Here is a 57,344-nt window from a genome sequence, read left to right on the forward strand (position 1 = left end):
GGCGGCAATGTGCGAGGGCGGAATGATCTCCGACGTCATCGCCGCGGTCGCCAGTATCGACCCGGTGATGGGTGGGGTGGATCGATGACCGCGCAGCCCCAGTCGGAACCGGTTCTGATCCAACTCGGAGCCCGGCCGGACGAACCGGTGCAACTGGCCACGCCGGGTGCACGAACGTCGTATCCCGCCGAGGTGCTCGCCCGGCTGCACGCCGACGCCGATATCGTCGTCGCGCGCTATCCGCAGGCCAGATCGGCCCTGCTGCCGCTGCTCCATCTCGTGCAAGCCGAGGACGGCTGCCTCACGCCCGCTGGAATCGAATTCTGCTCGGAGGTACTCGAACTCACCGGGGCGGAGGTGACTGCAGTCGCGACCTTCTACTCGATGTATCGACGCGAACCCACCGGGACGTACCGCGTCGGCGTGTGCACCAACACGCTGTGTGCTGTCATGGGCGGCGACGCCATCATGGACGCGCTGCGTGATCACCTGGATGTCGAGCACGGAGGTACCACCGCCGACGGCACGATCACCCTCGAACACATCGAGTGCAATGCCGCATGCGATTACGCCCCGGTGATGATGGTCAATTGGGAGTTCTTCGACAACAGCACCCCGTCGTCTGCGCGGGATCTGGTCGATGCACTTCGATCCGGCACCCAGGTCACACCGACGCGTGGAGCACCGCTGTGCACGTTCCGCGAGACCGAGCGGATTCTCGCCGGATTTTCCGACGATCGGCCCGAGGCACTCGAAGCGACCGGTAGTGCAGGCGATGCCACCCTGGCCGGACTGCGATACGCGCGCGAACACGCGATGTCGGCACCCGAGGCCGGGGCACGACCGAACGACGATCACCCGGACGTCGGAGCCGCGGCCGCACCGGAGACGGTGCGAGACAAGCCCGCACCGGCACCCTCGGCGACCGTGCCACCACAACCGAACACCACCGAGACCGATCCACCGACGAAGGGAGCGTGACATGGCCCTGACGCCGGTGTTGAGCGAGTTCTGGGACGAGAAGGATTCCTGGACGTTCGACGTCTACCGCAGCCACGACGGATACCGCGGGCTCGAGAAGGCCCTCGCGATGGACCCCGACGACCTCATCGCCTTCGTCAAGGAATCCGGATTACGCGGTCGCGGCGGCGCAGGATTTCCGACCGGAACGAAGTGGAGCTTCATCCCGCAGAACGACGGTAAAGAGCATTATCTGGTGGTCAATGCCGACGAGTCCGAGCCGGGTACCTGCAAGGACATGCCACTGCTGATGGCGAGCCCGCACACGCTGGTCGAAGGAATAGTGATCGCCGCGTACGCAATTCGCGCATCCCATGCATTCGTGTACGTCCGCGGCGAGGTAGTGCCGGTGCTACGCAGGCTGCAGGCTGCGGTCGCCGAGTCCTACGCGGCGGGCTATCTGGGAAAGGGTGTTCTCGGAACAAGTTTCGACTTGGAGTTGGTGATCCACGCCGGAGCCGGCGCCTACATCTGCGGTGAGGAGACAGCCCTCCTCGACTCGTTGGAAGGTCGGCGCGGACAACCTCGGCTGCGGCCACCGTTCCCCGCAGTGGCGGGCCTCTACGCGCGCCCGACGGTGGTGAACAACGTCGAATCGATTGCCAGTGTTCCAGTGATCCTGCGCAAAGGAATCGAGTGGTTCCGATCGATGGGTACCGAGAAGTCGCCCGGCTTCACGCTGTACTCCATCTCGGGCCACGTCTGCCGTCCAGGCCAGTATGAGGCACCGTTGGGGATCACGCTGCGGGAGTTGCTCGGCTACGCGGGCGGGATCAGACCGGGACACGAACTGAAGTTCTGGACGCCGGGAGGATCCTCGACGCCGATGTTCACCGGCGAGCATCTCGATGTCCCACTCGACTACGAGGGCGTCGGTGCCGCCGGATCGATGCTGGGCACCAAGGCCCTGCAAATATTCGACGAGACGACCTGCGTGGTGCGAGCGGTGCTGCGCTGGACCGAGTTCTACGCACACGAATCCTGCGGCAAATGCACACCGTGCCGGGAGGGCACGTACTGGCTGGTGCAAATCCTGCGCCGCCTCGACGGTGGAACCGGCACCGAGGCCGACCTGACGACCCTGCTCGACATCGCCGACGGCATCGCCGGAAAGTCCTTCTGCGCGTTGGGAGACGGTGCTGCCAGCCCGATCGTGTCTTCGCTGAAGTACTTCCGTGACGAATACATCCGTCACGTCACCGAGCAGGGATGCCCATTCGATCCACACCGATCGACCCTGATGGCAGAGGAGCTGACGTCATGACTGCAGCAGCACATGGTCGTTCCGCAGGCTCCACTCCTGCATCTTCGGGTCGTTCCGCAGGCTCCACTCCTGCCAATCCCGATCAGTCGGTCACCCGAGTAGAGATGGTGACACTGACCATCGACGACCACGAGATCAGTGTTCCCAAGGGCACGTTGGTGATTCGCGCGGCGGAGTTGATGGGCGTACAGATTCCGCGATTCTGCGATCATCCGCTGCTCGATCCGGTGGGCGCCTGCCGCCAATGTCTGGTCGATGTCGAGGGGCAACGCAAGCCGTTGGCGTCCTGTACGACGACCGTGGCCGAGGGCATGGTGGTGCGCACTCAGGTGACGTCGGAGGTCGCGGGCAAAGCGCAACGTGGCGTCATGGAATTGCTGCTGATCAATCATCCTCTCGATTGCCCGGTGTGCGACAAGGGCGGTGAGTGTCCACTGCAGAATCAGGCGATGGCCGCGGGTCGCACCGAGTCCAGGTTCACCGAGACCAAACGTACGTATCCCAAACCGATTCCGTTGTCGGCCGAGGTTCTGCTCGATCGCGAACGCTGTGTCCTGTGCGCTCGATGTACTCGCTTCGCGGCGCAGGTTGCCGGTGATCCGTCTATCGAGCTGCTCGAACGCGGTGCCGTGCAACAGGTCGGCATCTTCGGCACCGAGCCGTTCGACTCCTACTTCTCGGGAAACACCGTCCAGATCTGCCCCGTGGGTGCACTGACGAACACCGAGTATCGGTTCCGAGCGCGCCCGTACGATCTGACGTCCTCGCCGAGCGTGTGCGAACACTGCGCAGGAGGCTGTGCGCAACGCACGGATCATCGTCGTGGCAAGGTCCTCCGCCGCTTGGCTGGTGACGATCCCCAGGTCAACGAAGAGTGGAACTGCGACAAGGGCCGGTGGGCATTCAAGTACGCCAGCGAGCCGGACCGCATCGGCGCACCGATGGTCAGAGACGAATCGGGGGCTCTGGTCGAGACGTCCTGGTCGGCCGCATTGGCGGCGGCGGCAACGGGACTGGCTGCGTCGATCGGGAACGCTGCGGTACTCGTGGGCGGAAGATCGACTGTCGAAGACTCCTACGCATACGCCAAGTTCGCGCGAACACTGCTGCACACCAATGACATCGACTTCCGCAACCGTGCTCACAGCGCCGAGGAAGCGGAGTTCCTGGCCGGTCGTATCGCGGCGACGGGGCTGGGCGTGACCTACTCGGATCTCGAAAACGCTCCTGTGGTGTTGATGGTGGGGTTCGAGCCGGAAGAAGAGTCACCGCTGGTCTTCCTCAGGTTACGCAAGGCGCGCCGGACGCGCGGCGTGGTCGTGGCGTCGATCGCACCCTGGGCCAGCCGCGGTCTGCGCAAGCTCGACGGGGTGCTACTGCAGTCGATTCCCGGCGAGGAACCACAGTGGCTCGACGCACTGCACGTCGGTGACCGCGGTACCGAATCGATCGCCCAGCTCCTCCGGAGCCCGGGAGCGATCGTGCTCGTGGGCGAGCGGCTCGGTTCCGTTCCCGGTGCATTGTCCGCAGCGTCGAAGTTGGCCGACGACACCGGAGCGAACCTGGCATGGATTCCGCGACGGGCAGGAGAGCGCGGTGCCCTCGACGCAGGCACGTTGCCGAACCTGCTGCCGGGCGGGCGGCCCGTCGCCGACGCCGCCGCCCGCGCCGAGGTGGCAGCCGTGTGGGGAGTGACAGAACTGCCTACAGGTGCGGGCCGAGATACCGCGGCGATACTGGCGGATGCCGGGCCTGACCGCGCCCTGATCACCGCAGGGATCGACCCGGACGATCTGCCCGATCCGCAGGGTGCGCTCGACGCGGTGGACCGATCGGCCTTCGTGGTCAGCCTGGAACTACGCCACAGCGCCGTCACCGAGCGGGCCGACGTGGTGTTTCCGGTGGCACCGGTGGTCGACAAGCCCGGAACCTTCGTCGACTGGGAGGGCAGGCCTCGCACGTTCGACACCGCACTTGGTGCCGGCGCAGTATTACCCGACCAACGCGTTCTCGACGCCATTGCCGCGCAGATGGGAGTCGAACTGTCGCTACCCGACGCGGCGGCGGCGCGCGGCGAGTTGGCACGGCTGGGAGCCTGGAGCGGATCACGGATTCCTGTGGCCCGAGTGGCACCACGGCGAGATATGCCGACGCTCTCCATCGGCCAGGCAATTCTGGCCACCTGGCGAATGCTCATCGATTCGGGACGGATGCAGGACGGCGAGGACAATCTCGCGCAGACCGGCCGGGCACCCGTGATCAGACTGTCCGAGACGACGGCGTCGAGCATCGAAGCGTCGCCCGGCGACCTGGTCAGGGTCGAGACGGGCCGGGGCTCGATCACGTTGCCACTGAAGATCACCGATCTACCCGACAACGTGGTGTGGGTACCGATGAACTCGCCCGGTTCTTCGGTGTACGGCACACTCGGCGCAGAGTCGGGTGCGGTGGTGAGGATTTGCAGGGATCAGCCTGCGGAACGACCCGGGGGTGCAGGAGTGGAGCCTGCGGAACGACCCGGGGGTGCGGGAGTGGAGCCTGCGGAACGACCCGTGGGTGCAGGAGTGGAGCCTGCGGAACGACCCGAGGGTGGTGCGTCGTGATTGTCGCAGCGCCGACCGATCTGTCGATGTTCGGCACCGACCCGTGGTGGCTGGTGGTCGGCAAGGCCCTGGCGGTCTTCGTTTTTCTGGTGCTCACACCGCTCGTGGCCATCTACGCCGAGCGCAAGATCATGGCGTGGATGCAGATGCGCGTCGGGCCCAATCGGGTGGGTCCGTGGGGACTGTTGCAGTCTCTGATGGACGGGATCAAGCTCGCTCTGAAAGAGGGCATCACTCCGACCGGCGTCGACAAGCCGATTTACATTCTGGCTCCGATCATTTCGGTGGTCCCTGCCTTCATGGCCTTCGCGGTGATTCCGTTCGGTCCCGAGGTGTCGGTGTTCGGCTCTACGACTCCGCTTCAGATGACCGACCTGCCGGTGGGGGTTCTGTACATCCTCGCGGTCACCTCGGTGGGTGTGTACGGGATCGTCCTGGCCGGTTGGGCGTCGAGTTCGACGTATCCGTTGCTGGGCGCACTGCGTTCGACGGCTCAGGTCATTTCCTACGAGGTTGCGATGGGGCTTTCGTTCGCTGCGGTGTTCCTGTACGCGGGCACCATGTCGACGTCCGGAATCGTTGGTGCGCAACAGAACACCTGGTACGTGTTCCTGTTGTTGCCGTCGTTCCTGGTGTACGTGACGGCGATGGTGGGTGAAACCAACCGCGCGCCGTTCGACTTGCCCGAGGCCGAGGGGGAGTTGGTGGGCGGGTTCCACACCGAATATTCCTCCTTGCGTTTCGCGATGTTCATGCTTGCCGAGTACATCAACATGGTCACGGTGTCGGCGCTCGCGACCACGTTGTTCCTGGGTGGCTGGCGGGCTCCGGTTCCGTTGAGTCTGTGGAGCGGTGCCAATTCCGGGTGGTGGCCGGTGCTGTGGTTCGTCGCCAAGGTGTGGGTGTTCCTGTTCGTCTTCATCTGGTTGCGGTCGACGTTGCCGCGGTTGCGTTATGACCAGTTCATGAACTTCGGCTGGAAGATCCTCATTCCCGTCGCTCTGATCTGGGTGATGGTGATCGCGACGGTGCGGGTACTGGGGGCCGGGCGATACGACGTACCTCTGGTCACGTTCGTGGTGTCGACGATCTTTGCAGTCGCCGTCCTGGGTTCGCTGCTGCTCTTACTGCGCCGCCGCGCGCGCACACGAAACCTGCCGCCTGCTGCACCCGTCGCACCGTTCGACGCTGCGGCGGGCGGGTTTCCCGTACCTCCCATTCCGAAGCAGGGCACGAACATCGCGAGCCGGCACGCCGGCGCACGGTCCACCGTGGCCGCGTCCCAGAAGGAGAACGCCGATGCCTGAATTCCTCGGTCCCATAGCAGGTTTCGGTGTCACCTTCGCCACCATGTTCAAAAAGCCCGAAACCGAGCTGTATCCGGAGGAGAAGAAGCCGACCGAGATGCGCTATCACGGCCGCCATCAGCTCAACAGGTACGCCGACGGGCTCGAGAAGTGCATTGGTTGCGAACTCTGTGCGTGGGCCTGCCCGGCCGACGCGATCTATGTCGAAGGTGCCGACAATACCGAGACCGAACGGTTTTCGCCGGGCGAGCGATACGGCGGGGTCTACCAGATCAACTATCTCCGGTGCATCGGCTGCGGACTGTGTGTGGAGGCCTGTCCCACACGGGCTCTGACGATGACCAACGAATACGAACTGGCCGGTGACAACAGAGCCGACCTGATCTACGAGAAGGATTCGCTGCTGGCACCGCTGGAGCCGGACATGGTGCCGCCGCCGCACGCGATGGCACCGGGGTGTTCGGCAGAGGACTACTACCGCGGTGCCGTCACCGGTGCCGAGAGCGAGGCCGATACGGATCGAGGGCCGGTTCGATGACTGCCACCGTTCAGCTCGCGCTCGAGGCAACCTCCACCGGCGAGGCCGTGCAGTTCTGGACCCTCGGTGTCGTTGCGGTCATCGGTGCACTGGGTGTGGTGATGAGCACGAAGGCCGTCTACTCGGCACTGTTCCTCGCGGCCACCATGGTCGTTCTCGCTACCTTCTACATGGCCCAAGGGGCCCTGTTTCTCGGTGTCGTGCAGATCGTCGTCTACACCGGCGCGGTCATGATGCTGTTTCTGTTCGTCCTGATGCTCGTCGGGGTCGACACCTCGGAGTCGTTGACCGAGACACTGCGCGGGCACCGTATCGCGGCCGTTGTCATCGGAATCGGCTTCGGGCTGTTGATCTTCGGGGTGCTGCTGCGCGACTCGGCCCGCGCCGGGCGACTCGATTTCGCCGGACTCGACGCGGCCAACTCCACCGGGAACGTAGAAGGCCTGGCCGAGCTGATCTTCGTCGAGTACGTCTGGGCGTTCGAGCTGACCGGCGCGCTGTTGATCACGGCCACCATCGGGGCGATGATTCTGGCGCACCGGGAGGCTCTGGGACCGGTGAAGGGTCAGCGGGAGATGTCGCAGGACCGGTTCCGTGACGGCTCCAGGGTGACGCCGCTGCCGAGCCCCGGTGTGTTCGCTCGTCACAACGGCGTCGATCGACGGGCTCTGCTCCCGGACGGAAGCGAGTCGGACTCGTCCGTCAACGCACTGTTCGCCGATCGAGGCATCGAGTACAAGGTGGACGGGGGTGACGTGCGATGAATCCAGAGAACTACCTCTACCTGTCGGTTCTGCTGTTCACGATCGGCGCGGCGGGAGTCATCGTCAGGCGCAACGCCATCATCGTGTTCATGTGCATCGAATTGATGCTCAACGCAGTCAATCTCGCGTTCGTCACGTTCTCTCGCATGCACGGCAATCTCGACGGCCAGTTGTTCGCGTTCTTCACCATGGTGGTCGCTGCAGCCGAGGTGGTGGTGGGCCTGGCGATCATCATGGCCATCTTCCGTTCTCGTCGCTCGATCTCGATGGACGAGAACAATCTGATGAAGAACTGACGGGGGAGCAGAAACGATGTCGATCCTGTGGCTTCTCCCGGCTCTGCCGGCGTTCGGTGCGGCCGTCCTTCTGCTCGGTGGCCGGCGCTGCAACTCGTGGGGCCACCTTCTCGCGACGGCCGCCGCGGTGTCGTCGTTCGTCGTTGCGGCGCTGGTGTTCTCGTCGATGCTCGGACGGGACGAGTCGGACAGAACATTCACTCACACGCTGTTCCGCTGGGTGCCCGTCGACGAATTGCAGGTCGATTTCGGCATGCGTGCCGATCAACTCTCGATCTGTTTCGTCCTGTTGATCACCGGGGTCGGATCACTCATTCACGTGTACTCGATCGGGTACATGAGCCATGACCCGGAGCGGCGACGCTTCTTCGCGTACCTCAATCTGTTTCTCGCAGCCATGCTGCTGCTGGTGCTGGCAGACAATTTCCTCGGCCTCTATCTGGGGTGGGAGGGTGTCGGTCTGGCGTCGTACTTGCTCATCGGATTCTGGCAACACAAGCCATCGGCAGCGACGGCTGCTCGAAAAGCGTTCGTGGTCAACCGCGTCGGCGATATCGGCTTGGCCATCGCCCTGATGATCATGTTCGTGAACTTCGGGTCTGTGCAGTACGACGTGGTGTTCGCGGGAATCGGGAACGCGGGTGAATCGGTGGCGACCGCCATGGCACTGATGTTGCTGCTGGCGGCCTGCGGAAAGTCGGCCCAGGTGCCGCTGCAGTCGTGGCTCGGCGACGCGATGGAGGGCCCGACGCCGGTCTCCGCACTCATCCACGCGGCGACGATGGTCACCGCCGGGGTGTATCTCGTCGTCCGATCCGGACCGGTGTTCGAGGCCTCGCCGGTGGCGCGGGCGGCGACCGTCACGGTCGGCGCGGTGACGTTGCTGTTCGGTGCCGTCATCGGTTGTGCGAAAGACGACATCAAGAAGGCGCTCGCCGCCTCGACGATGAGTCAGATCGGGTACATGGTGCTCGCGGCCGGACTCGGCCCGTCCGGCTATGCCTTCGCCATCGTGCTGCTGCTGTCGCACGGATTCTTCAAGGCAGGCCTGTTCCTGGGGGCCGGCTCGGTGATGCACGCGATGAACGACGAGACCGACATGCGACGGTTCGGCGGGCTCCGTGCCGCGATGCCGATCACGTTCGTCACGTTCGGTCTCGGCTACCTCGCCATCATCGGAGTTCCGCCGTTCTCCGGTTTCTTCGCCAAGGATCCGATCATCGAGATTGCGTTCGCGGCCGGGGGAGCGGCAGGTGTGGTGCTGGGCTGCGTCACGTTGCTCGGTGCGGGCTTGACGGCCTTCTACATGACTCGGGTGATGCTGATGACGTTCTTCGGCCCGAAACGCTGGGCGGCGCACGCACATCCGCACGAAGCGTCGGCGACGATGACGGCTCCGATGATTCTGTTGGCCGTCGGCTCGGTGGCATCGGGTGCCTTCCTTGCGGTGGGTGGACGCCTCGAGACGTGGCTGGAACCGGTGGTGGGATCGGCGCACGAAGAACACGCGATACCTGCCTGGGTCGTGACGGTCGCAGTTCTGGCGGTGGTACTCGTGGGTGCAGGCGTCGCGTACCGGAAGTACATCGCTCGTGACGTTCCCCCGACTCCACCCGAGGACGTATCGGTGCTGACCAGAGCCGCACGCGCTGACCTGTACGGCGACGCCTTCAACGAGGCAGCATTCATGCGGCCCGGTCAAAAGCTCACGAACACAATGGTATTCGCCGACAAGGCGGGTATCGACGCGGTCGTGGACGGGGTGGGGAGATCGATCGGCGGAGTATCCACTCGATCGAGGCGGCTGCAGACCGGATTCGTACGGTCCTATGCGTTGGCGATGTTCGCGGGGGCAGTTCTCGTCGTGCTGATGGTGGTGGTCCTGTGACGTTCCCCTGGCTGACCGTCCTGTGGGTTCTGCCGATTCTCGGCGCGATTGTCGTCGCCCTGGTCCCGGCCGATCGACCGACGATCGCACGCAGCGTCGCCGTGGGCTTCGCCGCCGGCACACTCGCGGTGTCGGTGGTACTCGCCGTGGCATTCGACTCCGGTGGCGATCGCTACCAGTTCCTCGAAGACCATTCGTGGATAGCGGCATTCGGTGCGCGCTACACGCTCGGCCTCGACGGAATAGGCCTCGTGCTGGTGTTGCTCACCACCGTTCTGACCCCATTGCTCCTCGTCGCGGGCTGGCACGACGGCAGCCGTGTGGCGAACTACGGATCGCGCCGGGTCTCGCACACCTACATGGCGTTGATCCTGGTGGTCGAGTCCATGGTGATCGTCTCGTTCCTCGCGTTGGACGTATTGCTGTTCTACATCTTCTTCGAGGCGATGTTGATTCCCATGTACTTCCTCATCGGTGGTTTCGGTGGTTCCGAAAGAACCCGCGCCGCGGTGAAGTTCCTGCTCTACAACCTGTTCGGTGGACTGGTGATGCTGGCTGCCGTCATCGGGTTGTACGTCGCCACGGCCAGGCCCGACGGCCCGTTCGACGGCGGGACGTTCGATCTACGCGCGATCGCGGATGCGGCGTCATCGGGGGGACTCGGTGTGGATCCGATGGTTCTGAACGCGCTGTTCCTCGGCTTCATGTTCGCGTTCGCGATCAAGGCACCGCTGTGGCCGTTCCACACGTGGCTACCCGACGCTGCAGTGCAGTCCACCCCGGCGACTGCTGTGCTGATGATGTCGGTGGTGGACAAGGTCGGCACCTTCGCCATGCTGCGCTTCTGCCTCGAGCTCTTTCCCGGTTCGTCGCAGACGTTCGCCCCGTGGATCATCACGCTCGCAGTGATCGGAATCGTGTACGGCGCGATACTGGCGATCGGTCAGACCGACATGATGAGACTCATTGCCTACACCTCGATTTCGCACTTCGGGTTCATCATCCTCGGCATCTTCGCGATGACCGGTCAGAGTCAGGCCGGTGCGACGCTCTACATGGTCAACCATGGAATCTCCACCGCCGCATTGTTCTTGATCGCCGGCTTTCTCGTGTCCCGTCGTGGCTCACGGGCGATCGCCGACTACGGCGGCGTCCAGAAGGTCGCGCCGGTGCTCGCCGGAACGTTTCTGATCTCTGGTCTGGCCACGCTCTCGCTACCCGGTCTTGCCCCGTTCATCAGCGAATTCTTGGTGCTGATCGGCACATTCGGTCGCTACGGCGTCGCCGCGATCGTGGCCACCGGTGCGCTCGTGCTGTCGGCGATCTACATTCTCTGGCTCTACCAACGGGTGATGACGGGGCCCGTCCGAGAGGGCAGCGAGAAGATCTCCGATCTCGTTCCCCGTGAGGCGTTGGTGGTGGTCCCGTTGCTCGCGTTGCTGATCGTGTTCGGGGTGTACCCGAAACCGGCACTCGATATCATCACTCCGGCAGTGCAATCCACGATCGTCGACAGTGCAGGAGGTCAACGATGACCACTCCCGAAGTGCAGTACGGTCTGCTGTCGCCCATGTTGATCGTCTTCGGTGTCGCGGTTCTCGGGGTTCTCGTCGAGGCGTTCGTACCGCTACGTGCTCGTCGCGCAACCCACGTGGGTCTCGCTCTGGCAGGGCTGGTCGGCGCCCTCGCGGCAGTGCTCGGCCTGGCCGGCACCGAGGCAGCCGCGATGAACGGGGCCGTCGCGATCGACGGACCGACTCTGTTCCTGCAGGGAACCATTGTGCTCGTGGCAATTCCGGCAATCGCACTGTTGGCGGAGCGCACCGTCGCCGTCACCGGGGCCGGGGCCGAGCGCCGCATCGACTCGTTCACTCCGCAGGCCTCGACCACGCCGGGCAGCGTGGCAGAGAAGCAGGCCATCGATGCAGGCGTCGCCCAGACCGAGGTCTTTCCACTGGCGATGTTCGCGATCGGCGGCATGCTGCTCTTTCCGGCGTCCACGGATCTGCTGACGATGTTCGTGGCGCTGGAGGTGCTGTCGTTGCCGCTGTATCTGCTGTGCGGTCTGGCGAGACGACGACGACTGCTCTCTCAGGAAGCAGCCCTCAAATACTTTCTGCTGGGCGCGTTCTCGTCTGCGTTCTTCCTGTTCGGAGTCGCGTTCCTCTACGGCTACGCCGGGACGGTCCGATTGGACGGCATCGCCGACGCCATCACGGCAAACGGCCAGGGCAGATCGCTCGCGCTGATCGGAACCGCCTTGCTTGCGGTGGGTCTGCTGTTCAAAGTCGGTGCCGTGCCTTTCCATTCGTGGATTCCCGACGTCTACCAGGGTGCCCCTACTCCGGTGACGGCGCTGATGGCCACCGTGACCAAGGTGGCGGCCTTCGGTGCGATTCTGCGAATCTTCGGAATGGCGCTGCCCGGTCTCGAGTCGAGTTGGCGTCCGATGTTGTGGGTGATCGCCATCGCGACGATGGTGCTCGGTTCGGTTGTCGCGGTGACGCAGACCGACGTCAAACGGATGCTGGCCTACTCGTCCGTGGCGCACACCGGGTTCATCCTCACCGGAGTGACTGCGCTGGGTAGTTCGGGTGATGTACGTGATTCGGGGGTGTCGGCCACGATGTTCTACCTGCTTGCCTATGCCTTCAGCACGCTGGGTGGATTCGCGGTCATCGGTCTGGCCCGAGACGAACGCGGTGAGGTGAGCGACCTGGAGCGATGGGCGGGTATCGGTCGCCGCTCGCCGCTCGTCGCCGCTGTGTTCGGATTGTTCCTGCTCTCGTTCGCCGGGATCCCGCTCACCAGTGGGTTCATCGGTAAGTTCGCGGTGTTCAGCGCAGCCTCGGGTGCGGGGGGAGCCGCACTGGTCGTGGTCGGAGTGGTGTGCAGTGCGATTGCAGCGTTCTTCTACGTGCGCGTGATCGTGCTGATGTTCTTCACCGAATCCAGCGAACGGACCGCCACGGTGGTGCGTCCTACCGCGCCGGTGGCCTGTGCGATCGGGGTGTCGGTGGTCGTCACCGTGGCACTGGGAGTCTTTCCTCAGCCCGTTCTCGATATCGCCGCGCGGGCCGGGAACTTCCTCTAGCTCGTACAGGCCTACTTAGCGGACTTCATTCGCTGCTTCCACGTGTGCGAGCCGGTGCCCACGGGGATTCCACCGATGGCTCCCGCGAGGCCGAATGTCGGCATGTTGACGTAGATCGCTTCACTGTCCTGGGCTGTCGCGGTATAGGTTTCGTGCCATACGCCGACATGGCCGGTCGCAGCGACCGATCGGTTGAAGGCACGCCAGGCGGGGGCATGTGGTGCGTCGGGATCGGAGGCGAATCGCGTCAGGTCTTCCGCGTTGCGCCAGTAACTGACGAGCATGGTGGTGCGGCCCAACCACGAGTGGTAGCCGAGCAGTCCGGAGGTGGGATCCTGCTCGAGGTGGCTGAGCATCCGCGGCATCGCGCGCGCGGCGGGAAGCCAGGAGCGAACGGCAAGGGGATTGTTGATGCGCATTCCGATGAGGAAGACCGTGACGGTGTCGCGGTCGGATTCGACCGTGGTGCGGCCGTCGATGATGGATTGCATGTCGTGTTCCCGTCTGTTCGTTTCGGGGCCGAGCACATGGCGTGACACTGTTATAAAACACTGTTGTGATAGATTTCGCAAGTGGCGAGACCCAGAATTCACGATGCCGAACTGCGCACCCGGCTACTCGAAGCCGCAGCGGAAACCGTTGCGCGCCATGGCGTCGACTCGTTGTCGTTGCGTAAACTCGCGGCCGCGCAGGGCACCTCGACCACGGCCATCTACTCGCTGTTCGGCGGTCGAGCGGAGCTGCTGGTGGCTCTGTTCGGCGCGTCGTTCTCGAGTTTCGGTGACGCGCAACGCAGCGTTCCTGTCACCGGGGAATCCGAGGTCGACCTGCGCGAACTGGCATTTGCGTACCGCCGCTGGGCCATGGCCAACCCACACCTCTACGCAGTGATGTTCGGCGGAGTGCTCGGTTCGGTCGACGTATCCGATCAGGCACACCCCGCGGCCGCCGCGATGGATCCGCTTCGGGCGGCGGTGGCGAGCGCCGTCGAGGCAGGCACGATGAGCGGCGCGTCGGTGGACGTGATCAGCCACTCGTTCTGGGCGATCGTGCACGGTCTGGTGTCGCTCGAGTTGTCGATACCCGGGATGGCCGACGACGAGGATCGTCGGGTGATGTTCGACGCCGGGGCGGCGTCGGTGCTGCGCGGATGGATGCGTCAGTAGGTGCGCGGTATCCCGATGATCTTGGTGGCGTCGACGGTCATGCCCAACCGTGCTGTCGGTGCGAGCGCGGGCAGGGCCGGAAGATCGTCGGGGGTGGATGTGGCGGCACCGATCACGTCGGCACCAGCGATCTCGAAGTCGGAGATCGCTCGCCGAAGATGGCTGGGAGTTGTTGCGAGCACCAGATTCACAGCACCGATCTCAGCGGCCAGTGAGGTGGCGCGCTGCGCATTCTGCACCGTCGAATTCGCAGTGGACTCGGCGTGAATGCGGTCGGCCACAATCTCGTTGTCGATCAGCCACTTCTTCATCGCTTCGGCTTCGGTGACGCCGCCCTGCGGATTTCCACCGGTGACGATGATGGGTGATTCGGGGGAACGCTCGGCGACCGCGGCAGCGGATTTCAGTCGCTGCACCAATTCCGGTGCCATACTGCCGTCGTCGTTCAGGCCCAGGCCGAGCACCACGATTGCCGTCCTCACGCCATCGGTCGCAGGCGCGAAGTCGATCGTCTCCGTCGCCGCCTCGTCGATGACTTCGATAGCCCGATCCACCGCATCGGCAAGCGGGGGAGACAGGGCGTGCAGGCGGGCCGAGTGCTGCGCTCGCGCGTCGGCATCATCGGTTGCGTTGGCGTAGAACGTCTGCAGTGCTGCGACATTGGCATCGTTCGGTGCGGCGGTGGCAACCGCGTCCAGTGCGGCGAAACCGGTCTCGTAGCGACCCTTGACCAGAGCATTCTGCGCATCGTTGTACTGCTGCGCGTCGGCCGAACGTACTGCGTCGGCAATCGTTGGGGTCGAGATCGGCGCAGCGGGCTCGGCCGTCGCCGAACTGGATCCCATGGCGAGTCCGAACACGGCGATACAAGAGACCACGGCAACGCGAATCGACGGTTGTTGTCGGCCGGATCGCATTGTCGGCTGCCCTCCTGAACGATGACGGGTTTTCGTCACCCTAGCTCAGTTCGGTGCCAGTGTGGCTGGTGTTGTTCGAGTTGCTCGAGTTACAGGAATGTACTTCGGTGTCGGCTGAACTCGATCGTCACATCGTGACCGGAGCGCGTCCGCGGTCGGCTGGTTCGATGGTCACCTCGGCGTCGGGAAGGAAAACTCGCTCGGTCGTGGTGGTTCCGTCGACGCCATCGGTGACCGTCACCGCCACGTTCTCGGCAACCTGTCCAGCGCTTTCGATGAACCCGGTCGCGACACCCTCTTCGATGAGGAGATGATCACCCACCAACAGAAGAAGCTCATCCGCCGTCACCGTTCGCCTGCCGCCCACATCTTCGATTGTCATGAATGCCACCGTAGTGTGAATTGTCCGAATGGGTTGTTGCTCGGTCCCCGATCCCGGATTCGCACTGGTCGTCGCGCAGGCTCCACTCGAGCACCTGCGAGTTGCCGACGTATGTTCGACAATCATTGTTCTAGAACAGACCGATGGAGTCACCGGCCGCTGAGGCATACCGTAGACACACCAACAGGCCCCCACACGGAAGAAGGTGTCGAGTGACCGACTCCGATGCAGGATTCGACCCGAGCTCACTGCGGCCGTCGTTGTTCATCGACGGGCAATGGCAGGGAGCCGGTGACGGCGGGACCCGCGACATCGTCGATCCGTCCAACGGCAGCGTGGTGGCCGTCGTCGACGAGGCGACACCCGACGATGCCCTGGCTGCTGTTGCCGCGGCTCGGGCTGCGTTCGACGACGGCCCGTGGCGCTCGGTGACGGTGGGTGAGCGCAGTGATCTGCTCAATCGCATCGCAGATTTGCTCCAACGAGACAAGGTGAAGTTGGCGCATATCGAGACCCTCGATACCGGAAAGACGTTCGGCGAGAGTGAGATCGATATCGACGACGTCACCTCGGTGTTCCGCTTCTACGCCGATCTCGCTGTGGTGCAGGCAGATCGACTGATCGACGTCGACCGTCCGGAAATTCTGAGCCGAGTGGTGCACGAGCCCATCGGTGTCTGCGTGATGATCGCGCCTTGGAACTACCCGCTGTTGCAGATCTCGTGGAAAATCGCCCCCGCCTTGGCTGCCGGGTGCACCATGGTGCTCAAACCCAGCGAGGTGACGCCACTGAGCACCATCGCGTTCACCAAGCTCGTGGAAGAAGCGGGAGTGCCTGCCGGTGTGGTCAACCTGTTGCAGGGCAGCGGCGCGACGCTCGGAGATGCGCTCACCAGGAACCGCGACGTCGACTTCATCTCCTTCACCGGCGGACTCGCCACTGGCAGGCACATTCTTGCCGCGGCCGCGGAGAACGTCACGAAGGTGGCGGTGGAACTCGGGGGCAAGAATCCACACATCGTCTTCGCCGACGCGGTGGCCGACGAGCAGTCGTTCGCCGATTCGGTCGACAACGTACTGACCGGAGTGTTTCTGCATTCCGGTCAGGTGTGTTCGGCCGGTACCCGACTGATCATCGAGGAATCAGTGGCCGACCGGTTCGTGGCCGCCGTGGCAGAGCGTGCGAAGACCATCGTGATGGGGCCGGGTATGGACCCGGCCAGCGAGACCGGACCTCTGGTGTCGCAGGCGCAGCGCGAGAAGATCGAAGGCTTCGTGGCGACGGGTATCGAGGAGGGGGCCACCTTGGTCATAGGAGGTACCAAGCCGGACGATCCGTCCTTGAGCAAAGGTAGCTATTTCCTGCCCACCATCTTCGATCACTGCGATCGGTCGATGAATATCGTGCAAGACGAGACGTTCGGGCCCATACTCACTGTGGAGCGATTCGACACCGAGGCCGAGGCGCTTCTACTGGGTAACGATACGAATTACGGTCTCGCCGCGGGTGTTCGGACGTCCGACGCCGCGCGAGGCGAAAGAATGGTGCGTGGGCTGCGTCATGGCACGGTGTGGCTCAACGATTTCGGCGTCTACACCGCGGCCGCGGAATGGGGCGGCTTCAAGCAGTCCGGAAACGGCCGCGAACTCGGACCGTCCGGTATGTCCGAATACCAAGAAGCGAAACACATTTGGCACAACACCTCTCCTACCGCGGCGGGGTGGTTCGGTACCCGATAGAGCACGATGGGAAAGGCCACAGGCATGGCAATACTGAACGACAATTCGAGCGGAATGGACGATTTCGGTTACAAGGAATCGCTCGATCGAAGTCTCGGCAAATTCGCCAGCTTCGCCGCAGGCGTCAGCTACATCTCGATTCTCACCGGTACCTTTCAGCTGTTCTACTTCGGCTTCGGCACCGCCGGACCGGCATACCTGTGGTCGTGGCCTGCGGTCTTCGTCGGTCAGCTCTGCGTGGCACTGTGCTTCATGGAGTTGGCCGCGAAGTATCCGGTGGCGGGATCGGTGTACAACTGGGCGAAGCTGTTGGGCCGCAGGATCGTCGGTTGGTCGGCGGGCTGGTTGATGCTCACGGCATCGATCGTGACACTGGCCGCCGTTGCCCTCGCTCTGCAGCTGAATCTGCCACGCATCTGGAGCGGATTTCAGATCATCGGTGACGGCTCGGGAGCCACCGACTTCGCGGCCAATGCAGTGCTGCTCGGTGCGATTCTGATCGCCATCACCACCACGATCAACGCGCTGGGCGTTCGACTGATGGCGATGATCAACAGTGCGGGTGTGTTCATCGAACTCATCGCGGCCGTGCTCATCGCGATCTTGCTCGCGGCCAACATCACTCGAGGACCCGAGGTGTTCTTCTCCACCAACGGCTACGGTGCCGGTGAGAGCGGCGGCTACCTCGGTGCTTTCCTGGTGGCGTCGCTGGCGTCGGGATACGTCATGTACGGATTCGACACCGCGAGCTCGCTCGGGGAGGAAACCGTCGAACCTCGGCGCACCGCCCCCAAAGCGATCTTTCGCGCCATCCTCGCGTCGTTCGTCATCGGTGGAGCCATCCTGGTGTTCGCCGTCATGGCCGCGCCGGACCTGAACGATCCTTCCCTCGGCAGCCCCGACGGCAGCCTGCAATCCATCGTCGAATCGGTGATGTGGGGCCCGCTCGGCACCGTCTTCCTCATCTGCATCGTCATTGCGGTCTTCGTCTGCTCACTGGCAGTACACACCGCGGCGATCCGGCTCACGTTCGCCATGGCGCGAGACAACGCGTTGCCCTTCGGTGAGAGTCTGGCCAAGGTGAATCCGAAGACCCAGACCCCGGTGGTGCCCGCGGTGACCATCGGAGTGCTGGCCATCGTGATCCTCGTCGTCAACATCGGTCAGCCGCAGATCTTCACGGTCCTCACCTCGATCGCGATCATCATGATCTATCTCGCGTATCTGATGGTCACCGGACCACTGTTGGTCAAGCGCATCAAAGGCGAGTGGCCGCCGGAGGATCTCAAACCCGGCGGATACTTCACGATGGGTAAGTTCGGCCTGCCGGTCAACATTGCGGCGGTGGTGTGGGGTGCCGGGATGGCGCTCAACCTCGCCTGGCCGCGCGAGGCCGTGTACGGAACCCCCTGGTACAACACGTTCGGTGCGTTCGTCTACATCGGCGGCATCCTGGGCGTAGGCCTGCTGTGGTACGCACTCAAGGGGCGCAAGCACATCGGCACTCTGAAATCACATGCCTCCACAGGCAATTAGAAGGAGCGTGCAGTGACAGACACCCAGTTCGATTACGTCGTCGCAGGAGGTGGCACGGCGGGATGTGTGCTCGCCGCGCGACTGAGCGAGGATCCCTCCGTCAGCGTCTGCCTTGTCGAAGCAGGGCCGACCGATGTCGGTGACAAGGCAATTCTCGAACTCGTCGAGTGGATGCATCTGCTCGACTCCGGCTACGACTGGGACTACCCCGTCGAACCGCAGGAGCGCGGCAACAGCTTCATGCGACACGCACGGGCGAAAGTGCTCGGCGGCTGTTCGTCGCACAACTCCTGCATCGCATTTCACCCACCGGCCGAAACCCTCGACGACTGGGCCGCGGCCGGTGCGACGGGCTGGGGCGCGTCGGACATCCTGCCGTTCGTTGCGCGCGTGGAGAACAACGACACCGGCCGTGGACATGACGGCCCCGTTCGAATCCGCGACGTGCCGCCGAACGATCCATGCGGTGCAGCAGTGCTCGAATCGGCAGCCGGAGTCGGGCTTCCCACCGTTGCATTCAACCGCGGGACGCCGGTACTCAACGGTGCGGGCTGGTTTCAGATCAACGCGGGAGAAGACGGCTCGCGGATGTCGACCTCACATGCGTACCTGCATCCGATCATCGGCTCGCGGCCGAACCTGGAGGTGCGCACCGACTGCTGGATCAGCGAGATTCTGATCGACGAGTCGCTGACCGCGACGGGTGTGCGGTACCAACGCCCCGACCTGACCGGTTACGACACCGTGTCCGCGCGACGCGAAGTGATCGTCACCGCCGGTGCCATCGACACTCCGAAGTTGTTGATGCTCTCCGGAATCGGACCGGCGGCACAGCTGCAGGAGATGGGAATCACCGTTCGGGTCGATTCACCGGGAGTGGGAGAGAACCTCGACGACCACGTCGAGGGGCTGGTGTTCTGGGAGGCGAGCAAGCCCATGGTCACCACGTCCTCGCAGTGGTGGGAGATCGGCGTGTTCGCGCAGACCGACTCGTCGCTGAACTACCCGGACATCATGATGCACTACGGCAGCGTGCCGTTCGACATGAACACTCTCCGATGGGGTTATCCGACCACCGACAACGGGTTCTGTTTGACGCCCAACGTCACCCAGGGTCGTTCTAGGGGAACTGTTCGGTTGCGCAGCAGGGACTTTCGCGATCGCGCAAAGGTGGATCCGCGCTATTTCACCGACCCCGACGGCCACGACGACGCGGTGATGCTCGCCGGTCTGAAGCTGGCGCGCGCTATCGCCGCAGACGGTCCACTCGCGGGTTGGATCGAACGCGAACTCGCACCCGGGCCCGATGCCGTCACCGACGATGATCTGCTCGACTACGTGCACAAGACCCACAACACGGTCTATCACCCGGCAGGTACGGCGCGGATGGGATCGGTGGACGACACCATGGCCGTGCTCGATCCCGAGTTGCGCGTCAAGGGCATCTCGAACCTGCGCGTGGTCGACGCGTCGGCGATGCCGAAGCTGCCGTATGTCAATCCCAACATCACGGTCATGACCATGGCGGAAAAGTGCGCCGACCTGATCCGTGGCGGATAGATCGGAGCTTGCCGACTTCCTCGGCGCGCACCCACCGTTCCAAGGCGCGTCACCTGCGGTACTGACCGACATCGCCGGAGCAGCCGTCGAACTCGACTATGCCAGTGGCGCATGGGTTGTGGGCCCGACATCGAAGCTCGATGTGGCCGACACCGTGTGGGTGGTGCGTACCGGTCGAGTGGTGATCGTGCACTCCGACGACACCTCGCCCGCCGCCCTACCGATCGACACCATCGGTCCGGGCGGGGTCTTCGGTTTCTCGGCGTTGCTTGTCGGCGGGACGGTCGAATTCTGTGCGCGCGCAACCGAGCCGAGTACCGTTCTTCGGTTGCCCGGAGAGCTGATTCGACCGCTGTTCGCAACGCCGACCGGGCTGGCGTTTCTGGCCGACGCCGTCACCTCGGCCAGCACGCATCGAGGTGGGGCGGCCGAGGGTAGTGCCGGCCGCGCTGTCGGCGAACTGCTCTCGGCCCCACCGGTGTTCGTCTCCGTCGGCACCTCCGTCCGAAACGCAGTTCGGCACATGACCGAACAGGGCAGCTCGTACGTCCTGGTTCCGCTGCGAGGTTCGCGCTACGGAATATTCACCGACCGTGACCTCAGGGTGCGGGTGGTCGCCGCGGGAATCGGCGTCGACACCCCGGTCGAGCACGTCATGACGTCGCCCACAGAGACGGTCACCGCGGACCGGTTGGCCGGCACCGTCCTGATGGACATGCTCGAGCTGGGACTGCGGCACATGCCCGTCGTGTCCAGCCGAGGCGAGGTTCTCGGCGTCGTCGAGGACTCCGATCTGCATGCCGCGTCCACGCGTCGCAGCTTCGTGGTTCGTCGCGCGGTGACCTCGGCAACGACATCGGCCGAACTCGCCGACGCAGGAAGGCTCGTTCCGGGATTGGTGGCGGACCTGTTCCGGGGTGGGACCGACGCCCTGGCCGTCAGCGCGATTCTGTCCGTCGTGGTCGACAGCCTCGTTCGCCGAGCCGTGGAGATCGAATGGGCGGCGCGGCCCGAAGTACCGCGACACAATTTCGCCTGGATCACCCTGGGCAGCGTCGCCCGTCGGGAGGCGATGCCCTCCTCGGACGTCGACAGCGCTTTGACTTGGTCGGATACCACCGCCGACCCCTACGTGCGTGGACGATCGAACTCGGTGCCGAGAACTCGCGACGAAGTGCTGATGGGCCTGGCCGCTCGGGTACACGCGAGCCTCGACGGTGCCGGGTTGCCGTCCGACACCAACGGTGCGGTTGCGAGCTCGCCGAGATTCGCACGCTCGGCCGGGCAATGGGAAAGTGCCGCGGCCCACTGGCTCAGCAACCCCTTCGGCGATCGTGGCAAAGCAGGAACCTCTGGTCGTTCCGCAGGCTCCACTCCGGCTGGGGACTCCGGCCTCATCATGTCCTCGCTGATGATCGACGGCAGGGTGGTGTGGGGCCCGAGGGAGTTGAACACCGTTCCCGAGGCCTATCGCCGACTGCTGGTCGACAACCCCGATGCACTGCGGCTGCAACTTCGCGACGCCCTCGCCGGACGGGCCAGGCTGCGTTCGCTGCGCGACGTGCTGGCGCGGCGCGGCGGCACGTTCGACCTCAAGGCCCATGCACTGACTCCGATCGTCAATCTCGCTCGGTGGGGTGGACTGTCGGTCGGAATGGCCTCGGCCTCGACACCGGCGCGTCTGGCGGCCGCGTCGGGCAACGGGATGCTCTCCGAACGGGACGTCACCACGTTGACCGAGGTGTTCGCGCTGCTTCAACGGCTGCGGCTGTCACACCAGATCGATCAGATGACGGCAGGCCATCGGCCCGGCGATGTGCTGATCATGGCCGATCTCTCACCGCTCGAGCGCAGTCTGCTCACCGACGGCATCCGAGAGATCGCCGCGGTGCAACGCCGAGTCGGGTACCTCGCCGCCAATGTCGGCGTGCATCGCTGACCGGGAAGCACCAGACTGTGTGCCGTGACCACCAATCCCGTGAGCGTTCCCACCCCGTCCACCGTCGAACACAACCGTTTGGCGGAGTCACCAGGGGTCAGCGGGCCATGGCGTCAGTGGGGACCGTACCTGGCGGGACGGCAGTGGGGCACGGTGCGCGAGGACTACTCCGAGGACGGAAACGCGTGGGCGTCGTTTCCGTTCGATCAGGCGCACAAGCGTGCCTACCGCTGGGGTGAGGACGGAATCGGTGGAATCTGCGATCGATTCGGTTTCCTGAATTTCGCGTTCGCCCTGTGGAATCGCAAGGATCCGATTCTGAAGGAACGACTCTTCGGGTTGGCCAACGAGGAGGGGAATCACGGCGAGGACGTCAAGGAGTACTTCTGGGCGATCGACGGCACTCCGACGCACAGTTGGATGCAGTGGCTCTACCGCTACCCGCATGCGGAGTACCCGTACGCGCACCTGCGCGAGGAGAGTGCTCGACGCGGCCGAGACGACCGCGAATACGAATTGGCCGATACCGGGATCTTGGACGAGAACCGGTTCTTCGACGTCCAGGTCACGTATGCGAAGGCTTCGCCCGACGACATCTGCATCACGATCTCCATCACCAATCACGGACCCGAGGCGGCATCGGTCGATCTGCTGCCGCAACTGTGGCTGCGCAACACCTGGTCGTGGGGGCGCGACGATCGCGGTGGATCGCTCACCCAGCTGACCCGACCGGAACTTCTGGCCGGCGGCCTCGAGGCCGTTGCTGCCGATCACGGCTTTCTCGGTCGGTACTACCTCAGTGCCGAGGGATCGCCGTCAATGTTGTTCTGCGACAACGAAACCAATGCAGAGTCCTTGTGGGGGCAGGACAACCTGTCGAAGTACCCCAAGGACGGCATCGGCCGACATGTCGTCGACGGCGAACAGGGTGCGGTGAACCCCCAGCAGACCGGAACGAAGGCTGCATTCTGGTATAGATTCGACGACATCGACTCGGGCGCAACCGAATCGGTGCGACTGCGCTTGTCGCCCCATCGACCGGACGAGCAGACGTTCGGTGCGGGATTCGACGCGGTCACCGGTGACCGTCGTGCGGAGGCGGACGAGTTCTACGGCGCAGTGATCGGTGCGGACCTCACCGATGCCGATCGACACGTGGCGCGGCGGGCATATGCGGGGCTGTTGTGGACCAAGCAGCTCTACCGCTACGACGTCGAGCAGTGGATCGAGGGCGACAAGGTGGGAGCCCCGGCGCCGCACTCGCGTCAGGACCCCAAGGGCCGTAACGCCCATTGGCGTCACCTCGCACTGGCCGATGTGATTTCGATGCCCGACGAGTGGGAATATCCATGGTTCGCCGCCTGGGACTTGGCCTTTCACGCTATTCCTCTCGCACATGTGGACCCGGACTTCGCGAAGGAGCAGTTGGTCCTGATGTGCCGGGAATGGGCCATGCATCCCAACGGCCAACTGCCGGCCTACGAATGGGAGTTCGGCGACGTCAACCCTCCGGTCCACGCCTGGGCGGCCTGGCACGTCTATCGGATCGACGGGTACCGGGATCGCGAGTTCCTGGTCCGGGTGTTCACGAAGTTGCTGCTCAACTTCGCGTGGTGGGTCAATCGCAAGGATTCGGAGGGGTCGAACATCTTCGAGGGCGGGTTCCTTGGTATGGACAACATCGGATTGTTCAATCGCTCCGCTCCACTGCCGCCCGGTTTCCGTCTGGAACAGTCCGACGCCACGAGTTGGATGGCGTTCTACTGCCAGCAGATGTTCAAGATCGCACTCGAGCTCGCGCGCCACGACAGCGCCTGGGACGACGTCGCGACCAAGTTCTTCTCGCATTTCCTCTCGATCGCGAAGGCGGTCAACTCGTTCGGTTCGCAGCACATTTCGCTGTGGCACGAGGAAGACGGATTCTTCTACGACGTTCTCGTGCAACCCGAGGGCGACGCGGTACCGATGCGAGTGCGATCCATGGTCGGTCTGCTTCCCATTCTCGGGGCCACGGAAATTCCGCCCTGGGTCGAGGCGGAGTGCCCGGACCTCGCGGCGCGGCTGCGGTGGGTTCAGCACCGTCGGCCGGAAATGGTCTCACCGCTGCTGGCGCGTCGGGAAGGCAACGAGGTGCGCCTTCTGCTCACCCTCGTGCAGCCCGAACGTCTCAAGCGGATCCTCTCTCGCATGTTCGACTCGGAAGAGTTCTTGTCGGAGTTCGGTATTCGTTCCTTGTCGGCTTCGTACCGCGAGCCGGTCACGTTCGACGTCGACGGTCGAAGCCTGTCCATCGAGTACGAGCCGGGGGAGTCGCGCACCGGAATGTTCGGGGGTAACTCCAATTGGCGAGGGCCGGTGTGGTTCCCGGTGAACGTGCTGTTGGCGGACAAGCTGCGCGCCTACGGGCGCTACTACGGCGACTCGTTCACCATCGAAATTCCCACCGGCTCGGGAAACCATCGCACTCTCACCGATGCCGCAGACTTGATCGACAACGGCTTGGCAGGACTGTTCCGTCCGGTCGACGGCAAGCGGCCTGCCGACGGTCGGCGGATCGAGTCGAGTTCCGATCCACTGTGGAGTGAGCACCCGACCTTCAACGAATACTTCGACGGCGACACCGGCGAGGGACTCGGAGCAACACACCAAACCGGCTGGACGGCGTTGGTTGCGCACCTGCTCAGGCCACGTCTGCCGCTGTGAGGGCCTGCGGCCCATGTGAGTGGAACTTCGTAGTGGGCTACGAAGTTCCACGCACATGCGGCGCAGCCGCATAGTCTGGCGGGATGAAGATTCGCGGCGCTGTACTCGAAGAAATCGGCCGATCTCGTCCCTTCGCGGACTCGCATCCCATCACCGTCTCCGATCTCGAACTGGGCTCACCGGGTGACGGGGAACTGCTCGTCCGGATCGAAGCCGCCGGACTGTGCCACTCGGATCTGTCGGTGGTCGACGGTAATCGCGTTCGTCCGGTACCGATGTTGCTCGGCCACGAGGCCGCGGGCCGCGTCGAGGAAGTGGGCGCGGGCGTCGACGACATAGCAGTCGGAACCCGTGTGGTCATGACGTTCCTGCCGCGCTGCGGTGACTGCGCGGGGTGCGCCACCGACGGCCAGATGCCCTGCGTCGTGGGAAGCGCGTCGAACAATGCGGGCACGTTGCTCGGCGGAGACATCAAATTGCACCGCGACGGTGCCGAGATCAAGCATCACCTCGGAGTCTCCGGCTTCGCCACACACGCAGTGGTCAGTAGGAAGTCGGTGGTACCGGTCGACGACGACATCCCAGCCGACATCGCAGCGGTCCTCGGTTGTGCAGTGCTCACCGGCGGCGGCGCTGTCCTCAACGCCGGAACTCCGAAGCCAGGGCAGTCGGTGATGGTGGTCGGCCTCGGCGGAGTGGGCATGGCGGCCGTACTGACCGCGGTATCGATCGGTGCCGGTGAGGTCATCGGTGTCGACGGCGTCCCCGACAAGCTCGTCGCCGCAACCGATCTGGGTGCAACACAGGTCTATTCACCTGCAGATCTCGCTGAGAAGGGGATCAAGGCGGACATCGTCATCGAGGCAGCGGGCAACGCCCGTGCATTCGAAACTGCAGTCGCGGCAACGGCTCCCGGTGGAAAGACGATCACCGTGGGCCTGCCTGCTCCCGACGCCCGTTCGTCGATCTCACCTCTCGGTCTGGTAGCCGAGGCGCGCACGATCATCGGTAGTTACCTCGGCTCGGCCGTCCCGGCGCGCGACATTCCGACGTACGCCCAGATGTGGCGTGAGGGCCGACTGCCCGTCGAGAAGCTGATCTCCTCGCGCATCACGTTGGACGAGATCAACCGCGGCATGGACGAATTGGCCGACGGCAACGCCATCCGTCAGGTCATCGTTTTCGAATGACCGTCAGCGGTGGGCCGCGGTGGCCACCCACCGCCCGCGTCGGCGAGAGATCTCGATCGGATGGTCGAAGCACGTGCTGATGTTGTCCGTGGTCAGCACCGTGTCGACAGGCCCCTGAGCGTGCATGCGACCGTCGCGGATCAGCAACGCGTGGGTGGTCGAGGTGGGGATTTCCTCGAGATGGTGGGTGACCAGGATGCTGGCGAGCCCGGGATGTTCGGCACGCAGCGAGTCGAGCGCCGTCAGGAGTTGTTCGCGGGCAGCGAGATCGAGGCCGGTGGCGGGTTCGTCGAGTAGCAGCAGTGCCGGATCGGGCAGCAGTGCGCGAGCGATCAGTGCCCGGCCCCGCTCGCCCTGGGAGAGGGTGTGCCACGACGCGTCAACGCGGTGGGCAATTCCCAGCGACTCGACGAGCCGGTTGGCGCGAGCGACCTCGTCCTCGGTGGCCGACCACCTCGGGATCAGATCGGGCGTGTTGGTCAGTCCCGTCAGGACGACCTGGAGCAGAGTCAGCGGGGCCTCGATCTTCAGACGAGGATCGACGTGTCCGATGTGCGTGCGTAATTCGCGCATGTCCACGCGGCCCAGGCGGTGGCCCAGTACGTGCACCGCGCCCCGCGTGGGATGGACGACGGCTCCCAGCAAGCTGAGCAGGGTGCTCTTGCCGGCACCGTTGGCACCGAGCAACACCCAGTGCTCGCCCTCGTCGACCCGCACGGTCGCATCGCTGAGGAGATAGCGGCCGCCACGGACGAGATCGACGCGGTCGGCGAACAGAACGCTGGACTTCACCGACCGACCGTAGCTGCCGGTGTCGGGGGCCTGGAAGTAGGCTCGGTCTTCGGTAGGACGACAAGACGACGACGAAACGAGTGTGGGAACGACGTGAGTGCAACGGCACCTGTTCGAGTAGGGGTACTGGGGTCACGCGGCAAGGTCGGTCAGGCGATCTGCGCCGCAGTCGACGCAGCCGGCGATCTGGAGCTCGTGGCAACTGTCGACCAGGGCGATCCGCTGGCGAACTTCGTCGACAGCGGTGCGCAGGTGGTCGTGGATTTCACCCATCCCGATGTGGTCATGGACAACCTGCAGTTCTTGGTCGAGCACGGCATCCATGCTGTCGTCGGCACAACGGGTTTCGACGAGCAGCGGCTCGAGCAGGTTCGTGAGTGGTTGGCCGGATCGCCACAGACGGGTGTGTTGATTGCACCGAACTTCGCCATCGGAGCGGTGCTGTCGATGCGCTTCGCTCAGCAGGCAGCCCGATTCTTCGATTCCGTCGAGGTGATCGAGCTGCACCACCCGAACAAGGCAGATGCGCCCTCGGGGACCGCGTACCGTACCGCCGCGCTGATCGCCGAAGCGCGGGCGGCAGCGGGCACCCCGAAGAGTCCCGATGCGACGACGACGGAGCTCGACGGTGCTCGCGGAGCCGACGTGGACGGAGTGCGCGTGCACTCCATCAGACTGGCGGGACTCGTTGCGCACCAAGAGGTTCTGCTGGGGACACAGGGCGAGACGCTGAGCATCCGACACGACTCGCTGGACCGAACGTCCTTTGCGCCCGGCGTACTGCTCGGAGTCCGAGAGATCGCTGCCCGTCCGGGGCTGACCGTCGGCCTCGACCCGCTTCTGGATCTGTGAGCTGATCGACAGTGAACAAAGCGACCAAAGTCGTCGCCATCATTGCAGTGATGGTGTTGATCCTCGGCTTCTACTTCTTCCTGCTCGGACAGCGCGGAGTGACGTTGATCCAGAACGGCGGGGTGGCCAGTACTGCCCTGGGGATCGGGGTCATCCTGCTGCCGATCGTCGGGTTGTGGATCGTGTGGGCGACGCTCAAAGCAGGATTGGACCATCAGCGGCTGGCGTCGCGCATCCGAGAGGAAGGCCTCGAACTCGACGTCGACGATCTGCCGAGGAGGCCGTCGGGGCGCATCGAACGAGACGCGGCCGACGAACTCTTCCAACAGGTCAAGGCCGAATGGGAAAAAGATCCCGACAACTGGCGAAATTCGTATCGGCTGGCGCGGGCCTACGATTACGCGGGTGATCGCGGGCGAGCTCGCGAGACGATGAAACGTGCTGTGGCACTGGAACGTGCCGAAAGCTGACGGACATGGCGCGCACTCTGCTGATCGTTCGCCACACACCGAGCCCGCCGATGCGGGAACTGCTCGAATCGGTCCTCGCCGGAGCCCGTGACCCGGAGATCAGCGGTGTGGACGTGCGCAGTGTGCCTGCGCTCGGCGCGACAGTCCCGGATGTGCTTGCCGCCGATGGCTTTCTCTTCGGTACCCCGGCGAACTTCGGTTACATGAGCGGTGCCCCGAAACACTTCTTCGACACGGTCTACTACCCGTGTCTGGACGCCGTCGCTGGAAAGCCCTATGGCGCATGGATTCACGGCAACAACGACACCGTGGGTGCTGCACGCGGTGTCGAGACCATCGCGTCGGGCTGGGGATTGGAGAAGGTATTCGGCACCCTGCACCTCGCCGACGGAGGCAAGGCAGCTCGCGAACGCTGCTACGAACTGGGCGGCACGGTGTCGGCCGGACTGTCCGACTGACGGATAATATTTCGGCCATGGATTGCGACCGATACCTCCGTTTTCTTCCAGATCAGTATCGGACGGAGTTCGGCAGTCCCGAATCGACGTACTGGACGTGGCGCGACACGACTGTTCACGTGGCGCGCGCGGTCAGGCCCGAATCGAAGGTCCGAGTGATGGCTCTGCACGGAGCGGGCGGCTACTCGGGCCTGCTGTGGCCGTACGCCGCGATTGCAGCCCGTGAGGGATTCGAGGTGATGTGTCCCGACCTGCCCTTGTACGGAGACACTGTCGTCCCCGATCCATCGTCGGTTCGATACGGAGACTGGCTCGACCTTCTGTGCGACCTCGTCGTCGCGGAGAAGTCGATCGACAACCGCCCGTTGATTCTGCTCGGTGCAAGCATGGGCGGCATGCTCGCCTACGAGGTCGCACACCGGACGGGGTTGGTGGACAAGGTGATCGCCACGTGCCTGCTCGACCCTGCCGATGTACGTGCTCGTCGGGCTGCCGCCCGCTTCGCCATCCTCGGCGGACCCGCACCCCAGCTGCTGCGGGCGGTGTCATCGGTGGCGGGTCGGGTTCGTGTTCCAGTCAGGTGGATGGCCGACATGGCGAACATGAGTCTGAACTCCGAACTGTCGAACGTGTGCGCTGGAGACCCCAAAGGTGGAGGGGTCGCGGTTCCCGTCGGCTTTCTCGCCGACTTCTTCGGTTACACGCACACCCGGCCCGAAGAGTACGACGGCCCATCGGTCTTGCTGACCCATCCCGCCGAGGACCGATGGACGCCGTTGCAGGTCAGTATCCGATTCCTGCAACGCATCCGGGCAGATACCGAGATCGTGGTGCTTGACGGGTGCGGTCATCTGCCCGTGGAGGAACCCGGGTTGACGCAGCTGGCCGATTCGCTGAGGTCTGTTCTGAGAAGCTATTGAATCAGTCGGAATCGGCAGGGGAGTGGGGTCGCAGCACGTCGTCGGCTGGGATCGACAACGGAATTTCCAGAAGTCGTTCCGGCCAACTCGGGTACGCGGGTCTGATCCAGACACGGTTGTCGTCGAGCTGAGTCATCAACACCCGGCGCCACTGCCAATCGTCTTGCGGTGTCAGCAGATCGGTCTCGGGCTGCAACGGCAGTGGGGCTTTCGTCCAGTGCGGCAACGACAGGGAAGCCAGTCCGCGTTCCTCCAGGGCGGCAATCGCGTCCTCCAGCGACACACCCAGCGCAACAGTGATACCCACCGGATTGACGGCATCGACCAGGTATCCCTCGTCGTGTTCGTCGTACGGGGCCGATTCACCCGCGCTGTGTGCGACGGTCCATCCGATCACCTCGCCGTCCGAGGCTCGTTTCACCGGCAATCTGCTACGCCACCGCTCGACATCCACTCACTCGAGGATACGCGGCTCGATGTAGTGAGTTCGGTGAAGAAACTATGTCCGATTGTGAGCAGGCAGGGTCGTGCTCGTGTTTGACTGCAGGGGATAGTCGACATTTGTACCGCTCTCCATATCAAGGGATTTCGATGACCCTCCCCATTCTCGACCGCTCCAGAATCGTTGCCACGCCCGAGTGGAGTCGCTGGCTGATACCCCCGGCAGCCCTGTCTATACACCTGGCGATCGGATCTGCGTACGCCTGGAGCGTCTTCAAGAACGCCATCTCACAGCCCGACGCCCTGGGGCTCAGCGGAACGGTCACCGCCATACCGTTTCAGCTCGCCATCGTCATGCTGGGCCTGTCGGCCGCGATCTTCGGCACCAGAGTGGAGAAGAACGGCCCGCGTTGGGCGATGGCCGTTTCTCTTGTCTTCTTCGTATCGGGACTGCTCATTTCCGCACTCGGCATGGCACTCGGCCAGTTCTGGCTGGTGATCTTCGGATACGGCTTCATCGGCGGTATCGGCCTCGGAATCGGATATATCTCGCCCGTGTCGACGCTGATGAAGTGGTTCCCGGACCGGCCGGGAATGGCGACCGGTATCGCGATCATGGGCTTCGGCGGCGGTGCCCTGATCGCGTCACCTCTCACCAGCCAACTGATGGTGAACTTCGGCGGCTTCACCGATGGTTCGATCGCCAAGACGTTCCTCACCCTCGGCGTCGGGTACGCGGTGTTCATGGCGCTGGGAGTCGTGCTGATCAGAGTCCCGGCCGAGGGGTGGACACCGAAAGGCTGGACGCCTCCCGCGGCGTCGGCGATGATCTCGACGCACAACGTCTCCGCGGCCAACGCCGTCAAGACTCCGCAGTTCTGGCTCTTGTGGGTGGTGTTGTGCTTCAACGTCACTGCCGGCATCGGCATCCTCGAACGCGGCTCCGGGATCTACCAAGACTTCTTTCCGGACGCCACCTCCCCGGAATCGTTGGCCGCGGCGGCCGCTGGTTTCGTGGCGTTTCTGTCTCTGACCAACATGATCGGTCGCTTCGTCTGGTCCTCGGTCTCGGACGTGGTGGGTCGCAAGAACATCTATCGTCTGTACCTCGGTGTCGGCGCGCTCCTGTACCTGTACATCGCTCTGTTCACCAACACGAACAAGATTCTCTTCATGGTGTCGGCGCTGTTGATCCTGTCGTTCTACGGCGCGGGATTCGCAACCGTTCCGGCCTATCTCAAGGACCTCTTCGGTACGTACCAGGTGGGCGCAATCCACGGACGACTGCTCACCGCCTGGTCGGTGGCAGGTGTTCTGGGACCACTGATCGTCAACGCCATCGCCGACGCCGGCGAGGCGGGAACCACCGGCCGGTACCTCCCGGCCTTCTACGTGATGATCGGTTTGTTGGTCGTCGGGTTCCTGGCCAACGAAGCCATCAAACCGGTGGCGTCGAAATTCCATGAATCCGATTCGGCCGACGCCGCCGATTCGACGACCTCGACAGGAGCCAAGGCATGACCACCGCGCGAATGCAGGGAACGATGGTGATCGCATGGCTCTGGGTGTCCGTGCCGTTCGCCTACGGACTGTACGAGCTGATCCTCAAGGCCAAGAATCTCTTCAGCACCTGAACCACCGTGTCGGTGGATCGTGACAGGGTGGCCCGATGCGAGACATGAGCGCTGCCATGGCGCGCCGCACCGCCTTGGCCGCCCAAGGACTGGCGTCGACCCGATCGCGCACGCGCCCGGCGAGCAAGAGCGCGGTGCACGGAGCCATCGACACCACCGGGTTGTTGCAGATCGATTCGGTGTCGGTGGTGGTGCGCGCGCACTACGCGCCGGTGTTCAGTCGCGTCGGTGCCTACGACAGAAAAATCCTCGACGACGCCGCATGGACCGACACCACCCGACGCCCGAGGCGGTTGGTCGAATACTGGGCGCACGAGGCAGCGTTGCTCCCGGTGGAGGACTGGCCACTGATGCGGTGGCGCATGGAGTTGTACCGACACGGTCGATGGGGTGGAGCCGCCCGCATTCTCGATCGTGAACCCACACTGGTGGACGATGTTCTCGCTGTGATCGCAGAGCACGGCGCGGCCAGTGCGGGTGAGATCGAGAAGCATCTCGACGTCGAGAAGCCCGGGCGCAAGGGTCCCTGGTGGGATCGAAGCGACGTCAAGGTCGTCTGCGAGCAACTCTTCGCTGCTGGAGTGGTCAGCGTGCCGGCACGGTCCGGGTTCGTTCGGCAGTACGAGCTCAGCGAACGGGTGCTTCCCGAAACTGTTCTCCGCAGGCAGGTCGACGAAGCGGATGCGGTGCGGGTCCTGATCGAAAAGTCCTCTCGTGCACTGGGAGTCGGCACCGAGCCGGATCTTCGAGACTACTATCGGCTCTCCCAGAAGCAGTCCAAGGCCGCAATCGCCGACCTCGTGGAAGACGGCGTCCTGGAGCAGGTGTCCGTCCGAGGGTGGAACGCGCCGGCCTATGTGCACCGCGACGCCAGAACACCGAGGACTGCCACCGTCGCAACCCTGTTGTGCCCGTTCGATCCGATGATCTTCTATCGGCCGCGTGTGGAGAGAATCTTCGATTTCCACTATCGCATCGAGATATACACCCCGCAGCACAAGCGAATTCACGGGTACTACGTATTTCCCTTCCTGCTGGACGGCCATCTCGTGGCGCGCGTCGATCTCAAGTCCGTGCGGGCCAACTCGGAACTACACGTCATAGCGGCGTACGTCGAAGGCGACCGCGATCCACGCGACATCGCACCCCGGTTGCGCGACGTCCTGCACGAGATGGCGGAGTGGCTCGAACTCGAACGCGTGGTGGTGGGTACCCGAGGTGATCTCGTCGCTGCGCTGCGATGACATGATCCGGCGTGCGCTCGATCCGGATCGATGCCAGTATTTTCGAGCATGACCACTTTTCCGACAGGCATCGACACCGAACTTCCACCCCAGGTCGTCGTCCTGTTCGGGGCGACCGGAGATCTGGCCAAACGGAAATTGCTATCCGGGATGATGCATTTGGCGTTGTCCGAGCTGGCACCGAACATCCGCGTGGTGGGTACCTCGCTCGAGGAGATGTCCACCGACGAATTTCGAGCCCTTGCTCGCGAATCGATCAATGCGTACTCCAGCCGTAAAGTCGGCGACGAACAGTGGCGGCAGTTCGCGTCGCGGCTGACGTACGTCTCGCAGAAAGCCGGGCCGGCGGCGCTGGGTGCCGCGGTAGCCGAGGCCGAGATCGAACTCGGAGGCAACGCCAGGCGGTTGCACTACCTGTCGGTTCCGCCGAGAGCTGCACTGGCCGTGGTGGATACGCTCGCCTCCGCAGACCTGGTCAAGCGATCGCGCATCATCATGGAGAAGCCGTTCGGAACCGATCTGCAGAGCGCAATCGACCTGAACGCTCGCCTGCACGAGACCTTCGACGAAGAACAGATCTATCGAATCGATCACTTCCTCGGCAAGGAACCGGCGCAGAACATCCTGGCGTTCCGTTTCGCCAACGGGCTGTTCGAGCCGATCTGGAACCGCAACTTCATCGATCACGTTCAGATCGACATCCCGGAGGAGCTCGCCCTCGACGGTCGGGCCGGGTTCTACGAGTCCACCGGTGCGTACAAGGACATGGTCGTCACTCACCTGTTCCAGGTGCTCGCGTTCATGGCGATGGAACCGCCGACGGCACTCGAACCGCGTGCGATCGGTGAAGAGAAGAACAAGGTGTTTCGATCGATGGTCCCGCTGGACCCGAAAAATGTTGTGCGCGGACAATATACGGGCTACCGCTCGGAGGAAGGTGTCGCCCCCGATTCCGACACCGACACGTTCGTTGCGCTGAAATGCGAAATAGACAACTGGCGCTGGGCCGGTGTGCCGTTCTACCTCCGTAGCGGGAAACGTCTCGCCGAAGGCCAACGCATCATTTCGATAGCGTTCCGAGAGCCACCGAAGAGCATGTTCCCTGCCGGTTCGGGCGTCGGAGCGCAAGGTCCCGACCACCTCACCTTCGACCTGGCGGACGCATCCAAGGTGTCGCTGTCGTTCTACGGCAAGCGGCCCGGGCCCGGGATGCGGCTGGACAAACTGAGCATGCAGTTCGCCACACACGAAACCGAACGCGCCGGCGACGTGCTCGAGGCCTACGAGCGGTTGATCCTCGACGCCATGTACGGCGACCACACGCTGTTCACGACGGCAGAGGGTATCGAACGACTGTGGCAGGTATCGGAGCCGTTGCTGGCCGATCCACCGCCGGTGCGCCTGTACTCACCGGGGTCGTGGGGCCCCAACGCAATTCATCAACTCATCGCGCCGCATGCCTGGCGGCTGCCGTTCGAGCGACAGTGGAGAGAGAAGAAGTAGAGGCGCGTGAAGAAACAGGGGAGAGAGCCCTCAGTTGTTCCAACCGCGGTCCTTGCGCATCTGATCTCGTAGCGCGCCCTGAACTGCTTGGGAGAGCCACGAGTTCAGGGACACCCCGCTGTTGTTCGCTGCGTCCTCGGCTCGTTCCTTGATCTGCTCGACGAGTCGGAGCGTGACGCGTCGTACCTCGCCCGAGACGTCGTCCATGGTCGGATACTCCTCGGCAACAGGCTCTTTGGGCTCGCCGTCGTGGTCCGATGTCGAATCGTTCCGTCGAACGTCTGCGTGTGCCTGTCCACCGTCCAGGCGGACGACCACGGTTCGATCGCCCAGTTCGTTCGACACCTCGGCCGCGAAGTCCGACAGGGCGGTCAGCAGCATCAACCGCGCCGACGCTTCCGCGGTCTTGCCGAGGGCCTCGGCTGTCTGCCGGGTGTGTTCATCGCCCAACGCCGCCGCGGCCATCAAATCGGTGCGCAGCGTGTCGGTGTACTGGCTCAGTTCCATGACGCCAGTGTGACGTCACAGAAGGCGTCAGTCAAGGCGTCGGGTGATGTCAGGTCGACGTCACGACGGCGTCAGCGGTGGCGTCGTGCGCGGCAGGGTGCGGTCGTCGCCGTTTAGGGTTGGGCGGTGTCGTCAGAAATCAGAGGTCGAGCTGCGCCTCGAACAGTCGCGCTGAACGTGCAGTTGGTGGCCCGAACCGAGTTCGTCCCACCCGCCGACATCCCGTGGGAGACCGACGCGGACGGTGGGCAGGCGTTGGTGGAATTCGCAGGCAGAGCGTGTTACCAGAGTTGGTCTAAACCGAACCCTCGCACTGCGACCAATGCGTCGTATCTGCGTCATCTGCTCGACGTCGGACACCTGTCGGTGCTCGAGCACGCGAGCGTGAGCTTCTACATCACCGGTATCTCCCGGTCGTGCACACACGAGTTGATTCGGCATCGACATTTCTCGTACTCGCAGTTGTCGCAGCGCTTCGTACCCGAACACGATGCCAACGTGGTGCTTCCGCCGGCCGTGGAGGGCGATCCCGAGCTCGAGGCCCTGTTCGCATCGGCGACGGAGGCGAGTCGGGCCGCGTACAGCAAGTTGCTCGCTGCCCTCGACGGCAAACTGGAGTCGGTCACCAATGCTGCCTTGCGGGGCAAGCAGGCGCGGCAGGCCGCGAGATCGGTTCTGCCGAACGCGACCGAGACACGCGTGGTGGTGAGTGGTAACTATCGCGCCTGGCGGCATTTCGTGTCGATGCGGGCCTCGGAGCACGCGGACGTCGAAATCCGCCGCGTCGCCGTCGAATGTCTGCGTAAGCTCGTGGACGTGGCGCCCGACGTGTTCGGCGACTTCGAGATCACGACCCAGCCGGACGGGACGGAAGTCGCGCGCAGCCCCTTCGTCACCGAGGTCTAGGAATCGCGTTCGAGGCTCGAACGGACCGGCGCGGACCACCGGTGTCAGCGGGGAGTCCCGCTGCGTAGGAGTGGGTAAAGCACCGGGTAATCTGCTGCCATGACCTACGGTGACGCCGCTCCTTCCGTTGCGCCTGTGTTCGGTACGGTGCTCACCGCAATGGTGACCCCGTTCACTGCCGACGGGAAGTTGGATATCGACGCAGGCGTTCGGCTCGCGCATCATCTCGTCGAACAGGGAAACGACGGGCTGGTGCTGGCCGGGACGACGGGTGAGTCGCCCACCACCACCGAGAACGAGAAGCTCGAGCTGTTGCGCGCCGTGATCGCGGCTGTCGGACATCGGGCTCGAATCATCGCCGGGGCCGGGAGCAACGACACCGCACACAGCGTCGAACTGGCCCGTGATGCCGCTCGCGCCGGTGCGCACGGCCTGCTCGTGGTCACCCCGTACTACTCCAGGCCACCGCAGGCGGGCCTCTACGCCCACTTCACTGCGGTCGCCAACGCCACCGATCTGCCAGTGATGCTCTACGACATCCCGCCTCGATCGGTCGTCCCCATCGAGACCGAAACGCTGCGTCGGCTCGCCGAGCACCCCCGCATTCTTGCCGTCAAGGATGCGAAGGGCGATCTCAACGCCGGTGCCGAGCTGATCGCGTCGACCGGTCTGCAGTTCTACTCCGGCGACGACCCGCTGAACCTGCCCTGGCTCTCGGTCGGCGCCACCGGGTTCGTCAGCGTCATCGGGCACCTCGTTCCGGCCCGTCTGCGCGAACTCCACACCGCATTCATGATGGGCGACATCGCCCGCGCCCAAGCGATCAACGTCAGCCTCATCCCGGTCATCCGTTCGGTGGCACGCCTCGGCGGCGTCAGCGCATCGAAGGCAGGCCTGCGCCTCATCGGACTCGATGTCGGCGAACCACGACTTCCCCAGGTGCCACCGAGCATCGATCACATCGAATTGCTCGCAGCCGAGCTGCGGGCGGCAGGAGTTCTTGTATGACACGACCTAACCGATCGCGCGGACGCGCAACCCGAAACGCCGGACCGCCGTCCGAGCGTCCCGCTGCCAAGCAGGGCCAACCTTCGGGTGCCCGCCAGGGCAAGCCGATGGTGCAGAATTCCGCTCGGACGCAGCGTCCCGACAAGCGTCGTGAGTTCGACCCTACCGAGCGTCTCGGCACACCGCCGAAGGCTCCGTTCAAGGGCCTACGCGTGGTCGCGCTCGGCGGAATCGGCGAAATCGGTCGCAACATGACTGTCTTCGAGCATCAGGGCAAGATGCTGATCATCGACTGTGGCGTCCTGTTCCCCGAGGACCAGCAGCCGGGCGTCGACCTGATCCTGCCCGACTTCAGGCACATCGAGAACCGCATGGCCGATGTCGAGGCGGTGGTACTGACGCACGGTCACGAGGACCACATCGGCGCAGTCCCGTTCTTGCTTCGACTGCGTCCCGACCTGCCCGTCGTCGGATCGAAGTTCACCCTCGCGCTGGTCGCGGCCAAGTGTCGTGAGCACCGGCTGCGGCCGAATCTCGTCGAGGTGATCGAGGGTCAACACACACAGCACGGGCCGTTCGACTGCGAGTACTTCGCCGTCAACCACTCCATTCCCGACGCCCTCGCGATCGCCATCAGAACCGACGCGGGACTGGTGCTGCACACCGGAGACATCAAGCTCGATCAGCTGCCGCTCGACGGTCGTCTGACCGACCTGGCCGGTTTCTCACGGCTCGGTGACGAGGGCGTTGACCTCTTCCTGGTCGACTCCACCAATGCCGAGGTGCCCGGATTCGTCACGCCGGAACGGGAGATCGGCGGAGTGCTCGACACCGTCATCGGCAAGGCGAAGCAGCGCGTCATCGTCGCGTCGTTCGCCAGTCACGTGCACCGCATCCAGCAGGTCATCGACGTAGCCGAGCGGTACAACCGCCGAGTGGCATTCGTCGGTCGTTCCATGGTGCGCAACATGCAGATCGCCCAGGATCTCGGTTATCTACGGGTGCCCGACGGCCTCGAGGTGAATGTCGATACCGCCGCGACGCTCCCGGACGACCGGTTGGTGCTCATCTCCACCGGTTCGCAGGGCGAGCCGTTGTCGGCGCTGTCCAGGATGGCTCGCGGCGAGCACCGTCAGATCAACGTCAAGGCCAACGATCTCGTGGTGCTGGCGTCGTCGCTGATCCCGGGCAACGAGAACTCCGTGTTCGCGGTGGTCAACGGCCTCGCCAAGCGTGGCGCGACCGTCGTGACGCAGCAGAACGCGAAAGTGCACGTCTCGGGTCACGCATCGGCAGGCGAATTGCTGTACCTCTACAACGCAGTGCGGCCGACCAACGCCATGCCGGTACACGGCGAGTGGCGTCACCTCCGGGCCAATGCGGCTCTGGCGAAGGCGACCGGCGTATCCGAGGACCGGATCGTCCTCGCCGAGGACGGCGTCGTTGTCGACATGGTCGACGGGCTCGCCGAGATCGTCGGGCAGGTCCCAGTCGGTCACGTCTACGTCGACGGCTTGTCGGTCGGCGATGTCGGAGATTCGACGCTGTCGGATCGTCTGGTGCTCGGCGAGGGCGGCTTCATCGCGATCAGCGTTGCCGTCGATTCGGCCACCGGCCGTGCAGTGACGGCACCCGAGGTGTCCGGTCGCGGATTCTCCGACGACCCGGCGGCCCTGAAAGAGGCCGGCCAGCTCGTGGAGGCCGAGCTGCAGCGGCTGGCCTCGGACGGCGTGTCCGACACCCACCGGATCGCTCAGGCCGTCCGCCGCGTCGTGGGCCGGTGGGTAGCGGACAAGTACCGGCGTAAGCCGATGATCGTTCCGACGATCATCGCGGTCAAGCCGCAACCGCAGTCCTAGAGTTCAGACGAGCAGTCGCCACAGGCCGATGAGGCCGAGGACGACGATGGCACCGCGCAGGGCCGCCGGCGACAGCCGGCGGCCGTAGCGTGCTCCCACCGCTCCGCCGATGAGGGAGCCGACCGCGATCAGACCGGCGGCTTGCCAGCTGATGTCGTCGAAGCGAAAAATCGTGAAAGCAACTGCTGCAACGATATTGACGACGAGTGAGAGCAAGTTCTTGGCAGCGTTCATGCGCTGCATGGATTCGGGGAGCAGCGCGCCCATCACTCCGATGAGCAGGATTCCTTGTGCTGCAGTGAAATAGCCGCCGTAGATTCCGACCAGCAGAGTGCCGACGGTAACCAGTGCCATGCGGCCGCGGCCGATGTGGCCGGCCGCCTTGCCGGCCGCCTCGGACCGACGTTTGGCCCAGGCCTGGATCTTCGGTTGTGCGACAACGAGAATCAACGCACCGATGAGCAACACCGGAACGACAGAGGCGAATACTTTTTCGGGTAGATGCAACAGCAGCCATGCGCCACCGAGTGCGCCGAAGAAAGAGGCGGGAAGCTGCCAACGCAGTCGGTGCCATTGCCCGCGAAGTTCCCGGCGATACCCCCAGGTACCCGATACGCTTCCCGCCACCAGTCCGATTGCGTTGGACATCGTGGCGACCACCGGGGGATAGCCGAACGCGACCAGGGTGGGGAACGTGATCAACGTGCCCGAACCGACGACGGCGTTGATTGCACCGGCCCCGAGGCCGGCGAGCAGGATGACGAGAATTTCCGATACCGGCACTGTTGGGAGGTTACCCAGACCAAGGAGTCGGTCTCCCGGCAGGATGCCGCTCCTTCGGTGTAGCCGTAGCCTGAAGTACGTGAGCCTTGCCCAGGATGAACGTTCCCAGCTTGTCAGAACCCTTCTCGACGTCGGCCCCGATGCGCCGACACTGTGCGGTGAGTGGACCGCTGCCGATCTGGCCGCGCACCTCGTCGTTCGCGAACGGCGGCTCGATGCGTCGCCGGGTATCTTTCTCGGTCCGTTGTCCGGATACACGGAGCGGGTCCAGCGTTCCGTTGCGAATCGACCGTTCGCGTCGGTGGTCGAGGACGTTCGGACCGGGCCGCCGATGTGGTCGCCGTTCGCCCTGCTGGATCCGCTGATCAACCTCGGTGAGATGTTCGTGCATCACGAGGATCTGCGCCGCGCGGAAGGGACGTGGACCCGACGGGTTCTGCCCAGCGCGGTCGAGTCCCGACTGTGGCCCCAGGTGCGGTTGATCGGACGAGCAGGGCACCGCTCGGCACCGGTTCCGGTGCACGTCCGTACCCCGGACGGCCGACAGGCCACCTTCAAGGGTGGCTCGGGCCCGGGTGTGACGGTGGTGGGGGAGCCCTCCGAACTGCTTCTCTATGCATTCGGTCGGGACCAGGTGGAGGTCGTGTACGAAGGTTCTGCGAACGATGTCGCCGCCGTGAAGGCGCTCGACCTGAGTTTCTGACGCACATCCGTCGTTGTTACTGGTGTTGCGGATGGTTTCGACGGGGCTGTTGCGACTAGCCTGGGGGCATGGCAGGAAAGACCAGCACCTCCACCGCCAGGGCCGGATCCAGCGGATCCGGCTCCTCGCGCGCGTCCGGTACCTCTCGTAAGTCCGGTACCGGCCGCACGGCTCGAACCGTCACGACACCCAAGAAGCCCACCGCACCGCGCAACCCGGCGACCACGCGGGCAAGCGCATCGTCCCGCGGTAAGGCACCCGCGAGAGGTGCGGCGTCGCGGCGGCCCCCCGCGAAGAAGAAGTCCCGCGGTGCGCTCGACGCGATCGGTCGCGGAATCGCGTCCACATGGTCGATGGCGGCACGAGGTGTCGGTGCCACCACACGCACCGTCAGCAAGGCCGCGGACATCGAGCACGGTCACCGACGTGACGGAATCGCCCTCGGGCTCATCGCCGTCAGCGTCGTCGTCGCCGCAAGCGTGTGGTTCAGTGCCGGCGGCCCGGTCGGTGAGTGGATCGAGGTAGGGATCCGTGCCGTGATCGGCGACGCCGGCTATGTCGCACCCGTGCTGGGGGTCGCGATCGCCGTCGTGCTGATGCGTTCCGAGCCTCGCCCCGACGTCAGACCACGCCTGGTTCTGGGCTCGATACTGCTGGGCTTGCCCGTTCTCGGGCTGTGGCACATGGCGGCGGGGTCACCGACCGACGCCACCGGCCGGTCCGAAGGAGCGGGCTTCGTCGGCTACGTTGCGGGAGGACCCATCGCCGACGGCCTGACGGTGTGGCTCGCCGTACCGTTGCTGCTGCTCGCCGGCCTGTTCGGCGTGCTGCTGCTCACCGGCACCACGGTACGAGACGTACCGGACCGGATGCGGGCACTGTTCGGTACCGACAGTCGAGGCGACGAATACGACGAGTACGACCCGGCCGATTTCGGTTCGGAATTCGGCGACGAGGGCTACGGCGACTACGACTCGAACTTCGACGCCGACGGATACCCGGTGCACGGCACCACCGACCCGTACGACAACTACCCGACCGAGGAGTACATCCCGGTCGTCAAGCCATCACGCGCTCGCAAGACCCCTGCACCGGCACCGGAGGCCCCCACCGAGGTCATGACGCCTGCCGCGGCCGCACCGGTCCCGGTGCCCGAGCCTGCCGCGCCCCCGCGGCCGAAGCCCAAGCCGATCGTCAAGGCCGCCGAACCCAAGCCGGCTGCCGACGACGACAAGATCGTCGTCGATCGCGTCGTCGACGGCGACTACACGCTGCCGTCGTTGTCGCTGCTCATCGACGGCGATCCGCCCAAGACACGCAGCCAGGCGAACGACGCGATGATCGAGGCCATCTCCGAGGTACTCGAGCAGTTCAAGATCGACGCTGCGGTCACCGGATTCACCCGCGGACCGACGGTCACCCGCTACGAGGTGGAGCTCGGACCGGGCGTCAAGGTCGAGAAGATCACTGCGCTGGCTCGCAACATCGCCTACGCGGTCGCGACCGACAACGTGCGATTGCTCGCCCCGATCCCCGGCAAGTCCGCCGTCGGTATCGAGGTGCCGAACTCGGATCGCGAGATGGTCCGCCTCGCCGATGTGCTGACCGCCCCGTCGACCCGCAAGGATCACCACCCTCTGGTGATCGGCCTCGGCAAGGACATCGAAGGCGATTTCGTCAGCGCCAACCTGGCGAAGATGCCGCACCTGCTGGTGGCGGGATCCACCGGTTCGGGTAAATCGAGCTTCGTGAACTCGATGCTCGTGTCGCTGCTGGCACGGGCGACACCCGACGAGGTCCGGATGATTCTGATCGACCCGAAGATGGTCGAGTTGACGCCGTACGAGGGCATCCCGCACCTCATCACGCCGATCATCACGCAGCCGAAGAAAGCTGCCGCGGCCCTGGCCTGGCTCGTCGAGGAGATGGAGCAGCGCTACCAGGACATGCAGATCAACAAGGTCCGGCACATCGACGACTTCAACAAGAAGGTGCGGTCCGGCGAGATCACCGCGCCGTTGGGCAGCGAACGCGTCTACCGGCCGTACCCCTACATCCTGGCCATCGTCGACGAGCTTGCCGACCTGATGATGACCGCTCCTCGCGACGTCGAGGAAGCGATCGTGCGCATCACCCAGAAGGCACGCGCCGCAGGTATCCACCTGGTACTCGCCACGCAGCGTCCGTCCGTCGACGTCGTCACCGGTCTGATCAAGACCAACGTGCCCTCACGTCTGGCATTCGCAACGTCGTCGTTGACCGACTCGCGAGTCATCCTCGATCAGCCCGGAGCCGAAAAACTGATCGGCATGGGCGACGCGCTGTTCCTGCCGATGGGTGCGGGCAAGCCGACGCGTCTGCAGGGTGCGTTCATCACGGACGAGGAAATCTCGGCCGTCGTCGACTTCGCCAAGAATCAGGCCGAGCCCGAGTACAACGACACCGTCACCGCCGCGAAGGTCTCGGACAAGAAGGACGTCGACCCCGACATCGGTGACGACCTCGACGTGCTGCTGCAGGCCGTCGAACTCGTCGTCACCAGCCAGTTCGGTTCCACGTCGATGCTGCAACGCAAGCTACGGGTCGGATTCGCCAAGGCAGGACGACTGATGGACCTCATGGAGAACCGCGGCGTCGTGGGTCCGAGCGAGGGCTCGAAAGCCCGCGAAGTACTCGTCAAGCCCGACGAACTCGACGGACTGTTGTGGTCGATCAAGGGCGGGGACCCGGACGAGCAGCCGGCGTCCGAGGAGTTCTGACGGGCCCTGCACCTGCGTGAATGGACCATTGCAGCCGTCTGGGCGGTTTCAATGGTCCATTCACGCAGAACGGGTGGGCGAGCAGACTCAGGCCGTGAACGCGCCCATCACCGGCGTCCATTCGTGGAAGTCTGCCGACTCGATGAGGTTCTCGACGGCGAAGGGATCCTGGGCGAACAGTGATTCCACGGATGCGGCGTCCGGGCCATCCACGAGCAGCAGAGCGCCGCTGTCGTCGGCGAACGGGCCACTGGAGACGAGCGTCTTCTTCTCCAACAAGTCGGCCAGCCACGCCCGGTGTGCGGCGCGATGGGTGTCGCGGCCCTCGGTTGTCGTGGGGGAGTACGTGTAGGTGACGGCGATCAGGGGCATGGAGCTCACTTCCGGATTCGAGGGGTGTCCGGAGAATTCTGTCAGAGCGAAAGCAGCATGCGCGTGTTACCCAACGTGTTCGGCTTCACGTAGCTCAGGTCGAGAAACTCTGCGACGCCGGTGTCGTACGACCGGCACATCTCCGCGTACACCTCGGCAGTGACGGGCGTTCCCTCGATTTCGGAGAAGCCGTGCCGGGCGAAGAAATCCACTTCGAAGGTCAGCACGAACACCTTCTGCAGCGCGAGCTCGCGTGCCACCTCGATGAGTTTGGCGACGATCAGGTGGCCGGCTCCGTGCCCCTTGGCTGCGGGGTCGACTGCCACCGTGCGTACCTCACCCAGGTCTGCCCAGAGCACGTGCAGAGCTCCGCATCCGATGACTTCGCCTGCGCGCTCGGCAATCCAGAACTCCTGCACTGCCTCGTACAGCGTCACCAGGTTCTTCTCGAGCAGGATTCGGCCCGCGTAGATGTCGATCAGTCGCTTGATCTCGGGAATGTCGGAGGTTCGGGCTCGACGCACGACCAGGGTGGCGTCGCCGATGGACGTGCCGTCCACGGTGTCGGAATACTCGTCGGATTCGGGATCGGCAGTGTCGCGACTCGCCCGATTCGGCCCAGAAGTCATGTGGTGAACAGTAGTCACCGATGCAACCGATAAACTTTCCGTGTGTCGTTCAGCGAGCAGTGTCCCCGTCTCGACGGGTCGGTGCTGCCCGAACGCCGACACAGCAACGAATGCCCGGTCCGCGGCCGAGAAGCGGCTTCGTGACCGGCCCGACAGTGCCTGGCCACGGTGTTCCGTCCGGCGGTGCCTCGCGCAGTGCGGGGCTGCCGCACGGCAACGCTGCTCCGGGCGGATCGGACGCCGTCCCACTGCTCAACATCGCCAATGTCTTGACCGTGCTGCGCATCGCTCTGGTTCCGGTCTTTCTTGCGGCACTGTTCGTCGGAGACGGTCACGACACCTCGTGGCGGTTGGCGGCGACGGCGATCTTCGCCGCAGCGGCCATCACCGACCGGATCGACGGCCAACTCGCCCGCAAGTACGGACTCGTCACCGATTTCGGGAAGATGGCCGACCCCATCGCCGACAAGGCGCTGATCGGCGCTGCCCTCGTCGGACTGTCGATGTTGGGCGATCTGTCCTGGTGGGTGACGGCGATCATCGGGGTACGCGAAATAGGCATCACTGCGGTCCGTTTCGCCGTCATTCGTCACGGAGTCATTCCGGCCGGTCGTGGCGGCAAGGTCAAGACACTGGTCCAGACGTTCGCGATCGGCGTGTATCTGTGTCCGCTGCCCAGCGCAGTCGATCCAGTGGCGGTGGCGCTGATGGCTCTGGCGGTTCTACTGACCGTGTACACCGGCCTGGACTACGTGGTTCAGGCGATTCGGTTGCGACGGGGTGTGTCCTCGGTGTGAGTGCATTCGACGGGCGTCCACGAGGCGATGCGGGAAGTTACAGTTCTGACAGCCGTGTCGGAGCCCCTTCGGCGCGTGTCGGAGGCGACGGACATATAGGGTCGGGAACCAATCGGGCCGGCTGGGACGTTGACCCTACGACGGCTCCGAACGAACGATACGAACGTGGTCGTCTCGACGGCACAGTCGTCGGCAACAGCACCAACGAGGAGGAGCGAGATGGCGCTGCTATTGCGTGAAGCACTCGGCGACAGTTTGCGGCGTACTCGCGTCGCACAGAGCCGCACCCTGCGTGAAGTCTCGAACACCGCGCGCGTGAGCCTCGGCTACCTCTCCGAGGTGGAGCGTGGTCGCAAGGAAGCGTCGAGCGAACTGCTCGCAGCGATCTGCGACGCTCTTGCCGTTCCCCTCTCCGACGTGATGAGCGACGTGAGTATCACGCTGTCGGATGCATCCACCGCTGCTGTGCGTGCCGAGGAATCGGCTGTGGCCACCCGCATCGACGGAGATACACGAGTCGTGATTCCGGCACCTGCTGCCAGAGCTCTCGCCGCCGCCTAAGATCGAACGAGTAGCCGAAGTCGGCTGCCGGCCCCACCGAATCACCCGAACATCACTGCACTGACAGGTTCATTTCGGTCACTGCGACAGCAGCCGACCCGTACGCGGCCACCGCGGCGCAACAGATGGAGGCAGGACCACCCCATGGCTAATCCTTTCGTCAAGGCCTGGAAATACATGATGGCGCTCTTCAATTCCAAGATCGACGAGAAGGCCGACCCCAAGGTTCAGATTCAGCAGGCGATCGAAGACGCGCAGCGGCAGCACCAGGCGCTGTCGCAGCAGGCGGCGTCCGTCATCGGCAATCAGCGTCAGCTCGAAATGAAGCTCAGCAGGCAGCTGGACGAGGTCGAGAAGCTCAACGCCAACGCTCGTCAGGCCGTGACGCTGGCCGATCAGGCCGCCACTGCAGGTGACGTCGAGAAGGCCACGCAGTACACCAACGCGGCCGAGGCGTTCGCGGCTCAGCTCGTGACTGCCGAGCAGAGCGTCGAGGACCTCAAGGTTCTGCACGACCAGTCTCTGCAGGCTGCTACACAGGCCAAGAAAGCCGTCGAGCAGAACGCGATGGCCCTGCAATCGAAGGTCGCCGAGCGCACCAAACTGCTCAGCCAGCTCGAGCAGGCGAAGATGCAGGAGAAGGTCAGCGAATCGCTGCGCTCGATGGACAGCACGTTGTCGGCACCGGGAAACACCCCGAGTCTCGATGCGGTACGCGACAAGATCGAGCGTCGTTACGCAGACGCGCTCGGTTCCGCCGAGCTCGCTCAGAACTCCGTGTCCGGACGCATGCTCGAGGTTCAGCAGGCATCTGTGCAGATGGCCGGTCACAGCCGGCTCGAGCAGATCCGTGCCTCCATGGCCGGTGACTCCCTGCCCACGGGTAATTCCGCCGCCAAGCCGTCGATCGCCAAGGCCCCGGACGCAACGCCCGAGCCGCCGGCACAGGCGTGATCGACCGAACGCGAAGTTCGTTCGAGTAGACAGTAGCTCCGACGCATGAGCAACAAGAATCACGAACCCGGCCGGTCGCGTAAGCGGCCGGCCGTTTCGCTGGACAGGGAGACGGTGACAGCCGCCGTTGCCGAATCCGGAGCGGTGGTCCGGTCTCTGGCCGAGACAGCGCGGGCCGCAGGAACCTCACTGCTCGATGCCGCCGGCCGTCGTAAGGATCCACGTGCCAAGCACCTGAAGAAGATTCGACGGGCTCGCCGGCGAAGTATCAGGTTCGGGGCCGCGTCGACGACCACTGCGGTGAGTACTGCGGGGATCGCAGCCTTGTCGGCTCCGGAATGGACTCTGTTCGTCGGTGGTGGTTCTGCCGCGCTCTTGGCCGTTCCTGCTGTGTTCGCCTTCGGTCGTTTGCGGCGACTGCGAGGTCAACCGGTTCCGGTGGGACTGCCCGGCAGGCGTTCGTTACCGCAGCGTGGATCTGCCGCCTTCGAGCCGATGTCACGTTTGGCAGGCGCGGAGCAGAGTCTGTTCGAGCTGCTCGGAATTCTGGCGCGATCGGGCACCATCGCCGCCGAGGACGTCGAAGAGATGATCGGCGTTGCCTCGGATGCGGTGAGGGGCTTGGAAGGTGTTGCCGTCGATATTGCGGCCCTCGAACGTGCGGGAGCGGCAAGCTCGTCGACACGCACGCATCTGCGGCCCGGAATCGAGGCTGCGGCAAGCGATCTCGCTGCCGGAGTGGATCAGTACGAGGATCTCGTCGCCGCTGCAGCACGGATGACCGGACCGGCCGGGTCCACGTCGAAGAACGTGGTGGAATCTCATCGCCGAGAATTGTTGTCTGCCACCGATCGACTGCAAGGGTGGGCCGACGCGCTCACCGAACTCGACGAAATCCGGTCACGACACCGGTGAGAAGATCAGGGTTCACCCCGATGTGTTCGCCGTGATCGGCTGCCAGTATCGACATAACGCGATACGACCCGGTGCGCGTCACACGGTAGGAGCCGTTCATGTTCTGGAAGATTCTCGGATTCATCGTTCTCGTCTGGATCGCACTTGCCTTGCTGGGCAGCATCATCAAGGGCTTGTTCTGGTTGGTCGTGGCCGGGGCCATCGTCTTCGGGCTGGTGTGGCTGTACAAGGCCATCTCCTCCGGTCACGACCGTTCGTCGCTGAAATACTGACTGCCGACCGCGTTACGTGCGCAGTGGGGAATCCGCTCCGACGAACACTCGCAACGCACGCGGCACGCATTCGATCGTGACGGGTAATTCTGCGATGCGTTCGCCGTCTGCGTACGCCACCATGTCGTCGCAGTGCACTGTCACGTTCCGGGCGCTGTAGACCTCGACCTCCGGAAGGTCGACGTGGGCACCCCGATACAACGTCGGCGACAGCGCAAGCAATCGCGTTCGACTCACATCCCGGACGACAGTGATGGCGAACAGCCCGTCGTCCACTCGTGCGGTCGGGCAGATGGCCATGCCGCCGCCGTAGCTGCTGCCATTTCCGACGGCGACGAGAACGGCATCCAGGTGCAGCTCGGCGTCATCCAATTCTATTGTGTACGAGAGTGTTCGGAGAGCAGCCAACTGCAATATCATGGCCGCGTTGTACCGCAGCGGGCCGGCAAGCCACTGCAGGCGGCCGGCGCGCTCGGTGACCAGTGAATCGAAGCCGCTCGACAGGACCGTACCGAACCAGCGCGTCCCGACCCTACCGAGATCTATCGACGTCACGACTCCGTCGACCACGAGATCCGCTGCGCGGGTGGGATCGTCGAGGGGGACCCCGAGCGTCCGGGCCAAATCGTTGCCTGTGCCCGCAGGAATCAGTCCGAGCGGAGTGTCGGTTCCCGCGATCACCTGTAACGCGAGATTGACGACCCCGTCGCCGCCCACGGCAACGACGGCATCCGTCCCGCACCCGACGGCTCGCTTCAACAACTCCAGCGCATCACCCGCCGTTCGGCCCTCGACGGTCGAGACGTCGAGTTCACGCTCGCGCAGACGCGTCACGGCGCGCCGTGCTGCGTGGACTGCTCGACCACCGCCGGCCGTGGGATTGGTCAGAACGGTCACCGATCGCGTCATGCAAGCTCGAATTCGTCGGTCACTCGATCAGCTTGCCAGGGTCGAGGTTTCCTGCGCAGGTCGGCGGCGTGATCGGCACCCGACAATGGCACCGAAGAATACGGACGGACGGGCCGACGGTCACTGTGCAACACGGTGTCGCTGTTACTGTGAGGTATAGTAACGACACGAAATGTTTCCGAGTGAAGTACTTTACTTCCGACCGTTGTGCGAAGGGTGATCTGTGATCGAGCAGCAGGTGTCAACTCCCGCCTCGGTCGAGTCCTCCCTGGAGGCAGCACCCGAGAAGTCGGTGGAGGACACCGTTCTCGACGCCGCACGCTCGTGCATCCTCGAACGAGGAGTCAAGCGCACGACCCTCGCCGAGATCGCACGACGCGCCAAAGTCAGCAGGCCTACGGTGTATCGGCGGTGGGCCGATACCCGAGCAGTGGTGTCGAGCCTGCTCACCCGTGAGATCGCTGCCCTGATTCCCGACTTCGACGCCACCGCGTCCGGACGCGAGCAGATCGTCGTTGCTGTGGTTCAGGCGGGAGATCGAATAAGGCAGCATCCGCTGTTCGTCAAGATTCTGCGGTCGGACTCGGACGTGCTCGCGACCTACATTCTGCACCGCCTCGGTACCAGCCAATCGTTGATCATCGATGCGGTGGCGCGTCTTGTCGAAGCGGGACAACGTGATTCGTCGATCCGCGACGGGGATCCGAATACCCTGGCGACGCTCGTCCTGCTCATGGTCCAGTCCGCCGTCCAGTCCGCCGAGATGGTGTCCGAACGGGTTCCGGGTGGCGAGGTGGTACGCCAGATGGCGGACGCCGTCGACGCCTACCTTCGTCCCGACAAAGCCTGACCGTCGGTGCCGCTGCCCGGCACGATCGGTGACCGTCCAGCGCGGCGATGTGGCACGCTGAGCGCGTGCGAATAGCAGTGGTGGCCGGCCCGGACCCAGGACATGCGTTTCCCGCTATCGCCTTGTCGCTGTTGTTCGAGCGGGCGGGTGACGATCCGGTCCTGTTCACCGGAAGCCGGTGGGTCGGCGACGCCAGAGCGGCCGGTATTCGCACGCTCCCACTGGGTGGCCTGCTGCCGCGACCGGAGGACGACGATCTCGATGCCGGGCAGCGCATTCATTCGCGCGCAGCCTTTGTCGCGACAGAACTGTTGCCGGACCTCGAGCGCGAGAACGTCGATCTGGTGGTCTCCGATATTCTCACTGCCGGAGGCGGAATGGCTGCCGAGCGATTGGGAATTCCCTGGGTCGAGCTCTCGCCCCACCCGCTCTATTCGCCATCGACGGGGTTGCCGCCCATCGGAAGTGGGCTCGCGCCCGGACGCGGTGTTCGGGGTCGTCTTCGCGATACGGTGATGCGCGCGTTGACGGCACGCTCGATCGCCCGCGGGCAGCAACAGCGCGCCGACGCCCGGGTGAGCATCGGACTCCCCGCACGCGATCCCGGGCCGGCTGCTCGGCTCATCGCCACCATTCCCGCACTCGAAGTGCCGCGGCCCGACTGGCCGAGGGATGCCCATGTGGTGGGCCCACTGCTGTGGGAGCCCACCGACGAATTGCTCGACGTCCCCGCCGGCGATACGCCGCTGGTGATGGTGGCCCCGTCGACGGCGTTCACCGGGGCCGAGGGAATGTTGGAGATGGCCCTGAAGGGATTGGACGGCACAGGCGTCCGGGTAGTGGCCTCGGTGCTCGACGGGGGCCCCGACGACGTGCCGGAATGGGCCAATGCCGGACTCGGTCGCCAGGACGAATTGCTGCGCCGCGCCGATGTCGTGGTGTGCGGAGGTGGTCACGGCATGTTGGCCAAGGCGCTCATCCACGGAGTTCCAGTGGTCACCGTGCCGGGCGGCGGCGATCAGTGGGAGCTGGCGAACCGGGCCGCCCGGCAGGGGAGTGCCGTACTGGTGCGCCCCGCCACCGCGGGTGCAATTGCCGACGCCGTGTCCGCCGTGCTGTCCGACCCTCGTCATGCGGCGGCAGCGACCTCGGCGGCTGCAGGCGCGCATCACGTCGAGGATCCTGTCTCGGTCTGCCGCGAGGTGCTCGCCGGTAGCGACGCCGAGGGCGGGCGTTAGGCTGATCGATGTGCGTCTGACCGAATTTCGTGAACTGCTCACCGAGGAGTTCGGCTCCGTTCGAGGCAATTCCCTGCTCGCCGATCATGTGCTGTCCGGTATCGGACGGACGGGCGCGCAGGCCATCGAAGACGGTGTCGACCCGCGGGAAGTATGGCGGTCGATCTGTTACGAGTTCGATGTGCCCAAGGAACGTTGGTAGCTCCACCGCATCGGCTCGAGTCGCTCGGCGTGTCGAAAGCCGTGGTAGTTGACTCGAACACGTGTTCGCCTATGCTGATGTCAACGGTTGCTGGCCGGTCTCGAAGAACTTCTTGTCGGTACCCCGTTCTAGCGTTACCGCCAACAAGCTGATCGACAGACACAGCTGAACGAAACGACACAGGGAGCTCACGATGGCTGCATACGACCGCGACAAAGCGCTCGATCTCGCACTCGCGCAGATCGACAAGAATTTCGGTAAGGGCTCGGTGATGCGCCTCGGCGACGAGGTCCGTCAGCCCATCGCCGTCATCCCCACGGGATCGATCGCGCTCGACGTGGCACTCGGCATCGGAGGTCTGCCCCGCGGCCGAGTCATCGAGGTCTACGGTCCGGAGTCCTCGGGTAAGACCACCGTCGCATTGCACGCGGTGGCCAGCGCTCAGCGTGCCGGCGGAATCGCCGCGTTCATCGATGCCGAGCACGCGCTCGATCCCGACTACGCGAAGAAGCTCGGTGTCGATACCGACGCACTGTTGGTCTCACAGCCCGACACCGGTGAGCAGGCCCTGGAAATCGCCGACATGTTGATTCGCTCCGGTGCCCTCGACATCCTCGTCGTCGACTCGGTGGCCGCACTGGTACCGCGCGCCGAGATCGAAGGCGAGATGGGTGACAGTCACGTGGGTCTGCAGGCTCGTCTGATGAGCCAGGCGCTGCGCAAGATCACCGGTGCCATGAGCAACTCCGGCACCACCGTGATCTTCATCAACCAGTTGCGCGAAAAGATCGGCGTCATGTTCGGTTCCCCCGAAACCACCACCGGTGGTAAAGCATTGAAGTTCTACGCCTCGGTACGCCTCGACATCCGCCGCATCGAGACCTTGAAGGACGGAACCGAAGCGATCGGTAACCGCACCCGCGTGAAGGTGGTCAAGAACAAGGTTGCGCCGCCGTTCAAGCAGGCCGAGTTCGACATCATCTACGGCAAGGGCATCAGCCGTGAGGGCTCGTTGATCGACATGGGTGTCGAGCACGGCTTCATCCGTAAGTCGGGTTCGTGGTTCACCTACGAAGGTGACCAGCTCGGCCAGGGCAAGGAGAACGCCCGCAAGTTCATGCTCGAGAATCCCGACGTGCGGGACGAGATCGAGAAGAAGATCATGGAGAAGCTGCAGATCGGTGCGGACGTCACCGCAGAGGAGCCCGCAGCTGCTCCGGTCGACTTCTAACCTGGGTTCGCTGTGCAGCAGCGAGACAACGGCGGCGGCACCGAAGCGCAGGCGAAAGACGTCTGCCTTCGGCTGCTGACCGACCGGGCCCGCAGCAGACACGAACTCGAAGCCAGCTTATCCAAGAAGGGTTTCACCCACGAGGTCTCCACCGCAGTGCTCGACCGACTCGAGAAGGCGAAACTCGTCGACGACGAGTCGTTTGCGGAGCAGTGGGTTCAATCTCGGCACAAGTACTCCGGCAAGGGCAAACGCGCCCTGAGCATGGAGCTGCGGAACAAAGGCGTCAGCAACGAGTTGGCCGTGAACGCCCTGGATCTGATCGATGCCGAAGACGAGCGTCAGCGTGCTGCGGAGTTGGTGCGCAAACGATTCCGAACACTGCATCTGCCGGATCCGAACGGGCCCGACGCACGAGCCGAACGCGACAAAGTGGTGCGCAAGTTGGTCGGGATGCTGGCCCGCCGCGGCTACTCGCAGGGAATGGCATTCGCCGTGGTCAAGGAACAACTCGATCGCGCAGGAGCCGACACCGAAGACTTCGACGGCCCAGATTCGATGTGATCGTCCACATCGAGTCCAGGTAGTCGAGAAACAGTATGGCCCGCAACACCATCGGTGTTGCGGGCCATACTGCTGTGCAGCCGAACGGTGCGGAGCTCAGGCCGCTTGACCGCCGTCGAGTGCAGGCACGACAGCGGCGGTGCCGCCCTTACGCTTTCGCGATCGCAGACGCCGCTCGACCACGGTCGCCAGTTTCGTCAACGCCGAGTTGATGATGATCATGATGACGGCGACGATGATCAGCGACGGGAGGTAGTTGCTGTAGAACGCGCCGACCTGCTGACCGGAACGGACTACTTCGACGTACCCGATGATGTATCCCAGCGCCGAGTCCTTCAGTGCCACCACCATCTGCGAGATGATGGCGGGCAGCATCGCGGTCACGGCCTGGGGGAGCAGTACCAGGGTCATGACCTGGCTCTTGCGCATGCCCAGCGCCGAGGCGGCTTCGCGCTGACCCTTCGGCAGTGAATTGACTCCGGCACGTACGATCTCGGCGATCACCGATCCGTTGTACAGAGTGAGGCCGGTGACCACCGCGGCCAACGCCAGGTACTTGACCTTGAAGACCTCGTAATCGGCGTACACCGCGTACAGGAAGATCATCAGGATCAGCACGGGGACCGCACGGAACAATTCGACGATCGCACCGCTGACGATCCGTACAGCGCGGTGATCCGAAAGGCGGCCGATGCCGAGGACGGCACCGAGAACCAGTGCGAACACGATCGACAATGCCGCCGCGACCAGAGTTCCCTGAATACCGGGCAGCAGATACGTCGTCCACGTTGTCGATTCGAGGAACGGATCCCACTTCTCGGCGGTGAGCTGCCCCTTCGAGTCGAGGGCACGGTAGATCAGAAATGCGATTCCGAGCGAGATCACCGCGACGACGACAGTCAGAATGCGGTATCGCAGTACCGCTTTGGGTCCGGGAACGTCGTACAGAACTGCTACTGCATCACTCATCATGACACCGCCAATCGCTTGCTGATGTAGCCGAACAGCAACCCGGTCGGGAGCGTCAAAATCATGAAGCCGAGCGCGAAGATTCCGCCGACGACGAAGATCGCGGCCTCGTTCTCGATCATGTTCTTCATCAGAAACGACGCTTCGGCGACGCCGATGACCGATGCGATGGTCGTGTTCTTCGTCAACGCGATCACGACGCTTCCCAGCGGGCCGACCACCGCGCGGAACGCCTGAGGAAGAACGACGATCGAGATGTTCTGGGTGAACGTCATTCCCAGCGAGCGGCCCGCTTCGGCCTGCCCCACCGGGACGGTGTTGATGCCCGATCGCAGTGACTCGGCCACGAACGACGCGGTGTAGATGCTCAGCCCGAGGATTGCCAATCGAAAGTTGTTGTCGTCGAGTGACGTCGGTGAGGACTCCGACGCCAGAGAAACGCCCATTGTCTGGTACAGCCCGAACGAGGTGAACAGAATGATCAGGGTCAGGGGGGTGTTACGAAAGATGGTGACGTACGTCGCCGCAATTCCGCGCGCAATCGGAATGGGTGATACGCGCATCGCGGCGATGATCGTTCCGATGACCAACGCACCGACGAGGGATGCCAACGTCAGGTAGATGGTCGAGAGGAACGCGTCGATCAGTTGATCGCCGTACTTGCTCAATAGGTTCACGGTGCTTGTTGATCCTCACGGCTCGGCGAGATCGAGCCGTCGTGTCCCGCCCGCGACGAGCGGGACACGACGGCGTGGTCGATCAGTAGCAGTCGATCAGTAGCGGTCGACGGTGGGCGGGCTCGGCAGCGGGTAGCCCGACGCGCCGACGGTGTCGTTGAACGCCTGCTCCCAGGCACCGCTGGTCACCATCTCTTCGATGGCGTCGTTGATCTTGTTTCGTCCGTCGGTGTCGTCCTTGTTCAGGCCGATGCCGTAGTTCTCCGTGGTGAAGGGCTCACCGACCACCTTGAACTGACCGGGGGACTGAGCGGCGTAACCGGCAAGGATGATGTCGTCGGTGGTGACGGCGTCCACGGTGCCGTTGCGCAGTGCTTCGACGCAGGCGGAGTAGGTGTCGAACGGCTGAAGCTGGACTCCCGGGTACTCGTCGGCGATGTTCTGTGCCGGGGTGGAACCGGTGACCGAGCACAGCTTCTTGCCCTCGAGTGAATCGGGACCGGTGATGTCGGTGTTGTCCTGCTTCACCAGGAGCGACTGACCTGCCACGAAGTACGGTCCGGCGAAGCCGACCTTCTCCTTGCGGGTGTCGGTGATGGAGTAGGTGGCGACGATGTAGTCGACCTCACCGTTCTGGATCAGCGTCTCGCGCTGCGCGGACGGGGATTCCTTGAATTCGATGTTTGCCTCGTCGACACCGAGCTTGCCTGCGACGTACTTGGCCACCTCGACGTCGAAGCCGCTGAACGAGCCGTCCGGATTGCGGAGGCCGAGGCCCGGCTGATCGAACTTGATGCCGACGATGAGGCTGCCGTTCTCGGCGCTGCTCGAGATGGTGCGCGCTTCTTCGCCGCCGCCACAGGCGGTGGCGACGATGGACAGAGCGGCGATGGCGACACCGAGGCGAAGCGGTCGGGTGATTCTCACAGTGAATGTCCTTCGGATAGGTCGTACGTACGGGGACGAGCGGTGAATCTGATCAGTGACCGAGGATCTTGCCGAGGAAGTCCTTGGCGCGTTCGGACTTCGGGGACTTGAAGAAGGTTTCGGGATCGGTGTCCTCGACGACGGCACCGTCGGCCATGAAGATGACTCGGTCGCCTGCCTTGCGGGCGAAGCCCATCTCGTGGGTGACGACGAGCATTGTCATGCCCTCCTTGGCCAGCGAGGTCATGACGTCGAGTACCTCGTTGACCATCTCCGGATCCAGGGCCGAGGTGGGCTCGTCGAAGAGCATCACTTTGGGGTTCATGGCGAGTGAGCGGGCGATGGCCACGCGCTGTTGCTGACCACCCGACAGCTGAGCCGGGTACTTGTCTGCCTGGTTGGCGATGCCGACGCGTTCGAGCAGAGCCAGTGCGCTCTTCTCGGCCTCGTCCTTCTTGAGCTTTCTCACCTTCATCGGTGCCAGCATGACGTTCTGCAGAATGGTCTTGTGTGCGAAGAGGTTGAACGACTGGAACACCATGCCGACATCCGCACGCAGTGCAGCGAGGGCCTTGCCCTCGGCGGGGAGTAGATCCCCGTCGACCTCGATGGCACCGGAATCGATCGGCTCCAACCGGTTGATCGTCCGGCACAGCGTCGACTTGCCGGATCCGGACGGACCCACGACGATGACGACCTGGCCGGCCGGCACTTCGAGATTGATGTCCTTGAGTACGTGCAGATCACCGAAGTGCTTGTCGACGGATTTGAGCGAGATCATCGAAGGGGCGCCCGGCGGTGGTGTCGCTGCCGGGGCGTCGGTGGCGTGCGTCATAGGTGGAAACCCTATGCGTAGTTTCCTCGCCGACCGGCGTTTTCGCCCGCAGTCTTCGATTATGTAATGGAAACTTTACTGTCGGCACGCATAGCGCCTGCACAGTCCGCGGAGGGCCCCGTGACCCCGGCGTGTCCGCCCGTGCGATGGACGTACCCTGAAGAGGTGCAAACGAGTGTTTTTTCGACCGTGGACGTGACCGATCGCGGGAGCGTCGACCCCGAGACGGCCAGTGCCCCATCGGCGGCAGGTGCCCGCAGCTACGAGGTGCGCACACACGGCTGCCAGATGAACGTTCATGATTCCGAACGCCTGTCTGGGCTGCTCGAAGAGGCCGGTTACGTGCCCGCCGACGCCGGTACCGACGCAGATCTCGTCGTGTTCAACACGTGCGCTGTACGTGAGAACGCGGACAACAAGCTGTACGGAAACCTCGGCATGCTCCGGCCTGCGAAGACGCGAAACCCCAACATGCAGATTGCCGTCGGCGGTTGCCTGGCACAGAAGGACCGCAACACCGTCGTGGACAGGGCTCCGTGGGTGGACGTGGTCTTCGGTACGCACAACATCGGGTCGCTGCCGGTACTGCTCGAGCGCGCCCGGCACAACGAGCAGGCTCAGGTCGAGATACTAGAGTCTCTCGACGCCTTCCCGTCCACCTTGCCGGCCAAGCGGGAGTCCGCGTACGCCGGCTGGGTATCGATTTCGGTGGGCTGCAACAACACCTGCACGTTCTGCATCGTTCCGGCGCTGCGCGGCAAGGAGATCGACCGCAGGCCGGGCGACATACTCGCCGAGGTACAGGCTTTGGTGGACCAGGGCGTGCTCGAGGTGACGCTGCTGGGGCAGAACGTCAACGCCTACGGTGCCTCGTTCGCCGACCCAGATCTGCCTCGCGACCGTGGGGCGTTCGCCGCGCTGCTGACCGCGTGCGGATCCATCGAAGGACTCGAGCGAGTGCGGTTCACGTCTCCGCATCCGGCCGAGTTCACCGACGACGTCATCGAGGCGATGGCATCGACCCCGAACATCTGTCCCACTCTGCACATGCCGCTGCAGTCCGGCTCGGACCGAATCCTCAAGGCGATGCGCAGGTCCTATCGACAGACGAAGTTCATGGGCATCATCGACAAGGTTCGCGCGGCCATGCCGCACGCGGCGATCACCACCGACATCATCGTCGGTTTCCCCGGCGAGACCGAAGAAGATTTCGAGCAGACGCTCGAGGTGGTGCGGCGTGCGAAGTTCGCCAACGCGTACACCTTCCAGTACTCCAAACGCCCGGGCACCCCGGCGGCCGACATGCCCGATCAGGTACCGAAAGAGGTTGTACAGGAACGGTATCTGCGGTTGATCGCGTTGCAGGAGGAGATCGTCCTGGCCGCGAATCAGGCCCTGATCGGCACCGAGGTCGAATTGCTCGTCGCCACCGGTGAGGGGCGCAAGAACAACGCAACTCATCGGATGAGCGGACGCGCCAGGGACGGCCGACTGGTGCACTTCGCCGTCGACGCCGAGCGGGCGGGCGACATTCGCCCGGGCGACGTCGTCACGACGACCCTGACCGCCGCGGCCCCCTACCACCTGATCGCCGACGCCGGAGTGCTGACGCACCGACGGACCGCGGCAGGCGACGCCCACGAACGCGGCATCATGCCGAAGACGGCCCCGATCGGGGTCGGTCTCGGACTTCCCTC

56 protein-coding genes (2 of these 56 running past the window's edge) are annotated in these 57,344 nt (G+C 64.2%); 42 read left to right on the forward strand and 14 right to left on the reverse strand.

Annotated features, from left to right (window positions below):
* The 11 genes in view from nuoD to nuoN are tightly spaced (at most 26 nt apart) and all read left to right on the forward strand, a layout consistent with a single transcriptional unit that may run on beyond the window.
* Positions 1-88: the end of an NADH dehydrogenase (quinone) subunit D gene (gene nuoD / locus CH266_RS11880; protein WP_094715330.1), read on the forward strand. Its footprint begins 1,211 nt before the window's first position; 88 of the gene's 1,299 nt are visible here — the last part of the coding sequence; its start codon lies beyond the left edge, outside the window; its stop codon occupies positions 86-88.
* Positions 85-981 carry an NADH-quinone oxidoreductase subunit NuoE gene (gene nuoE, locus CH266_RS11885; RefSeq protein ID WP_094715331.1) on the forward strand — a complete coding sequence of 299 codons (897 nt, stop codon included), beginning with the start codon at positions 85-87 and terminating at the stop codon, positions 979-981. Before nuoD ends, nuoE begins: the two co-directional genes overlap by 4 nt.
* 1 nt (position 982) lies before the next feature.
* Entirely contained in the window at positions 983-2,284 is a 1,302-nt protein-coding gene (nuoF, locus tag CH266_RS11890) for an NADH-quinone oxidoreductase subunit NuoF (protein ID WP_094715332.1), read from the forward strand.
* Positions 2,281-4,887: an NADH-quinone oxidoreductase subunit G gene (locus CH266_RS11895; RefSeq protein WP_094715333.1), complete on the forward strand. Its 2,607-nt coding sequence runs from the start codon at positions 2,281-2,283 to the stop codon at positions 4,885-4,887. Before nuoF ends, CH266_RS11895 begins: the two co-directional genes overlap by 4 nt.
* Positions 4,888-4,913: 26 nt before the next feature.
* Positions 4,914-6,194, forward strand: a complete 1,281-nt coding sequence (gene nuoH, locus CH266_RS11900; protein WP_094715512.1) for an NADH-quinone oxidoreductase subunit NuoH — start codon at positions 4,914-4,916, stop codon at positions 6,192-6,194.
* Positions 6,187-6,732: an NADH-quinone oxidoreductase subunit NuoI gene (gene nuoI, locus CH266_RS11905; protein ID WP_094652972.1), complete on the forward strand. Its 546-nt coding sequence runs from the start codon at positions 6,187-6,189 to the stop codon at positions 6,730-6,732. Before nuoH ends, nuoI begins: the two co-directional genes overlap by 8 nt.
* Positions 6,729-7,496, forward strand: coding sequence for an NADH-quinone oxidoreductase subunit J (locus CH266_RS11910; protein ID WP_094715334.1), 768 nt, complete (start codon positions 6,729-6,731; stop codon positions 7,494-7,496). The genes nuoI and CH266_RS11910 overlap by 4 nt, the downstream gene beginning before the upstream one ends.
* The gene (gene nuoK, locus CH266_RS11915; RefSeq protein WP_032383367.1) at positions 7,493-7,792 is read left to right on the forward strand and encodes an NADH-quinone oxidoreductase subunit NuoK; all 300 of its coding nucleotides are present in this window, start codon (positions 7,493-7,495) and stop codon (positions 7,790-7,792) included. Before CH266_RS11910 ends, nuoK begins: the two co-directional genes overlap by 4 nt.
* Positions 7,793-7,808: 16 nt before the next feature.
* A complete protein-coding gene (gene nuoL / locus CH266_RS11920) occupies positions 7,809-9,680 on the forward strand; it encodes an NADH-quinone oxidoreductase subunit L (protein ID WP_094715335.1) in 1,872 nt (623 codons plus the stop codon).
* A complete protein-coding gene (locus tag CH266_RS11925; protein ID WP_094715336.1) occupies positions 9,677-11,215 on the forward strand; it encodes an NADH-quinone oxidoreductase subunit M in 1,539 nt (512 codons plus the stop codon). The genes nuoL and CH266_RS11925 overlap by 4 nt, the downstream gene beginning before the upstream one ends.
* Positions 11,212-12,774, forward strand: coding sequence for an NADH-quinone oxidoreductase subunit NuoN (nuoN, locus tag CH266_RS11930; RefSeq protein ID WP_094715337.1), 1,563 nt, complete (start codon positions 11,212-11,214; stop codon positions 12,772-12,774). The genes CH266_RS11925 and nuoN overlap by 4 nt, the downstream gene beginning before the upstream one ends.
* Positions 12,775-12,785: 11 nt before the next feature.
* Here nuoN and CH266_RS11935 read toward each other — a convergent pair whose 3' ends face one another.
* Complete coding sequence (locus tag CH266_RS11935) at positions 12,786-13,265, reverse strand: DUF4188 domain-containing protein (protein ID WP_032370831.1); 480 nt, start codon at positions 13,263-13,265, stop codon at positions 12,786-12,788.
* Positions 13,266-13,346: 81 nt separating this feature from the next.
* Here CH266_RS11935 and CH266_RS11940 point away from each other — a divergent pair, with 81 nt between their 5' ends.
* Positions 13,347-13,940 (forward strand): TetR/AcrR family transcriptional regulator, encoded by a 594-nt coding sequence (locus CH266_RS11940; RefSeq protein WP_094715338.1) that lies wholly within the window; start codon positions 13,347-13,349, stop codon positions 13,938-13,940.
* Here CH266_RS11940 and CH266_RS11945 read toward each other — a convergent pair.
* Positions 13,934-14,857, reverse strand: a complete 924-nt coding sequence (locus CH266_RS11945; RefSeq protein WP_094715339.1) for a YdcF family protein — start codon at positions 14,855-14,857, stop codon at positions 13,934-13,936. The genes CH266_RS11940 and CH266_RS11945 overlap by 7 nt on opposite strands.
* 127 nt (positions 14,858-14,984) lie before the next feature.
* Positions 14,985-15,239 carry a hypothetical protein gene (locus tag CH266_RS11950; RefSeq protein WP_032370974.1) on the reverse strand — a complete coding sequence of 85 codons (255 nt, stop codon included), beginning with the start codon at positions 15,237-15,239 and terminating at the stop codon, positions 14,985-14,987.
* A gap of 212 nt (positions 15,240-15,451) precedes the next feature.
* Here CH266_RS11950 and CH266_RS11955 point away from each other — a divergent pair, with 212 nt between their 5' ends.
* From CH266_RS11955 to CH266_RS11980, 6 genes are all read left to right on the forward strand, one after another.
* Positions 15,452-16,978: an aldehyde dehydrogenase family protein gene (locus CH266_RS11955; RefSeq protein ID WP_176457074.1), complete on the forward strand. Its 1,527-nt coding sequence runs from the start codon at positions 15,452-15,454 to the stop codon at positions 16,976-16,978.
* 24 nt (positions 16,979-17,002) lie between these two features.
* Complete coding sequence (locus CH266_RS11960; RefSeq protein ID WP_032366458.1) at positions 17,003-18,514, forward strand: APC family permease; 1,512 nt, start codon at positions 17,003-17,005, stop codon at positions 18,512-18,514.
* Positions 18,515-18,526: 12 nt separating this feature from the next.
* Complete coding sequence (locus CH266_RS11965) at positions 18,527-20,074, forward strand: GMC family oxidoreductase (protein WP_032370834.1); 1,548 nt, start codon at positions 18,527-18,529, stop codon at positions 20,072-20,074.
* Positions 20,064-22,013, forward strand: a complete 1,950-nt coding sequence (locus tag CH266_RS11970; protein WP_094715341.1) for a putative nucleotidyltransferase substrate binding domain-containing protein — start codon at positions 20,064-20,066, stop codon at positions 22,011-22,013. Before CH266_RS11965 ends, CH266_RS11970 begins: the two co-directional genes overlap by 11 nt.
* Positions 22,014-22,037: 24 nt before the next feature.
* Positions 22,038-24,716 carry an MGH1-like glycoside hydrolase domain-containing protein gene (locus CH266_RS11975; protein WP_230591201.1) on the forward strand — a complete coding sequence of 893 codons (2,679 nt, stop codon included), beginning with the start codon at positions 22,038-22,040 and terminating at the stop codon, positions 24,714-24,716.
* An 83-nt stretch (positions 24,717-24,799) separates the two neighbouring features.
* Positions 24,800-25,906: an alcohol dehydrogenase catalytic domain-containing protein gene (locus tag CH266_RS11980; RefSeq protein ID WP_094715342.1), complete on the forward strand. Its 1,107-nt coding sequence runs from the start codon at positions 24,800-24,802 to the stop codon at positions 25,904-25,906.
* 3 nt (positions 25,907-25,909) lie between these two features.
* On the opposite strand, the gene CH266_RS11985 is transcribed toward CH266_RS11980, so the two are convergent.
* Positions 25,910-26,698, reverse strand: a complete 789-nt coding sequence (locus tag CH266_RS11985; protein WP_094715343.1) for an ABC transporter ATP-binding protein — start codon at positions 26,696-26,698, stop codon at positions 25,910-25,912.
* 93 nt (positions 26,699-26,791) lie between these two features.
* Here CH266_RS11985 and dapB point away from each other — a divergent pair, with 93 nt between their 5' ends.
* Genes dapB through CH266_RS12005 form a run of 4 tightly spaced genes read left to right on the forward strand, consistent with a single transcriptional unit; the run spans position 26,792 to position 29,398 of the window.
* Positions 26,792-27,550: a 4-hydroxy-tetrahydrodipicolinate reductase gene (gene dapB, locus CH266_RS11990; protein WP_027496797.1), complete on the forward strand. Its 759-nt coding sequence runs from the start codon at positions 26,792-26,794 to the stop codon at positions 27,548-27,550.
* A gap of 50 nt (positions 27,551-27,600) precedes the next feature.
* Positions 27,601-28,020 (forward strand): hypothetical protein, encoded by a 420-nt coding sequence (locus CH266_RS11995; RefSeq protein ID WP_063216903.1) that lies wholly within the window; start codon positions 27,601-27,603, stop codon positions 28,018-28,020.
* Between the two features lie 5 nt (positions 28,021-28,025).
* Positions 28,026-28,478 carry a flavodoxin family protein gene (locus CH266_RS12000; RefSeq protein ID WP_094715344.1) on the forward strand — a complete coding sequence of 151 codons (453 nt, stop codon included), beginning with the start codon at positions 28,026-28,028 and terminating at the stop codon, positions 28,476-28,478.
* A gap of 17 nt (positions 28,479-28,495) precedes the next feature.
* The gene (locus tag CH266_RS12005) at positions 28,496-29,398 is read left to right on the forward strand and encodes an alpha/beta hydrolase (protein WP_094715345.1); all 903 of its coding nucleotides are present in this window, start codon (positions 28,496-28,498) and stop codon (positions 29,396-29,398) included.
* A 1-nt stretch (position 29,399) separates the two neighbouring features.
* Here the strand turns inward: CH266_RS12005 and CH266_RS12010 are convergent, their stop codons facing one another.
* The gene (locus CH266_RS12010; RefSeq protein WP_176457075.1) at positions 29,400-29,819 is read right to left on the reverse strand and encodes a hypothetical protein; all 420 of its coding nucleotides are present in this window, start codon (positions 29,817-29,819) and stop codon (positions 29,400-29,402) included.
* 170 nt (positions 29,820-29,989) lie between these two features.
* Between CH266_RS12010 and CH266_RS12015 the strand changes: the two genes are divergently transcribed.
* From CH266_RS12015 to zwf, 4 genes are read left to right on the forward strand one after another with little or no spacing between them, the layout of a single operon-like run.
* On the forward strand, positions 29,990-31,360 hold the full coding sequence (locus tag CH266_RS12015; RefSeq protein WP_027496813.1) for an OFA family MFS transporter: 1,371 nt from the start codon (positions 29,990-29,992) through the stop codon (positions 31,358-31,360).
* On the forward strand, positions 31,357-31,473 hold the full coding sequence (locus CH266_RS26115; protein WP_420030340.1) for an MFS transporter small subunit: 117 nt from the start codon (positions 31,357-31,359) through the stop codon (positions 31,471-31,473). The genes CH266_RS12015 and CH266_RS26115 overlap by 4 nt, the downstream gene beginning before the upstream one ends.
* Before the next feature lie 35 nt (positions 31,474-31,508).
* Complete coding sequence (locus tag CH266_RS12020; protein ID WP_094715347.1) at positions 31,509-32,717, forward strand: winged helix-turn-helix domain-containing protein; 1,209 nt, start codon at positions 31,509-31,511, stop codon at positions 32,715-32,717.
* Positions 32,718-32,765: 48 nt separating this feature from the next.
* Positions 32,766-34,220 carry a glucose-6-phosphate dehydrogenase gene (gene zwf / locus CH266_RS12025; RefSeq protein WP_027496815.1) on the forward strand — a complete coding sequence of 485 codons (1,455 nt, stop codon included), beginning with the start codon at positions 32,766-32,768 and terminating at the stop codon, positions 34,218-34,220.
* Positions 34,221-34,250: 30 nt separating this feature from the next.
* Here zwf and CH266_RS12030 read toward each other — a convergent pair whose 3' ends face one another.
* Positions 34,251-34,727, reverse strand: coding sequence for a hypothetical protein (locus CH266_RS12030; protein WP_032387275.1), 477 nt, complete (start codon positions 34,725-34,727; stop codon positions 34,251-34,253).
* Between the two features lie 126 nt (positions 34,728-34,853).
* Here CH266_RS12030 and thyX point away from each other — a divergent pair, with 126 nt between their 5' ends.
* The 3 genes from thyX (at position 34,854) to CH266_RS12045 (ending at position 38,500) form a co-directional block, all read left to right on the forward strand.
* Positions 34,854-35,633 carry an FAD-dependent thymidylate synthase gene (gene thyX / locus CH266_RS12035; RefSeq protein ID WP_255175892.1) on the forward strand — a complete coding sequence of 260 codons (780 nt, stop codon included), beginning with the start codon at positions 34,854-34,856 and terminating at the stop codon, positions 35,631-35,633.
* Positions 35,634-35,732: 99 nt separating this feature from the next.
* A complete protein-coding gene (dapA, locus tag CH266_RS12040) occupies positions 35,733-36,641 on the forward strand; it encodes a 4-hydroxy-tetrahydrodipicolinate synthase (RefSeq protein ID WP_027496818.1) in 909 nt (302 codons plus the stop codon).
* A gap of 107 nt (positions 36,642-36,748) precedes the next feature.
* Entirely contained in the window at positions 36,749-38,500 is a 1,752-nt protein-coding gene (locus tag CH266_RS12045; RefSeq protein ID WP_032366466.1) for a ribonuclease J, read from the forward strand.
* Positions 38,501-38,503: 3 nt separating this feature from the next.
* Here CH266_RS12045 and CH266_RS12050 read toward each other — a convergent pair whose 3' ends face one another.
* A complete protein-coding gene (locus CH266_RS12050) occupies positions 38,504-39,283 on the reverse strand; it encodes a sulfite exporter TauE/SafE family protein (protein WP_094622471.1) in 780 nt (259 codons plus the stop codon).
* Positions 39,284-39,362: 79 nt separating this feature from the next.
* Between CH266_RS12050 and CH266_RS12055 the strand changes: the two genes are divergently transcribed.
* Both CH266_RS12055 and CH266_RS12060 read left to right on the forward strand, forming a co-directional pair.
* The gene (locus CH266_RS12055; protein ID WP_094715348.1) at positions 39,363-39,986 is read left to right on the forward strand and encodes a TIGR03085 family metal-binding protein; all 624 of its coding nucleotides are present in this window, start codon (positions 39,363-39,365) and stop codon (positions 39,984-39,986) included.
* Between the two features lie 68 nt (positions 39,987-40,054).
* Positions 40,055-42,745 carry an FtsK/SpoIIIE family DNA translocase gene (locus tag CH266_RS12060; protein ID WP_176457076.1) on the forward strand — a complete coding sequence of 897 codons (2,691 nt, stop codon included), beginning with the start codon at positions 40,055-40,057 and terminating at the stop codon, positions 42,743-42,745.
* Positions 42,746-42,832: 87 nt separating this feature from the next.
* On the opposite strand, the gene CH266_RS12065 is transcribed toward CH266_RS12060, so the two are convergent.
* Positions 42,833-43,117, reverse strand: coding sequence for a YciI family protein (locus CH266_RS12065; RefSeq protein WP_027496823.1), 285 nt, complete (start codon positions 43,115-43,117; stop codon positions 42,833-42,835).
* Positions 43,118-43,158: 41 nt separating this feature from the next.
* Positions 43,159-43,746 (reverse strand): amino-acid N-acetyltransferase, encoded by a 588-nt coding sequence (locus CH266_RS12070; RefSeq protein ID WP_228139205.1) that lies wholly within the window; start codon positions 43,744-43,746, stop codon positions 43,159-43,161.
* 203 nt (positions 43,747-43,949) lie between these two features.
* On the opposite strand from CH266_RS12070, the gene pgsA reads away from it, so the two are divergent.
* The 5 genes from pgsA (at position 43,950) to CH266_RS25385 (ending at position 47,245) form a co-directional block, all read left to right on the forward strand.
* Entirely contained in the window at positions 43,950-44,543 is a 594-nt protein-coding gene (gene pgsA, locus CH266_RS12075) for a CDP-diacylglycerol--glycerol-3-phosphate 3-phosphatidyltransferase (RefSeq protein WP_027496825.1), read from the forward strand.
* Positions 44,544-44,762: 219 nt separating this feature from the next.
* Entirely contained in the window at positions 44,763-45,104 is a 342-nt protein-coding gene (locus CH266_RS12080; RefSeq protein ID WP_027496826.1) for a helix-turn-helix domain-containing protein, read from the forward strand.
* Positions 45,105-45,248: 144 nt separating this feature from the next.
* Positions 45,249-46,058: a PspA/IM30 family protein gene (locus tag CH266_RS12085; protein ID WP_027496827.1), complete on the forward strand. Its 810-nt coding sequence runs from the start codon at positions 45,249-45,251 to the stop codon at positions 46,056-46,058.
* Between the two features lie 45 nt (positions 46,059-46,103).
* Positions 46,104-46,973, forward strand: a complete 870-nt coding sequence (gene pspM, locus CH266_RS12090; RefSeq protein WP_230591973.1) for a phage shock envelope stress response protein PspM — start codon at positions 46,104-46,106, stop codon at positions 46,971-46,973.
* A gap of 98 nt (positions 46,974-47,071) precedes the next feature.
* Positions 47,072-47,245: a hypothetical protein gene (locus tag CH266_RS25385; RefSeq protein ID WP_027496829.1), complete on the forward strand. Its 174-nt coding sequence runs from the start codon at positions 47,072-47,074 to the stop codon at positions 47,243-47,245.
* Positions 47,246-47,257: 12 nt separating this feature from the next.
* Here the strand turns inward: CH266_RS25385 and CH266_RS12095 are convergent, their stop codons facing one another.
* Positions 47,258-48,154, reverse strand: a complete 897-nt coding sequence (locus CH266_RS12095; RefSeq protein ID WP_027496830.1) for a diacylglycerol kinase — start codon at positions 48,152-48,154, stop codon at positions 47,258-47,260.
* Positions 48,155-48,392: 238 nt separating this feature from the next.
* On the opposite strand from CH266_RS12095, the gene CH266_RS12100 reads away from it, so the two are divergent.
* The 5 genes from CH266_RS12100 to CH266_RS12120 all read left to right on the forward strand — a co-directional run bounded on the left by CH266_RS12100 (position 48,393) and on the right by CH266_RS12120 (position 52,239).
* Complete coding sequence (locus CH266_RS12100) at positions 48,393-49,004, forward strand: TetR/AcrR family transcriptional regulator (RefSeq protein WP_072692105.1); 612 nt, start codon at positions 48,393-48,395, stop codon at positions 49,002-49,004.
* A gap of 65 nt (positions 49,005-49,069) precedes the next feature.
* Positions 49,070-50,242 (forward strand): glycosyltransferase, encoded by a 1,173-nt coding sequence (locus CH266_RS12105; protein WP_032383565.1) that lies wholly within the window; start codon positions 49,070-49,072, stop codon positions 50,240-50,242.
* A 10-nt stretch (positions 50,243-50,252) separates the two neighbouring features.
* On the forward strand, positions 50,253-50,444 hold the full coding sequence (locus CH266_RS12110; RefSeq protein ID WP_027496833.1) for a DUF3046 domain-containing protein: 192 nt from the start codon (positions 50,253-50,255) through the stop codon (positions 50,442-50,444).
* Positions 50,445-50,637: 193 nt separating this feature from the next.
* Positions 50,638-51,675, forward strand: coding sequence for a recombinase RecA (gene recA, locus CH266_RS12115; protein WP_027496834.1), 1,038 nt, complete (start codon positions 50,638-50,640; stop codon positions 51,673-51,675).
* Positions 51,676-51,687: 12 nt separating this feature from the next.
* A complete protein-coding gene (locus CH266_RS12120; RefSeq protein WP_032366472.1) occupies positions 51,688-52,239 on the forward strand; it encodes a regulatory protein RecX in 552 nt (183 codons plus the stop codon).
* A gap of 96 nt (positions 52,240-52,335) precedes the next feature.
* On the opposite strand, the gene CH266_RS12125 is transcribed toward CH266_RS12120, so the two are convergent.
* From CH266_RS12125 to CH266_RS12140, 4 genes are all read right to left on the reverse strand, one after another.
* A complete protein-coding gene (locus CH266_RS12125) occupies positions 52,336-53,208 on the reverse strand; it encodes an amino acid ABC transporter permease (RefSeq protein WP_032383564.1) in 873 nt (290 codons plus the stop codon).
* Positions 53,208-53,885, reverse strand: coding sequence for an amino acid ABC transporter permease (locus CH266_RS12130; RefSeq protein ID WP_027496837.1), 678 nt, complete (start codon positions 53,883-53,885; stop codon positions 53,208-53,210). Before CH266_RS12130 ends, CH266_RS12125 begins: the two co-directional genes overlap by 1 nt.
* Positions 53,886-53,981: 96 nt before the next feature.
* Positions 53,982-54,812 carry a glutamate ABC transporter substrate-binding protein gene (locus CH266_RS12135; RefSeq protein ID WP_027496838.1) on the reverse strand — a complete coding sequence of 277 codons (831 nt, stop codon included), beginning with the start codon at positions 54,810-54,812 and terminating at the stop codon, positions 53,982-53,984.
* Between the two features lie 52 nt (positions 54,813-54,864).
* Positions 54,865-55,593, reverse strand: coding sequence for an amino acid ABC transporter ATP-binding protein (locus CH266_RS12140; RefSeq protein WP_174557262.1), 729 nt, complete (start codon positions 55,591-55,593; stop codon positions 54,865-54,867).
* Positions 55,594-55,842: 249 nt separating this feature from the next.
* Between CH266_RS12140 and miaB the strand changes: the two genes are divergently transcribed.
* On the forward strand, positions 55,843-57,344 hold the 5' portion of the coding sequence (gene miaB / locus CH266_RS12145) for a tRNA (N6-isopentenyl adenosine(37)-C2)-methylthiotransferase MiaB (RefSeq protein WP_072692104.1). Its footprint extends 49 nt past the window's final position; 1,502 of the gene's 1,551 nt are visible here — the first part of the coding sequence; it begins with the start codon at positions 55,843-55,845; its stop codon lies beyond the right edge, outside the window.

The sequence above is a fragment of the Rhodococcus sp. 06-1474-1B genome (assembly GCF_002258885.1).
GTDB classification, from domain to species: Bacteria; Actinomycetota; Actinomycetes; order Mycobacteriales; family Mycobacteriaceae; genus Rhodococcoides; species Rhodococcoides fascians.

Bases quoted from the DNA above. Each gene is read 5' to 3' on its own strand.
- nuoI (WP_094652972.1), top strand. From the start codon at position 6,187: ATGCCTGAATTCCTCGGTCCCATAGCAGGTTTCGGTGTCACCTTCGCC.
- CH266_RS12000 (WP_094715344.1), top strand. From the start codon at position 28,026: ATGGCGCGCACTCTGCTGATCGTTCGCCACACACCGAGCCCGCCGATG.
- nuoK (WP_032383367.1), top strand. From the start codon at position 7,493: ATGAATCCAGAGAACTACCTCTACCTGTCGGTTCTGCTGTTCACGATC.
- CH266_RS12005 (WP_094715345.1), top strand. From the start codon at position 28,496: ATGGATTGCGACCGATACCTCCGTTTTCTTCCAGATCAGTATCGGACG.
- CH266_RS25385 (WP_027496829.1), top strand. From the start codon at position 47,072: ATGTTCTGGAAGATTCTCGGATTCATCGTTCTCGTCTGGATCGCACTT.
- CH266_RS11980 (WP_094715342.1), top strand. From the start codon at position 24,800: ATGAAGATTCGCGGCGCTGTACTCGAAGAAATCGGCCGATCTCGTCCC.
- zwf (WP_027496815.1), top strand. From the start codon at position 32,766: ATGACCACTTTTCCGACAGGCATCGACACCGAACTTCCACCCCAGGTC.
- CH266_RS12095 (WP_027496830.1), bottom strand. From the start codon at position 48,154: ATGACGCGATCGGTGACCGTTCTGACCAATCCCACGGCCGGCGGTGGT.
- CH266_RS12125 (WP_032383564.1), bottom strand. From the start codon at position 53,208: ATGAGTGATGCAGTAGCAGTTCTGTACGACGTTCCCGGACCCAAAGCG.
- dapA (WP_027496818.1), top strand. From the start codon at position 35,733: ATGACCTACGGTGACGCCGCTCCTTCCGTTGCGCCTGTGTTCGGTACG.
- CH266_RS11935 (WP_032370831.1), bottom strand. From the start codon at position 13,265: ATGCAATCCATCATCGACGGCCGCACCACGGTCGAATCCGACCGCGAC.
- nuoF (WP_094715332.1), top strand. From the start codon at position 983: ATGGCCCTGACGCCGGTGTTGAGCGAGTTCTGGGACGAGAAGGATTCC.
- pspM (WP_230591973.1), top strand. From the start codon at position 46,104: ATGAGCAACAAGAATCACGAACCCGGCCGGTCGCGTAAGCGGCCGGCC.
- CH266_RS11995 (WP_063216903.1), top strand. From the start codon at position 27,601: ATGGTGTTGATCCTCGGCTTCTACTTCTTCCTGCTCGGACAGCGCGGA.
- CH266_RS12065 (WP_027496823.1), bottom strand. From the start codon at position 43,117: ATGCCCCTGATCGCCGTCACCTACACGTACTCCCCCACGACAACCGAG.
- CH266_RS12080 (WP_027496826.1), top strand. From the start codon at position 44,763: ATGGCGCTGCTATTGCGTGAAGCACTCGGCGACAGTTTGCGGCGTACT.
- CH266_RS11910 (WP_094715334.1), top strand. From the start codon at position 6,729: ATGACTGCCACCGTTCAGCTCGCGCTCGAGGCAACCTCCACCGGCGAG.
- CH266_RS12140 (WP_174557262.1), bottom strand. From the start codon at position 55,593: ATGATCTCGCTCAAATCCGTCGACAAGCACTTCGGTGATCTGCACGTA.
- CH266_RS12020 (WP_094715347.1), top strand. From the start codon at position 31,509: ATGCGAGACATGAGCGCTGCCATGGCGCGCCGCACCGCCTTGGCCGCC.
- CH266_RS12070 (WP_228139205.1), bottom strand. From the start codon at position 43,746: ATGACTTCTGGGCCGAATCGGGCGAGTCGCGACACTGCCGATCCCGAA.
- nuoL (WP_094715335.1), top strand. From the start codon at position 7,809: ATGTCGATCCTGTGGCTTCTCCCGGCTCTGCCGGCGTTCGGTGCGGCC.
- CH266_RS12045 (WP_032366466.1), top strand. From the start codon at position 36,749: ATGGTGCAGAATTCCGCTCGGACGCAGCGTCCCGACAAGCGTCGTGAG.
- nuoN (WP_094715337.1), top strand. From the start codon at position 11,212: ATGACCACTCCCGAAGTGCAGTACGGTCTGCTGTCGCCCATGTTGATC.
- CH266_RS12030 (WP_032387275.1), bottom strand. From the start codon at position 34,727: ATGGAACTGAGCCAGTACACCGACACGCTGCGCACCGATTTGATGGCC.
- nuoH (WP_094715512.1), top strand. From the start codon at position 4,914: ATGTTCGGCACCGACCCGTGGTGGCTGGTGGTCGGCAAGGCCCTGGCG.
- CH266_RS11945 (WP_094715339.1), bottom strand. From the start codon at position 14,857: ATGCGATCCGGCCGACAACAACCGTCGATTCGCGTTGCCGTGGTCTCT.
- CH266_RS12060 (WP_176457076.1), top strand. From the start codon at position 40,055: ATGGCAGGAAAGACCAGCACCTCCACCGCCAGGGCCGGATCCAGCGGA.
- CH266_RS11960 (WP_032366458.1), top strand. From the start codon at position 17,003: ATGGCAATACTGAACGACAATTCGAGCGGAATGGACGATTTCGGTTAC.
- CH266_RS26115 (WP_420030340.1), top strand. From the start codon at position 31,357: ATGACCACCGCGCGAATGCAGGGAACGATGGTGATCGCATGGCTCTGG.
- CH266_RS11895 (WP_094715333.1), top strand. From the start codon at position 2,281: ATGACTGCAGCAGCACATGGTCGTTCCGCAGGCTCCACTCCTGCATCT.
- CH266_RS11950 (WP_032370974.1), bottom strand. From the start codon at position 15,239: ATGACAATCGAAGATGTGGGCGGCAGGCGAACGGTGACGGCGGATGAG.
- CH266_RS12015 (WP_027496813.1), top strand. From the start codon at position 29,990: ATGACCCTCCCCATTCTCGACCGCTCCAGAATCGTTGCCACGCCCGAG.
- CH266_RS12085 (WP_027496827.1), top strand. From the start codon at position 45,249: ATGGCTAATCCTTTCGTCAAGGCCTGGAAATACATGATGGCGCTCTTC.
- recA (WP_027496834.1), top strand. From the start codon at position 50,638: ATGGCTGCATACGACCGCGACAAAGCGCTCGATCTCGCACTCGCGCAG.
- nuoE (WP_094715331.1), top strand. From the start codon at position 85: ATGACCGCGCAGCCCCAGTCGGAACCGGTTCTGATCCAACTCGGAGCC.